This is a genomic window from Brevibacterium sp. FME37 (assembly GCF_014897485.1).
Taxonomy (GTDB): Bacteria; Actinomycetota; Actinomycetes; order Actinomycetales; family Brevibacteriaceae; genus Brevibacterium.
The window spans coordinates 1-57,671 of the sequence record NZ_JABUYE010000017.1; the positions used below are offsets into that span (position 1 = coordinate 1).

44 protein-coding genes and 1 pseudogene (1 of these 45 running past the window's edge) are annotated in these 57,671 nt (G+C 62.7%); 23 read left to right on the forward strand and 22 right to left on the reverse strand.

Annotated features, from left to right (window positions below; translation table 11 throughout):
* Positions 1-36: 36 nt before the first annotated feature.
* From INT29_RS16720 to INT29_RS16730, 3 genes are all read right to left on the reverse strand, one after another.
* Positions 37-441 carry a TRAP transporter small permease gene (locus tag INT29_RS16720; protein WP_226842131.1) on the reverse strand — a complete coding sequence of 135 codons (405 nt, stop codon included), beginning with the start codon at positions 439-441 and terminating at the stop codon, positions 37-39.
* Positions 438-1,520, reverse strand: a complete 1,083-nt coding sequence (dctP, locus tag INT29_RS16725) for a TRAP transporter substrate-binding protein DctP (protein WP_096161128.1) — start codon at positions 1,518-1,520, stop codon at positions 438-440. The genes INT29_RS16720 and dctP overlap by 4 nt, the downstream gene beginning before the upstream one ends.
* 114 nt (positions 1,521-1,634) lie before the next feature.
* Positions 1,635-2,333 (reverse strand): FadR/GntR family transcriptional regulator, encoded by a 699-nt coding sequence (locus INT29_RS16730; protein ID WP_101572177.1) that lies wholly within the window; start codon positions 2,331-2,333, stop codon positions 1,635-1,637.
* Positions 2,334-2,538: 205 nt separating this feature from the next.
* Here INT29_RS16730 and INT29_RS16735 point away from each other — a divergent pair, with 205 nt between their 5' ends.
* Positions 2,539-3,708, forward strand: a complete 1,170-nt coding sequence (locus INT29_RS16735) for an acyl-CoA dehydrogenase family protein (protein ID WP_193072511.1) — start codon at positions 2,539-2,541, stop codon at positions 3,706-3,708.
* On the opposite strand, the gene INT29_RS16740 is transcribed toward INT29_RS16735, so the two are convergent.
* Positions 3,662-4,624: a LysR family transcriptional regulator gene (locus INT29_RS16740; protein ID WP_096161131.1), complete on the reverse strand. Its 963-nt coding sequence runs from the start codon at positions 4,622-4,624 to the stop codon at positions 3,662-3,664. The genes INT29_RS16735 and INT29_RS16740 overlap by 47 nt on opposite strands.
* Positions 4,625-4,706: 82 nt before the next feature.
* On the opposite strand from INT29_RS16740, the gene INT29_RS16745 reads away from it, so the two are divergent.
* A complete protein-coding gene (locus INT29_RS16745; protein ID WP_226842133.1) occupies positions 4,707-5,729 on the forward strand; it encodes a DMT family transporter in 1,023 nt (340 codons plus the stop codon).
* 24 nt (positions 5,730-5,753) lie between these two features.
* Here INT29_RS16745 and INT29_RS16750 read toward each other — a convergent pair whose 3' ends face one another.
* On the reverse strand, positions 5,754-6,782 hold the full coding sequence (locus INT29_RS16750) for a siderophore-interacting protein (RefSeq protein WP_319020932.1): 1,029 nt from the start codon (positions 6,780-6,782) through the stop codon (positions 5,754-5,756).
* A 465-nt stretch (positions 6,783-7,247) separates the two neighbouring features.
* Here INT29_RS16750 and INT29_RS16755 point away from each other — a divergent pair, with 465 nt between their 5' ends.
* The gene (locus INT29_RS16755; protein WP_193072513.1) at positions 7,248-8,036 is read left to right on the forward strand and encodes an ABC transporter substrate-binding protein; all 789 of its coding nucleotides are present in this window, start codon (positions 7,248-7,250) and stop codon (positions 8,034-8,036) included.
* A gap of 70 nt (positions 8,037-8,106) precedes the next feature.
* Complete coding sequence (locus tag INT29_RS16760; protein WP_193072514.1) at positions 8,107-9,534, forward strand: D-serine ammonia-lyase; 1,428 nt, start codon at positions 8,107-8,109, stop codon at positions 9,532-9,534.
* Here INT29_RS16760 and INT29_RS16765 read toward each other — a convergent pair whose 3' ends face one another.
* Positions 9,535-12,282 carry a hypothetical protein gene (locus INT29_RS16765; RefSeq protein ID WP_193072516.1) on the reverse strand — a complete coding sequence of 916 codons (2,748 nt, stop codon included), beginning with the start codon at positions 12,280-12,282 and terminating at the stop codon, positions 9,535-9,537.
* 794 nt (positions 12,283-13,076) lie between these two features.
* Here INT29_RS16765 and INT29_RS20255 point away from each other — a divergent pair.
* Positions 13,077-14,117 carry a hypothetical protein gene (locus INT29_RS20255; protein ID WP_226842135.1) on the forward strand — a complete coding sequence of 347 codons (1,041 nt, stop codon included), beginning with the start codon at positions 13,077-13,079 and terminating at the stop codon, positions 14,115-14,117.
* Between the two features lie 36 nt (positions 14,118-14,153).
* Here the strand turns inward: INT29_RS20255 and INT29_RS16775 are convergent, their stop codons facing one another.
* From INT29_RS16775 to INT29_RS16785, 3 genes are all read right to left on the reverse strand, one after another.
* Positions 14,154-15,527, reverse strand: a complete 1,374-nt coding sequence (locus INT29_RS16775; RefSeq protein WP_193072517.1) for an APC family permease — start codon at positions 15,525-15,527, stop codon at positions 14,154-14,156.
* A complete protein-coding gene (locus INT29_RS16780; protein ID WP_193072518.1) occupies positions 15,524-16,456 on the reverse strand; it encodes an ornithine cyclodeaminase family protein in 933 nt (310 codons plus the stop codon). The genes INT29_RS16775 and INT29_RS16780 overlap by 4 nt, the downstream gene beginning before the upstream one ends.
* A 284-nt stretch (positions 16,457-16,740) precedes the next feature.
* Complete coding sequence (locus INT29_RS16785; RefSeq protein ID WP_101572161.1) at positions 16,741-17,667, reverse strand: LysR family transcriptional regulator; 927 nt, start codon at positions 17,665-17,667, stop codon at positions 16,741-16,743.
* Between the two features lie 112 nt (positions 17,668-17,779).
* Here INT29_RS16785 and INT29_RS16790 point away from each other — a divergent pair, with 112 nt between their 5' ends.
* Positions 17,780-19,114 carry an aromatic ring-hydroxylating oxygenase subunit alpha gene (locus INT29_RS16790; RefSeq protein ID WP_226842137.1) on the forward strand — a complete coding sequence of 445 codons (1,335 nt, stop codon included), beginning with the start codon at positions 17,780-17,782 and terminating at the stop codon, positions 19,112-19,114.
* Positions 19,114-20,301, forward strand: a complete 1,188-nt coding sequence (locus INT29_RS16795) for a hybrid-cluster NAD(P)-dependent oxidoreductase (RefSeq protein ID WP_193072519.1) — start codon at positions 19,114-19,116, stop codon at positions 20,299-20,301. Before INT29_RS16790 ends, INT29_RS16795 begins: the two co-directional genes overlap by 1 nt.
* Before the next feature lie 76 nt (positions 20,302-20,377).
* On the opposite strand, the gene INT29_RS16800 is transcribed toward INT29_RS16795, so the two are convergent.
* Positions 20,378-21,421, reverse strand: a complete 1,044-nt coding sequence (locus INT29_RS16800; RefSeq protein WP_193072520.1) for a proline racemase family protein — start codon at positions 21,419-21,421, stop codon at positions 20,378-20,380.
* A gap of 4 nt (positions 21,422-21,425) precedes the next feature.
* Complete coding sequence (locus INT29_RS16805) at positions 21,426-23,519, reverse strand: FAD-dependent oxidoreductase (RefSeq protein WP_193072521.1); 2,094 nt, start codon at positions 23,517-23,519, stop codon at positions 21,426-21,428.
* Positions 23,520-23,749: 230 nt separating this feature from the next.
* Here INT29_RS16805 and INT29_RS16810 point away from each other — a divergent pair, with 230 nt between their 5' ends.
* A complete protein-coding gene (locus tag INT29_RS16810; RefSeq protein ID WP_193072581.1) occupies positions 23,750-24,406 on the forward strand; it encodes a GntR family transcriptional regulator in 657 nt (218 codons plus the stop codon).
* A 108-nt stretch (positions 24,407-24,514) separates the two neighbouring features.
* On the opposite strand, the gene INT29_RS16815 is transcribed toward INT29_RS16810, so the two are convergent.
* The 3 genes from INT29_RS16815 to INT29_RS16825 all read right to left on the reverse strand — a co-directional run bounded on the left by INT29_RS16815 (position 24,515) and on the right by INT29_RS16825 (position 29,793).
* Positions 24,515-25,960 (reverse strand): MFS transporter, encoded by a 1,446-nt coding sequence (locus INT29_RS16815; protein WP_413463169.1) that lies wholly within the window; start codon positions 25,958-25,960, stop codon positions 24,515-24,517.
* 307 nt (positions 25,961-26,267) lie between these two features.
* Positions 26,268-27,983, reverse strand: coding sequence for an RNA polymerase sigma factor (locus INT29_RS16820; protein WP_193072523.1), 1,716 nt, complete (start codon positions 27,981-27,983; stop codon positions 26,268-26,270).
* Positions 27,984-28,254: 271 nt separating this feature from the next.
* Positions 28,255-29,793 (reverse strand): aminotransferase class I/II-fold pyridoxal phosphate-dependent enzyme, encoded by a 1,539-nt coding sequence (locus tag INT29_RS16825; RefSeq protein ID WP_226842139.1) that lies wholly within the window; start codon positions 29,791-29,793, stop codon positions 28,255-28,257.
* Positions 29,794-29,883: 90 nt separating this feature from the next.
* On the opposite strand from INT29_RS16825, the gene INT29_RS16830 reads away from it, so the two are divergent.
* Entirely contained in the window at positions 29,884-30,885 is a 1,002-nt protein-coding gene (locus tag INT29_RS16830) for a LysR family transcriptional regulator (RefSeq protein ID WP_193072524.1), read from the forward strand.
* Between the two features lie 27 nt (positions 30,886-30,912).
* Here INT29_RS16830 and INT29_RS16835 read toward each other — a convergent pair whose 3' ends face one another.
* The 8 genes and pseudogenes from INT29_RS16835 to INT29_RS16870 form a co-directional block, all read right to left on the reverse strand.
* Positions 30,913-31,371 carry an RrF2 family transcriptional regulator gene (locus tag INT29_RS16835; protein ID WP_193072525.1) on the reverse strand — a complete coding sequence of 153 codons (459 nt, stop codon included), beginning with the start codon at positions 31,369-31,371 and terminating at the stop codon, positions 30,913-30,915.
* A 33-nt stretch (positions 31,372-31,404) separates the two neighbouring features.
* A complete protein-coding gene (locus INT29_RS16840) occupies positions 31,405-32,313 on the reverse strand; it encodes a sulfite exporter TauE/SafE family protein (RefSeq protein WP_193072526.1) in 909 nt (302 codons plus the stop codon).
* A gap of 198 nt (positions 32,314-32,511) precedes the next feature.
* Positions 32,512-33,897 (reverse strand): tripartite tricarboxylate transporter permease, encoded by a 1,386-nt coding sequence (locus tag INT29_RS16845; protein WP_101572142.1) that lies wholly within the window; start codon positions 33,895-33,897, stop codon positions 32,512-32,514.
* Positions 33,894-34,307, reverse strand: coding sequence for a hypothetical protein (locus INT29_RS16850; RefSeq protein ID WP_193072528.1), 414 nt, complete (start codon positions 34,305-34,307; stop codon positions 33,894-33,896). Before INT29_RS16850 ends, INT29_RS16845 begins: the two co-directional genes overlap by 4 nt.
* A 91-nt stretch (positions 34,308-34,398) precedes the next feature.
* Positions 34,399-35,334 carry a hydroxymethylglutaryl-CoA lyase gene (locus tag INT29_RS16855; protein WP_193072529.1) on the reverse strand — a complete coding sequence of 312 codons (936 nt, stop codon included), beginning with the start codon at positions 35,332-35,334 and terminating at the stop codon, positions 34,399-34,401.
* Positions 35,331-36,620: pseudogene (locus INT29_RS16860) on the reverse strand (hydroxymethylglutaryl-CoA reductase, degradative); the annotation flags it as partial. The gene INT29_RS16855 and the pseudogene INT29_RS16860, both read right to left, overlap by 4 nt.
* A 202-nt stretch (positions 36,621-36,822) precedes the next feature.
* Entirely contained in the window at positions 36,823-38,721 is a 1,899-nt protein-coding gene (locus INT29_RS16865) for a helix-turn-helix domain-containing protein (protein ID WP_193072531.1), read from the reverse strand.
* A 26-nt stretch (positions 38,722-38,747) separates the two neighbouring features.
* Positions 38,748-40,016 (reverse strand): pyridoxal phosphate-dependent aminotransferase, encoded by a 1,269-nt coding sequence (locus INT29_RS16870; RefSeq protein ID WP_193072532.1) that lies wholly within the window; start codon positions 40,014-40,016, stop codon positions 38,748-38,750.
* A gap of 183 nt (positions 40,017-40,199) precedes the next feature.
* Here INT29_RS16870 and INT29_RS16875 point away from each other — a divergent pair, with 183 nt between their 5' ends.
* The 14 genes from INT29_RS16875 to cutA form a co-directional block, all read left to right on the forward strand.
* Positions 40,200-41,042, forward strand: a complete 843-nt coding sequence (locus INT29_RS16875; protein ID WP_101572123.1) for an ABC transporter ATP-binding protein — start codon at positions 40,200-40,202, stop codon at positions 41,040-41,042.
* On the forward strand, positions 41,039-41,773 hold the full coding sequence (locus tag INT29_RS16880; protein ID WP_193072533.1) for an ABC transporter permease: 735 nt from the start codon (positions 41,039-41,041) through the stop codon (positions 41,771-41,773). Before INT29_RS16875 ends, INT29_RS16880 begins: the two co-directional genes overlap by 4 nt.
* 80 nt (positions 41,774-41,853) lie before the next feature.
* Positions 41,854-42,492 carry an NTP transferase domain-containing protein gene (locus tag INT29_RS16885; RefSeq protein WP_193072534.1) on the forward strand — a complete coding sequence of 213 codons (639 nt, stop codon included), beginning with the start codon at positions 41,854-41,856 and terminating at the stop codon, positions 42,490-42,492.
* Between the two features lie 13 nt (positions 42,493-42,505).
* Positions 42,506-43,372, forward strand: coding sequence for an NmrA family NAD(P)-binding protein (locus INT29_RS16890; RefSeq protein WP_193072535.1), 867 nt, complete (start codon positions 42,506-42,508; stop codon positions 43,370-43,372).
* 123 nt (positions 43,373-43,495) lie between these two features.
* Positions 43,496-45,625 (forward strand): hydantoinase/oxoprolinase family protein, encoded by a 2,130-nt coding sequence (locus INT29_RS16895; protein WP_193072536.1) that lies wholly within the window; start codon positions 43,496-43,498, stop codon positions 45,623-45,625.
* The gene (locus INT29_RS16900) at positions 45,622-47,691 is read left to right on the forward strand and encodes a hydantoinase B/oxoprolinase family protein (RefSeq protein WP_226842141.1); all 2,070 of its coding nucleotides are present in this window, start codon (positions 45,622-45,624) and stop codon (positions 47,689-47,691) included. The genes INT29_RS16895 and INT29_RS16900 overlap by 4 nt, the downstream gene beginning before the upstream one ends.
* Positions 47,692-47,820: 129 nt before the next feature.
* Complete coding sequence (locus tag INT29_RS16905) at positions 47,821-48,759, forward strand: AAA family ATPase (protein WP_193072537.1); 939 nt, start codon at positions 47,821-47,823, stop codon at positions 48,757-48,759.
* Positions 48,756-49,910, forward strand: a complete 1,155-nt coding sequence (locus tag INT29_RS16910) for a VWA domain-containing protein (RefSeq protein WP_193072538.1) — start codon at positions 48,756-48,758, stop codon at positions 49,908-49,910. Before INT29_RS16905 ends, INT29_RS16910 begins: the two co-directional genes overlap by 4 nt.
* Positions 49,907-51,040: an XdhC family protein gene (locus INT29_RS16915; RefSeq protein ID WP_193072539.1), complete on the forward strand. Its 1,134-nt coding sequence runs from the start codon at positions 49,907-49,909 to the stop codon at positions 51,038-51,040. The genes INT29_RS16910 and INT29_RS16915 overlap by 4 nt, the downstream gene beginning before the upstream one ends.
* 72 nt (positions 51,041-51,112) lie before the next feature.
* Positions 51,113-52,849 (forward strand): PucR family transcriptional regulator, encoded by a 1,737-nt coding sequence (locus tag INT29_RS16920; RefSeq protein WP_193072541.1) that lies wholly within the window; start codon positions 51,113-51,115, stop codon positions 52,847-52,849.
* Between the two features lie 191 nt (positions 52,850-53,040).
* Entirely contained in the window at positions 53,041-54,516 is a 1,476-nt protein-coding gene (locus INT29_RS16925) for a uracil-xanthine permease family protein (protein ID WP_226842142.1), read from the forward strand.
* 4 nt (positions 54,517-54,520) lie between these two features.
* A complete protein-coding gene (locus INT29_RS16930; RefSeq protein ID WP_193072542.1) occupies positions 54,521-55,459 on the forward strand; it encodes an FAD binding domain-containing protein in 939 nt (312 codons plus the stop codon).
* The gene (locus tag INT29_RS16935) at positions 55,456-55,965 is read left to right on the forward strand and encodes a (2Fe-2S)-binding protein (protein WP_193072543.1); all 510 of its coding nucleotides are present in this window, start codon (positions 55,456-55,458) and stop codon (positions 55,963-55,965) included. The genes INT29_RS16930 and INT29_RS16935 overlap by 4 nt, the downstream gene beginning before the upstream one ends.
* Positions 55,962-57,671 carry the 5' portion of an aerobic carbon-monoxide dehydrogenase large subunit gene (cutA, locus tag INT29_RS16940; RefSeq protein WP_193072544.1) on the forward strand. 681 nt of this gene lie beyond the right edge of the window, so only the first 1,710 of its 2,391 coding nucleotides appear in the window; its start codon is at positions 55,962-55,964; the stop codon falls past the right edge of the window. The genes INT29_RS16935 and cutA overlap by 4 nt, the downstream gene beginning before the upstream one ends.

Consider the following 57,671-nt stretch of genomic DNA (forward strand, 5'->3'; position numbering starts at 1 on the left):
ATTATCGGATGCGAAACTCACATAGTCACCGGACTCCTACTCGGGGACCCAACCAGGAGCGTCGCCTAGAGTGAACGAATCCATGGCCGTCACCATGCCTCCGTATGTAAGAGCCGCAGTAATGAGGATGAGTACTAGATGCCCGATGATGCGGGCACTCGTACGCCACGCAGTTGGCAATCTGTCGTAGACGAGCTCCGCAGTGACATGTCCCGCAGTCAGATACAGCCAGGGCAGCGCAAGGAAGACGGACATTGGCATGAAGATCCGCTCAACTGCACTGATATTCCAACCAAGAGGGTTGGTGAAGACATAACGCATCAAGGTCTCTGCCAGCATGACCAGCGCCATGGCTGTGATCGCCACACCGGCAAGCGTCACGCTGACGATCTTGATGGTGTGAATCGTCCGCTGTATCGCCGATCTGTGTTCACGAGTCATTTCGAGTTCCCTTCGTATCGCGCGATGAGAGCTTCGTACTGGGAGAGCACCTGTGAACCCGGTTTGCCGATCGAATCCATGTTTTCGGCCCATTGTTTGCGCACAGGTGCCAGCTTGTCTTCGAATTCCTTCATTCCCTGAGCATCGGGGGTCTTGAACTCGACCCCGTCCTTGCCGATCGCGTCGATTGCTGCTGGGGTCTCGTCATTGACCGCCTGACACAGGCTGTTCTGCGCATCGTGGCCGGCCCTCTCGATTCGACTCCGCATTGCAGGGTCAAGTTCGCTCCATGTCTCTTCGCTGATGACATATGGAATCGCGAATGCTCCGATGTTCAGTCCTGTCGTCGAGTAGTCGAGTACCTCTTGCAGCTTGTACGGGAGCACGCTGATGAAGGGAAAAGCCACGCCGTCCACAGTCTTCCGGGACAGCGCTTCATATGCCTCGGGCGCCGGCATGCTGACAGCTGCCGCCCCGAGGTCGGAAAGAGTCGCGTCGAGAGCTCCGCCTGAAGTTCTGATATTGAGTCCGCGAAGGTCCGAAGGAGAATTGATCTGGCGGCTGACAGTCAGAATCTCGTAGCTGGGAAGCACCGACACCCACAGTGGACGCAGACCACGTGGTGCATATTCCTCTTGGTAGAGAATCCCTCCCGGGGACATCATGTCGAACAGAGCTTGTGCGCCCACGCAAGAATCCTCAACCATGCCTGGCAAGTCGGACACACTGGATAAGGGAAGCTGGTCGGAGAGATAGGCCGCCGAAGCGGGGGTAATGTCAAGAACTCCCGATCGATTGAGAGACACGAGGTCTCGCGGAGTCCCCATTTGTCCTGCCGGGTAATAGGCGAAGTCCAGTGTTTCCTCTGAACCGCCGATAGGACCGCTGTCTGGATCCGAAGCTTCGTCCATGAAGATGCTGACTCCGGATTCCGCGAAAATATGTGTGGGAGCATAGCTGTCGGCCAAGGACAGAGTAGTCGTGTCTGCAGTTGTTGCCGGGGTACATGAACTCAGTGTCGTTGACGCCAGAATGAGGACGGCGGACAGTGCTGCTATGACCTGTGTGCGTGACTTCATTACACCTCCATTGGTATATGCGCACGAACGGTACGTATTAACGAATACTGTAGACGAAAACAGGTTGCCCAACAAGGGTGATCTCACTGGTTAAACTTCGCTCGGTGAGTGACTTCAGTGTTTGTTGGACAACCGGATATGGGCGCGTAGGTGCTTGCGCATCACGTCGGCAGCACGGACTCCGTCACGCGACTTAATTGCAGAAAAGATGTGCTCATGGGCTTGCACCAGTTCCCGAAGCTGACCCGGCCCGACAAGATGAGGGTCGTCGGTGAGTACTTCAATAGGGCCAATGAGCCCCGCGAGGATCGCGGATAGGGCGTGATTGTGGCTTCCCTGGGCTATGTGGAGATGGAAGCGAGCGTTGGCCCGCAGGAAAGCCGGCCGATCGGCTGGGTTGCCAACTGGCCGGATAGCCGCAGTCATCTCCGATTGGATTGCTGAGAGTTTGCCAATTTCATCCTCGCTCATTCGAGTCGCAGCGAGGTCGGCACACTGGGGCTCGATGGCCAGGCGAGTCTCCATGAGATCACGCTCCGCGATTCCGCCAGTTCCGATGACGAGCTGGAGAGAGCTTGTCACTGTGTCCCCACTCGGCGTGGTGACGAAACTACCGCCATTCCGGCCGATTTTTCGCTGGATCATTCCCTCGGAGGCCAATGCCTGCAGGCCGGCACGAATTGTGGTGCGGCTGAGTTCGTAGTGCGCGGCGAGTTCGCGTTCCGCGTCTAGCCTGGTGCCTGCAGGTAATGTGCCGTCGAGAATTCGTGAGCGCAGCTCGGCGACGAACCTGGAAGTCTCGGTCGTGTTCATGAGTTCTTTCTTGAGTCTGACGGGATCCTCGATTACATTCTATATTGGTACTACCAAATAAAATGCGATCGAACTCGTTGTACAACGACAACCACGGAGGCCCGGATGAGAATTTCGGGTCTAGGTGTGACAGCGATTCGCGCGTATTAGCCGCAATCGTCGAATCGTTCGACCTTATGGCACTGAATTTATCGAGGAGATTATTATGGCGGATTTCGCCTTGACTGATGATCAGCTGATGGTGCGCGAAGCCGCCCAGGAAATTGTGGCTCAATTCGACGACGAGTACTGGGCTGACAGGGACGCCAACCATGAGTTCCCGACGGAGTTCTACAACCTGCTGGCGGAGAAGGGGTGGCTCGGTCTGACTACGCCGACTGAGTATGGGGGCCACGGTCTTGGCATCACAGAGGCGACCCTATTGCTCGAATCGGTTGCAGCTGCGGGTGGTGCTATGAACGCGGCGAGTTCGATCCATATGACGATCTTTGGTCTACACCCGGTAATCAAGCACGGCAGCGAGGAGCTCAAGAAGGCTAACTTGCCGCTGATCGCGGAGGGTAAAACGCACGTATGCTTCGGAGTGACTGAGCCTGACGCAGGTCTTGACACAACTCGAGTGACTACTTTCGCGAAGCGGCGGGGCGATGAATATGTAATCTCTGGCCGTAAGGTTTGGATTTCGAAGGCGATGGAGTCCGACAAGATCCTTTTGTTGGCGCGCACCACGAAGCGTGAAGATGTCGAGAAGCCGACAGACGGTATGACCTTGTTCTTTACTGACCTCGACCGGACTCATGTGCAGATCAACCCGATCCGCAAGATCGGACGCAACGCAGTCTCCTCCAACGAGCTGGTTATCGAGGGCCTCGTGGTCCCTGAATCACATCGAGTGGGCGAGGAGGGCGAGGGGTTCAAGTACCTCTTGGACGGACTTAATCCGGAGCGCATGCTCATCGCGGCAGAGGCTCTGGGGATCGGACGTGCGGCACTTGCCAAGGCGGTCAAGTATGCAAATGAGCGGGTCGTCTTCGATCGGCCCATTGGTATGAATCAGGGGCTCCAGTTCCCATTGGCAGATTCCCTCGCGAAGCTTGACGCTGCTGAGCTGGCCCTTCGGAAGGCTACTTGGACCTACGATCAAGGGCTGGCAAGTGGTCGGGAGGCAAACACAGCAAAATATCTGTGTGCCGAGGCTGGGGTGGACGCTGCGGATCGCGCGGTTCAGGTGCACGGTGGAATGGGATACTCAGAGGAGTACCATGTGGGGCGTTATCTTCGGGAAGTTCGGCTCATGAAAATTGCACCCGTGAGTCAGGAGATGGTGCTTAACTACCTCGGTTCCCACGTTCTCGGGATGCCGCGAAGCTACTGAATCGAGCCGCGGTTCCTCTGCTCTTCTCGGCATCGTCACTGGCAAGTTCATGAAGAGCAGAGATCGCATCATCGATGACTTCCTGCTGCGGATGACCAGGGTCGCTGATGGCGTGGACATAGCGGATCGGCTCGGGTGCTGCCAGTGGCACGATAGCCACTCCGGCTGGAAGTTGGTCGATGCCGAGGCGGGGGAGCAGGGTGATCCCCAATCCACGGCTGACCATGTGGAGCGCGGCGACGTACGAGTGGGCTTCGTGTTTGAACTGCACCTGAACTCCAGCCCTGGCGCAGGCGTCGAAGAGGATCGTCCTGCATGGCCCCTCGCCTCTATCGTTGTCGATCCACGAGTATCTCTCCACTTCGATCAGCGAGAGTTCTCTGCGTGTGGCCAGCTCGTGGTTTTCGGGTACAGCGACGACGTACGGATCTTCAAGCAGAAGGCTGCTGTTGATCTGAGGTGGAAACGGTGGGTTTTTGGATTCGGTGATGATGATCTGGATGTCGGACCGACCCTCATGCCATTGATCCTCAGCCAAGTTGAGTTGAACTGCCGTATTCGGGAACTTATGTTCGAGGAAGAGCACCAGTTCCGGCATCCATCGGTTGCCTGCGGTGCTGAAATATCCGATCGACAGTCGGTTGACTCGGCTGTCTTTCAGATCTGAGATGCGCTGCTGCAGTCGGCTCGACGATTCGAGGACTCCGTCGACCTCTCCCATAATGGCGGTGCCGGTATCAGTCAGGCACAGGCCTCGGCCTCGGCGTCGGAACAATGTCAGTCCAGCGTTCTCTTCGAGCAGCTTGAGGTGATGGCTGACTGCCGACGGTGACAGGCCGAGATGCTGAGCTGCTGCTCGAACGGAGCCGGTGGCGGCAACGGATTTGAACGATCGCAATTGGATGACATTGTTCATTCAGCAACCGTACGGACTCTGCGCACAGATGTGCAATAGTGTGCGCTTTTGATTGACGGCAAGCAGCAGAATAATCGTAGCCATGAAGGACTGCTCAGACGCCGGAAATTGCGCGCCGATTCAGATGACCACCACTGCCGCCTCGACGTTTGACGTGCCCCCGCCACCGGTCGAGCCAGTCGCGGAAGAAACTCCGCCACGGATCATGCCGTGGATAGCGGCGTTGTTGACGATGGTCTTCTGGGCCTCGTCGTTCGTCGTCATTCGCGATGCCGGCGACCACTACTCCCCAGGTCCTATGTCACTGCTGCGGATGGGCGCTGCTGTGATCGTCCTCTCCGCCTGGATGCTCTTTCGCAGGCCGAGGTTCCCGACCTCGAAGATGACATGGCTGATCATGCTCATCTGGGGAGTTGCCTGGTTCGCCGGGTACACGGTCGTCCTCAACGCAGCCGAGCAGTCGATCGACGCAGGAACAGCTGCGATGATCGTCAACATCGGCCCACTCTTGGTCGCCGTCTTTGCGGGGCTGTTTCTCGGCGAGGGGCTGCCGATCAGGCTGCTCATCGGCATAGTGGTTTCGATGGCTGGAATCGGGATGATCACGGTGGCCAGCTTCACCGGAAAGTTCACCATCGGCGGCATGCTCCTCAGTCTCACCGCAGCGATTCTCTATGCCTCCTGCGTGCTGCTGCAGAAACGGTTCCTGTCCCACACCGATTGTGTGACCGTGACCTGGGGAGGCATTCTTACCGGAACCCTTGCCTGCCTTGTCTTCGCGCCCGGATTGATCGCCGAGGTGGCCCAAGCTCCCGTCGACATCACCGTTCAGATCATCTACCTCGGCGTAGTGCCCACCGCACTCGCCTTCAACCTGTGGGGATATGCAATCCGTTACCTTCCGGCTGGTGTCCTGAGCTCTTCAGGGCTGCTTGTCCCCGCGATCGTCGTCGTTCTCGCCTGGCTCATTCTCAGCGAAGTTCCACCGCCGCTGGCAGCGCTTGGCGGCGCATTCTGTCTCTTCGGTGCGGCTTTCACCATAGTCCCGCAAGTGCTGCGTTCGACCTCAAAGAGCTCGACGGCGAATCGAACTGCTCACAACTGAACCCGAGTGGCGCCGCGACGATGATCAGCCTTCGGCTTTGCCCTGACGCCAATAACCCATGAACGCGATCTGATGACGATCGACGCCCACTTCTTGGACGAGGTAACGACGCAGACGTTTGACCGGGCCGGCCTCACCCGCAATCCAGGCATAGAACGGGCGGGCATGCTTGTCGGTGCCACTCGAACTGCCTTGAGCGGCCTGCGTCAGCGCAGCCGGCACATCCCACAGAATCTCTTCGTCGATGTTCACGTCGTCGAGCTCAACAGACCGTTTGCTTGGCGCGCCGGCACTCATGTTCGCACCCGTACCGGCACCCACCTCGGCGAGGGCATGGTCCTCGACTCTGACAGCATCACGGACAGCCGGCTCAAGCCGCTGACCATGGGCGGCGGAGTCGCGGGGCAGCCACTGGATCTCGAACCCTGCGGGCGCGTCCAGATCAAGAACATCCTCGGCGGTCGGGACCTCGAGAATTGCCTTGCCCTGCACCTTGGCGTCCTTCAGTGACTCAAGGATCGATGCGATCGCGGGCACCGCGGTCTCGTCACCGGCGAGGAGGATGGTGTCGGCATCCGCGGGTGCGAACTCGATGCCGGCCGTGGGTCCTTCGGCATGACGCGATGGTCCGATGATGTGCAGGCTGTGGCCGACCTCGGCGTTCTGCGCCCAGGCGGCAGCGGGGCCCGAGTGGCCCTGATCGTCCGTGTGGAGAACCATGTCGACGACGAGTTCGCAGGCTTCGTCGCGCCATTCGCGCACCGTGTAGGTGCGCATTTCACCGCGCATTTCAGGGTCGAGCTGCAACCATGCCTGGTACCAGGACACGCCGGAGTCGGGGTCCTGCTCATCGAGGAAACGGAGGAGATTGAACTGCGGCTTCGTTGCTCCAGCCGAGGGGATGATGAGTTTGAACCGCAGGTCACGGGGGTGACTGCTGCATCCGAAGTCCCTGAGTCCTTCGCCGCCGAAGGTGATTCGGCGGAAAACGGGGCTGAGATCTTCGATGCCGATTACGGTGGCCTCGAAGGCGGTGATGGGTGCTTGTGGCACAAATGCTCCTTCGTCCCTCGCCGTGGCGGGGAACTCGGTACGTCCGCCCGTGGAGAGAAGCTCTCTGCGGGCGGTGTGGTGCAGGGTCATCAACCAGTCTACGCCACTTGAGTAAGGATAGCCTTCCCAAATAATGCTACGGTGTTCTCGGCTGGCGTCCAAGGGCCCCGATCGGTGACGTTCAGCTGCTCACCAGACGAAGATCCAGCTGCGTGCCAAACGAATTGTTCACCCCCTCGCTCGATTCCACCGATCGCAGCACAGACGAATACCGGAAGGTCATCCATGCGCCGCCGCCAACTGCTCGCATTATCCGTACTCGCTCCATTCGCCCTTGCCGCCTGCGGCAGCCCCGGGAGTGAAGCTGCCACCACAGGGACAACCGGGACGCAGGGCTTCTCCTATAGTCCGAAAGGTTACGATGACCTCACCATTGAGCTGGACCGCCCAGCTGAACGGATCGCAATGGACTTCTACTCCGCCGCGGCGCTTGCCCCCTATGGAATCAAGCCGGTAGCCGTCTACGGCTTCGGTCAGAATGAGTCCCCCGGAAAGTCGTTTGACCAGACAGGGGTAGAAGTCGTCGGCACCGATATGGAGTTCGACCTCGAAGCCCTCGCGGCGACGAATCCCGACATCATCATCGCCTATGGCAATGACAAAGGCGATGGGTGGACATGGTGGGACGACAAGCTGAAAGACCAGGTGGCGAAGCTCGTTCCGTTTGTCCCGGTCAAGCTCGACGGTGGAACGCCAGAGGACATGTTTGCCCAATATGCCGCGATCGCACAGGCGCTCGGCAGAGACACTGAGACGGGGGAGATCGCACAGCAGCGCAAAGCATTCGATGCCGCTCGACAGAGAATCCGCGACATCACTGCTGACAAGGACTGGCTGACCGTGCTGCTCGCGAACTTCAGCCCCGAGATCAACTACACAGCCAAGAAGTTGGGTGTCGCGAAGATGCTCACCGATGACGGTCTGAATCTCGTTGGGCCCGAGTCTGGGAAGGACACCAGCTGGGCCGAAGTCTCCTGGGAGAAGATGAGCGACTACCCAGCAGACGTCATTCTCGTCCACGACGCATCGACCGACTACGAGGACAACCCCATCTTCAAAAGTCTGCCCCCGGTCAAGCACAAACAGCTCGGCACCTGGGACGACAAACGCGCCTACACCTACGACGGCTACACCGACTGGCTCGGCGAACTCGCGGATGTGTTGGAAGAAGCGAAGGACATCAATAAGGACTGAGTTCCGAGCCCCAGGGATAAGATCAGCGTATTGAGTCCTTCGACACTGCTCAGAACCGGAGTCTGCCCGTATGACCCCTCAATCACAGTCTCAGCCGAACCCTGAGATCGAATTCGATGCAGCCGACCCGGTGATCCGGTCCCTAGCAGCCGGTGAACCGACAACCTGGCTGCGCAGCGACCTCGACCCCACAGCCGAGGTACTTCAGGGTATGGCCGCGAGCTTCGAAGCCGATGCGGAACGCCGAACAGGTGTGAATCCCGGAATCATGGGTGCGGCCGCGCAGCGTTTCGAACGGTTTGCTCCATGGTTCGCTGAAGCCTTCCCGGAGACCTCAGGCGCTGAGGGGATCATCGAATCTGCTCTTGTTCCTGCCGATGCTGCCCAAGCCGATCTCAACCAGCGCCTCGGTGTCGAACTTCCCGGCAGGCTGTGGCTCAAGCGCGATGATGCCCTTCCGATCAGTGGATCGATCAAGGCCCGTGGAGGTTTCCACGAAGTACTTGAATACGCCGAGGCGGTCGCCGCCGAACAGGGACTGAGCACGAACGAGCCCACCACCTACAGCTCCGAGGAATTTCGCGCGCTCGCCGTAACTCACCGGATCGTTGTTGGTTCAACCGGAAACCTGGGGCTGTCGATCGGCATCCTCAGTGCGGCACTTGGCTTCGCAGCCTCTGTGCACATGTCGGCCGACGCACGAGAATGGAAGAAGGAGCTCCTGCGCGGTCACGGCGTCGAGGTGATCGAACACGCCGGTGACTTCGTGGCAGCGGTGTCAGCCGGCCGAACATCGGCCGAAGGAGCGCCGCGCACTCACTTCGTCGACGACGAAGACTCACGCAGTCTCTTCGCCGGGTATTCGGTGGCGGCTCTGCGTCTCAAAGAACAGTTCGAGGCTGCACAAGTGGCCGTCGACGCTGATCACCCTCTGGTCGTGTACCTGCCCTGCGGGATCGGCGGCGGACCCGGCGGAGTGACCTATGGACTCAAACGCGTCTTCGGCGACGCGGTGCACGCCATCTTCGTCGAGCCGAGCCAAGCACCCGCCATGTTCCTCGGCGTGAGAACCGGATTGCACAGCGCGATCTCAGTTCAGGACATCGGCCTGAGCGGAGCCACAGCCGCCGACGGTTTGGCTGTGGCACGACCCTCGCGCTTCATCGGTCCGGTCATCAGCCCTCTGATCTCGGGATTCGCTACGGTCACCGACGAGGTCATCAAGGCGGGAGTGGCAGTGCTCCACCAGACCGAAGGCCTCGATGTCGAACCATCGGCGACCGCGGGACTGACCGTTCCCTGGCGAACGATGGACCACCTCGGCGAGGGGCAGGGAGAGGGGCAGGGCGACGGGTCGGGCGATGACGGGTCGGGCGGTGACGGATGGGCAAACGCTACGCACCTGGTCTGGTTGACGGGCGGTGCCATGGTGCCGCCCGCCGATCACGAGCGATATCTGGCCGAAGGCTTGGATCTGCTGCCGAGGCTCAACTCCTGATCAGTAGCCGTACGAGTCACCTTCGATGTTGATGACGACCTTGCCGTCGACGATTTCGGCAGTTCCGTCGACCGAGAACGTCACAGTGTCATCAAGGGTCTCCGACTCATCGAAGTACGACTCGTACTTTCCGGTCACAAATGCCTCACCTGTCGACTCGGTCGAGATCGGCCAGGCTGGACCACCGTTCGGTCCGGTGGATTCTTCAGGGTCGAAGTAGCCTTCGCCCGACGAATCGCCCACACTGGCCGTCGGATACGAAGAGATCGACCATTTGATGTTTGTCGCGTCGTGGCTCTCGGCGCTGTAGGAGCCGAAGGGGCAGCCGTCGGGTTGGGCGACGGTCTTTTTGGCGCAACTGTCGATGAGCGTCTTGACCTGCTTGTTCACCTCGGTGCGGAAAGCATCGGTGGGCTGGGCCGCGAGCATTGCGGGCTCGTACTCTTCCATATCTCCTTCCTCAGCGAAGAACGCGCGGGCCTCGATCTCGTCTGCGGATACCAGGTCAGTCTCTTCGGATAGCCCGATGGTGTACATTCCCGGGAATGCGGGAAGTGAGAGGGCAGATTCATTGGTTTCGATATCGATGCCGTTGATCTTGACCTTGTCCAGGCCGGGAGTCTCGACGGAGAGATAGAAGAGCTCGGGTACCTGCAGCCTCCAGTCGTCGAAGAACAGTGCCTTCTTGCCCGCCTTGTGCAGTGAGAAGCTCGTTGTGCCCTTGCTGCCTCCGACGTCGTAGGTCGCGGTCACTGTCGCCGAGTTCCCATTGACATCAGCATCTTCGACGGTGACGTCCTTCGGCAGGGCCTTCGCTGCACCGAGAACGTCGTTCGTGAGCAGCTGCCGCTGCTCGGTGGGTACGTCGACATCGGCCATCTTCAGCGCGCCTTCGGCATCTCCATCGGAGAGTTCCGAGAAGTACTTCTCAACGGCGGCCTCGGGGCTGAAAGTGTTCCCGTTGATCTGCGTGACGACGATGAGTGCGGCGACGATTGCGAGAACCGCCGCGCCGCTGATCACACCGACCAGAGTGGCCTTCTTCTTGTCGAAGGGCTTGGCTGGTGCTGGTCCGGGAGGTGGGGGCGAGCCAGCTGTGGAATAGGCCCCACTCGGAGGAGTAGACATCGGGTAGGCGGCGTCGGCAGATGGGTACGCCCCGGGTCCAGCGTGAGTAGGGGTAGGGGAGCCTGATTGCGGGACGTTTGAATAGCCCGAAGAATCTGCTCCAGGAGTCGGGGCAGAACCAGTAGTCAAGGCCGAACCAGGAACGGAGGTTGGACCGGTGCCTGAGGTAAACGATCCGGGCTGGCTGCCAAATGCAGCAGCAGCGCCGGCAGCACCGGCACCAGCCGCCGTCATGCCGACTCCGGCTCCGCGACCGGCGACGGCGTCAGGATGGATGAGGGGATGGCGTGGTTCGCTCATCCTCAGAGCCTGGCCCCAGTGCGGGTGGACGGCCCGCCCAGCGAAGAATTTCGCGACCGCTGGAATGGTCAGGACAAGCCGCGGGCCGAGGGTCCTCGACAGAACCTCGATCACAGCACCCCAGACGGCAAAGATGAGGAACGACCAAGCCAGAGGGCTGAGACCAGCACGGGCGGTGCCGAAACTATCGAACATCGACGCAGCCTCGGCAGACCCCTCAAAGTGAATTCGGAGGGGAACCGCCAGCACCGAAACCAGCCCCCAGATAGCGCAGAAGGCCAACGGAATCTTCCACGCAGTGGTCCATTGTTGTTTGTCCTCGCCAGTGACTGTCCAATAGGGACGACGAGTCACGGTGGCGACCAACGTTGCGGCGAGGATGGCGGCCACGACGGCAAGCAGCCCGATCCACAGCTGCCCGGGCGCCTCGCGGCTGAAGATGGTCAGTGACTCCGAGAACCCGCCAGAGTCGTATCCCATCATGTCCCCCTGTGACGTGGCACTGACTCCGCCGAGGTGGACGAGCATGGTGAGGATCAGACCCACATTGATGAAGAGTGCAGGAATCGTCTGCCAGGGCATGTCGAAGGACAGCGGAATGATGAAGATCGCGACGACCGACAGGGCAAGGGTGGTCACGATGAGGTGGGTCCACGTCACGAGAATAGGCGGGACGAGCCACCGCAGGAAGGGAGCACCGATGGCCTCGCTGCCCTTGAAGTGCCCGGCGATCCTCGCGCAGATGCTGGTGCTGAGGACGGCGAGCAGAGGCAGGAAGAACGAACGAACGGTCACTGCGGAGAACTCGAGATCGATCACGCCGCCGCTTTCCGTGATGGAGAAGCGTGCCGCAAAAATCACCTCGAGAAGAAGCAGAACGAGGGCCATCGCCAAGGTTGTGATTCCGATGCGGATCCAGGTGATGCCGCGGTTGGGCGACGGTGATTTCAGCTCGCTGCGCTTCGTGAACCACCACAGCACACCGATGACGATGATGGTGATGAGCAACGGCGCACCGGAGGCGAAGAAGCTGCCGGTTGCCTGGCCCATGTCTCCAGCCTGCACATTGAAGCGGAACACACCCGAACCGAATAGAGACATTGCCAGCAGGACGAAGGGCAGCGCATAGCTGATTCCGTCGGTGTTGAAGCCTGTCTCTTCAGCAAGATCCGTGAAATCGCCCATCGAGGTGAGCAGCGCCGCGACGATGATCGAGACGATGATTCCGACCAGAAGCGCAAGCCCAGCCGGGCTCAGAGCGCTGCGCCATGTGGATCCCTGGCCGAATGCTGACAGGTACTTCGCCGCAGACGGAGACATCTGAGGCTGAGGATACTGAGGCTGCTGGGGCGGCTGAGGATAGGGAACTCCCTGAGGTTGACCGCCGAGATGGCCGTCGGGCTGACTGCCCATGTGTCCACCCGGTTGGCGGCCGGGGTATCCACTGGGGTGGCTGCCGAAGTATCCACCGGGTTGGCTTCCCGGATACCCATTCGGCTGACTGCCCGGTTGAGAGTAGTACGAGCTCGGGTCCGGATACTGCTGTCCATGGGGAGAGCCGTACGCAGGATATGGCGTGCCCTGTCCCGAAGCAGGAGGGCCCTGGTTCGGGTGGGGCGTTCCCAACTCTGGACGTGGTGATCCGCTCTGCGGTCCTGAGCCATAAAGGTGAGACTGCTGTTGGTTGTCCTGGTTCCAGCCAGGTGCGAATCGAGCTGTGGAGTCCGGATCGTCATTTTCTGAGCCAGTGGCAGCTTCAGAGTCAGCAACAGTTTCCGATTCAGCAGATGAAGCATCTGAGTCCGGCTCAGTGGAGGGGGATTCTTCAGGCTTTTTCGGGACGGGAGACGTCTCTGTGTTCTTCGGCTCCTCAGCGGCAGCGCTGCTCGACTCGTCCGCGGCTCCGTTGTCTTTGGCGTCGTGAGATGAGTCGCTCATGTCAGGTCCTTCATCCGTGTGGGCCTGCTGCGATGCAGGCGAGTGGTTCTATAGGTGGATATAAGTCATTGTTCGACTGTATATTCATTTTGTAGTGGCAATCCTATATTAGGATTGTGGCACCATCGAAGTTGTCTTAACGGACTTATTTCGCAAAGAAAGATCGAGAGCCGCTGATGAGTGAGAACCCGCCTCCATCCGGGAGTGGCCGCGACCATGCATGGAACGGCAACGGTCAGCAAGGACCTGGGGCGAACTCTCCGCAGCAGCAGCCCAATACAGCCTGGAACCAGCAGTCGGATGCAGGCTGGAATCAACAGGCCAACAACGGCTGGGGCCAGCCGGAGCAGCAGTCGAACAACGGTTGGGGTCAACCGGAAGAGCGTTCCAACGCTGGTTGGGGCGATGGGTCTGCTGCGACTCCCACGCCTCCCCCTCCTCCAGCGCACCCGTACCCCAGGCCGAAGCGCCCGCAGAGTGAATCCGCTTCGCCGCAGGCCCCACAGGGCCAGTACCAGCAATATCAGCAGTACCCACACCACCAGCAGGCGCCGGTGCAGAACGCCAACGCCCAATATGGCCAAGGACCCTATGCCGCCGCACCGGCAGAGAAGCCCCGCAGTCGGAAGGGGCTTATCGCGATGGGTGTGGTTCTCATCGTGTTCGTCGCACTCGGAATCGGGTGGGGCGCAGCTACTCTATTCGGCAATGACTCCGATGGTGACACGGTCGCGGCGCCCGCCTCATCGGCGACGAAGAGCCCGGGCGATGAAGCCTCGTCGAGTCAAAGCCCCTCAGGGAGCCCCGAGCCTTCGGAATCACCGTCACTGTCGAACGACCCTGCGAAAGCACTCGATCAGCTGATCAAGGGTGACAGACCCAGCGTGAAGGCCGACCTCAACGGAAAATGGGTGCCGCAGCTGAGCTCGAAGAGGCTGGATCTGGAGGCAGAAGGGAAGGTCTGGAAGGAAAAGGACATCCTCGCCGAACACCAAGAGCTGCGGGAAGAATACCCTCGCGTGCAGTTGGTCTGGTCTGGCGATTTCGCCAGCTTCAAAGAAGACAACTTCTGGGTCACCGTTGTGGGAATCGGATACGACGATCCAGAGGAAGCGCTTTCCTGGTGCTCCTCACACGGTCTGGGCGCCGACTACTGCTATGCCAAGCAGCTCAACACCTCAGGTGGGATCGATGGCACAACCCGGCTCCAGGACTGAACGCGACTCTCCCCCGGTCGAAGCTGGTCCCCGCAATCACACCCGTCTGCGGTTGCGTACCAGATAAACGACGAGACCGAGGGCCAACCAGATCGCGCCGATGATCAGGGCCAAGCGATTCGCACTGACGAGGACGATCACGAGCAGGGCGGCGCCGACAATCGGAATCAGACCGTGCTTGAACCAGCTCGGCGTCTCGGAGCCCTGTCGTTTGACGAGGAAGTAGCCGACCACTGAGGCCTGCACGAAGATGAAGGCGGTCAGCGCGCCGACATTGACGATGGACGTGAGTTGGTCGAGTCCGTCTGCCCGGGTCGTGGCCCAACCGGCGACGATGACGTTGCCAGCAGCCGCGACGAGGATTCCCTTCCACGGAACACCGGTGCGTGGGGACACCTGCCCGAGGAACTTCGGCACCTGGCCGTTGCGGCCCATATCCATGAGAATGCGTGAGCCGGCGGCCTGCCCGATCATGGCGGAGAACGCGGCACCGACCGCCTTGGCCAAGGCCAACAGCCAGTGCACCCAGGACCCGAGGGTGGCATCGACGGCATCGTAATAGGCAGCGCCCTCCAGCTCGGGGTGGGCCTGCAGCTCAGCGGGAGACACCGGTGAGAGCAGACTGCCCACCCAGGTCTGCGCCACGAAGAAGACACCCGCTAGAACCAGGCATATGAGGGTGGCGCGTCCGACGATCTTCGGCCCACCTTTGGCCTCCTCGGCGAAGGTCGCCAGGGAGTCGAAGCCGAGGTAGGACAGAACGGCCACGGATACCGCGGCCAGAACCGCTGCGAGTGAGAATGCGTCCACGCCTGTCAGCGGGGACAGCCAATCTCTGCTGGGCCCGTTGGCGGCGAGGAAGATGATGCCGAGGACGAGGACCAGTCCGAGCACGAGCACCTCGATGACCACGACCAGCGTGATCACCCGTGAGGCGATCTTCACGCCCGCCAGGTTGAGCCCGGTGGTGAGAATGACGGCGATGCCGGTGAACAGCCAGACCGGGATGCTCGGGAAGATCGAGTTCAGAGCAATGCCTGTGAACAGGTACGCCACGGACGGGATGAACAGATAGTCGAGGAGGATCATCCACCCGGCGGTGAATCCGGCACGTGGACCGATTCCCGTCGAAGCGTAGGCGAAGACCGTCCCGGCCCGCGGGATCTCCCGCGACATCCGCATATAGCTGACCGCGGTGAACGACATGACGATCGTGGCCACGACATATACGAGAGCGACCGCCCCACCCGAGTTCGCGTCGAGCGTGCCGAAGACGCCCACAGCCGCCGCCGGGCCGATGAACACCAAGCCGATGAACACCAGCTCGGTCAATCCGATGCTGCGGCGAAGCTCACCTGCGTTCCCCGCGGCTCCCTTGGCTCCTGCTGCTCCTTCGGCAGAAGGACTCATGCTTTGCCGACCAGCCTCGTGGCCACAGCCAGATCCTCCCAGGACATGCCTGAACCCTTGAAGACGACCGTCTGGTCAGCATCGGCGCTGACCTCGCCATTGCTGAACTGCTTCATGGTCACGAGTGAATCCGCGTCCAGTGCTCCATCGGAGATCGCGAGGACGACGTCGCCGCCCTCCCTGAGAACGTTGCTGAGGTCTTCGACGATCACCAGCGCCGAGGTGAAGAGCTCGGCTGGCAGCTCACGTGAGTGGGGATCGTGGGAGCCACAGGCCATGACCACGGCACCGGGCTTGACGAGATCCGCTGAGAACAGGGGTTCGCTGGCGGTGGTGGCGGTGACGATGATGTCGGCGACACGCAACGCTTCGTCCACCTCGGCGGTCTGAGCTTGCAGCACCTTGCCGCGGTTACGGACATCGGCGGTGACATGATCGGGGGAGCGGACGACGAAGGTGAGATCGGCGAGCTCGACGTCGAGGACATCGGCAATGGTATCGGCATGCCCCGTTCCCTGCGGTCCGGCACCGAAGATCACGACATTGACCGGCTGTGTGAACCTGTTCAGTGCGGGTTCGACCGCGGCCAGAGACACGGCCGGGGTGCGCAGGGTCGTCAGAGCGGCACCATCGATGACGGTCCGCAGTTCGAGGGTGGTGCTGTCATACATGAGGTATTGGGCCATGATCCGCGGTAGGCCACGTTCGGGATTGCCGACGGAGACGCCGGCGAGCTTGACGCCGACCCAGCCCCCGATCTCGGAGGGCATGAATATCATGTTCCCGGCAGAGATGTCGCTGATCGTGCGCGGGATGTCATTGCTGGGATCGAAATCGCCCGCGAGTGCCTCCCGTAGGGAAGCAACCGCCTCGGCGGGAGTCAGCGTGGCGAAAACAGTCTCGGTGTCCAGGGACTTCACGTTGTCCATCGGTGTGCACTTCCTTTGCGGGTGGGACTGCGAACAGTGGCTCGGTCTTGGAACTGACCTTATGTCACCCCTGGTCAGCATGTGAATGCTCTTCGGCATGCGAAAAGGCTGGCGTGTTCGTTACAGTCCGGCCACGGCAGGGCGGACCAAGAGCGCCGAGGTGCCGATACGATGGGGAGCACAAGGTACCGACGGTGAGAGGTGGGGGCAGGTGCTGGTCAGCTCTCGTCTGAGATGAGGCCTTCCCGGATGTGAGACCTCGAACAAGGCGAAGCTCAACCCGTTCACACTCCGCGCTGAGCCACCGAGGCGGCGACCTCGTGGAGGATCTTCAGTGCGGCGGTGATGATCGGCTGTCCGGCGGAGCCGCTGCGCACCCCAGTGAGGATCTTCCGAGAGGGAACGGGGTCCCCGCGCAGCGGGACGCGGGCCACATCGTAGCCCTCGGGCAGTCTGGCCAGGCGGGGGATGAGGGCCACGCCCAATCCGGCCGAAACCAGGGCCGCACCCGTTTCCCATTCCCGTGATTGGTGGGCGTTCTCGGGGAAGAACCCGGCTGCTGCGCAGGCCGTTCGCACCAATCGGTAGTAGGGCGAACCCGGGCGGTCGAGGATCCAGCTCTCCTCCGCGGCTTCACTCAGTGACACCGCAGAGCGAGTCGCGAGGCGATGATCGCTGCGCACGAGGAGATCGAGACGATCGCTGACAAGGGCATTCTGCTCAAACCGGACATCGCTGCGCGGCGGCAGCGGATCCGTGGCCACCACCACGGCGATATCGGCCTGTTCAGTGACAAGGAGCTCGAAGCATTCCTCCGGTTCGGCTTCGATGATGGTCACGTGCGAATCGGGGAACATCTCATTCACCCTCTCGGCGGTCGGCGGCAGCAGAGTCGCCGCAGCGGTCGAGAAGCCACACAGTCGCAGACGCCTCTGCCGCAGGGAGCCACCCGCATCCGCCTCGGCGAGTTCACCCCGGATCTCCTCCCACCGGGTGAAGAGCTCCTGCGTCCTCTCGAGCAGAAGCTGGCCCACGCGGGTGAGCGCGAGGCCCCTGCCACGCTGTTCGAGGATGGTCAGACCGAGGTCCTTGGACAGTGATCGCAGCTGATGAGACACCGCAGAGGGTGTATAGCCGAGGCGGTGCGCGGCCTCGGTGACAGTGCCGACCTCGGCAAGGACTCGGAGCACGTGGAGACGCTGATCGATCATGCAATATTGTTGCACGATCAAGTCGAAAAAGATTCGCTTTTATTCGTGAGTCTTCCGGCGGACACTGGCTTTAGGCAGCAACAGCAGCAATCGCAGCGAGGCGGTGACACCGATGACTTTGGCACCCGAAGTTGATCCCCGAACAGATGCTTCCCGAACAGACGAAGTCCGAACAGACGATCCAGACCGGCTCATCGACGGCCGTCGGCCCGGCTATTGCCTGGACGCCCCGTTCTATATCTCCGAGGAGTTCTATCGCAGGGACATCGATGCAGTGTTCGCAGCGACATGGATCTTCGCAGCGGCGGCGGCCGAGGTGCCCGAGCCCGGCGATTTCGTCACTCTCGACATCGGCGACTATTCGGTCATCATCATCCGCGATGACGACGAGGAGATTCGCGCCCATCACAACGTGTGTCGCCACCGCGGCGCTCGCCTCCTGTCCGAGACCAACGGCTCCGTGGGCAACATCGTCTGCAGCTACCACCAGTGGACCTACTCGCCCGAGGGCGATCTCATGTCCGCAGGCGTCCAGGCTCCCGGCTTCGACCGGACCTGTTTCTCCCTGCGCTCGGTCAATGTCCGTGTCGTTTCCGGACTCGTCTTCATCTGCCTGGCGCAGAATCCTCCAGAGGACTTCGCCGAGGTGGCCGACCGGATCGCGCCCTACATCGAACCGCACGCCCTGGGCAAGACAAAAGTCGCCGCCCAGGTGGACCTCATCGAGCACGCCAATTGGAAGCTCGTGATGGAGAACAACCGCGAGTGCTATCACTGCGAGGCCGGCCACCCGGAGCTGACATGCACGTTCTTCCCGACCTACGGCTACGCACCGGAAGCCGTCCCGAAGCGACTCAAGCCCGCCTATCAGCGCTACCTCGATGCTGAAGAGCGGCTGCGGGCCAACAGCGAACGCAACAATCTGCCCACTCAGCTCATCGAAGAACTCAGCGGTCGTCCTACTGGTTTCCGGATAGAACGGGCCGCCCTCGACGGGAAAGGGGAGTCTTACACGATGGACGGGGCGGCCGCCTCGGCGAAGTTGCTGGGTGAACTCGATACCCCTGAACTGGGACGACTGTCGATGCACACCCAACCCAACGCTTGGTTCCACTTCATGGGCGACCACGCGGTCACCTTCTCCGTCATCCCGCTGGGCCCCGACACGACGCGAGTGCGCTCGACCTGGCTGGTCCACGAAGATGCCGTCGAAGGCGTCGACTACGACGTGGAGAACCTCACGACCGTCTGGGTGAAGACGAATGAGCAGGACGCTGCCCTGTGTGCGAAGGCCCACCGAGGAATCTCATCCCCGGCCTACGTCCCCGGCCCCTATGCGCCCACGGAGAGTGACCTCGAGGAGTTCTGCACTTGGTACATCGAACGACTGCAGGCTCACCGAGCACACAACAGCTCACAGAGCACCGGAACAGGAGGGCAGGGCTGATGACCATCGACCAGGAGACGCTGCACGCCGGATTTGATGCGACAGCTCCCGGCCTTGGCGCCGCTGTCCCCGACGTCGACGCGGAACTGACGGGGATGGTCGAATGCGTGGCCATCACCGAGGTCACGCACAACGTGAAGAGCTTCGAACTCTTCGCTCCCTGGATGGCCAGGATCGACTTCGAGCCCGGGCAGTACGTGACGGTGCGTATCCCCGAGCTCGAGCGTGAGCGCTGCTACTCGATCGCCTCGGCGCCGTTCGGAACGAACACGTTCACCCTGACCGTCAAACGCGTGGACGGCGGCGCGGTCTCGACCTATCTCCACGATGTCTTGAGCGTCGGCGACCGCGTCCACGTCGATGGGCCCTACGGTCTGTTCAGCACCAGTTTCCACCCGGCTGCGAAGCACCTGTTCGTCTCCGGCGGCTCGGGCATCTCCCCGATCATGTCGATGGTGAGGTCCCTGCTGGCCCGACCGGCGGGAACTGCGACCGACATCGTCCTCATCCACAATGCGGCCACTCCGGCCGACATCATCTTCCGCCCCGAGCTCGAGCAGCTGGCCCAGGTCCCCGGTGTGAGCGCGGTGACAATGTGTTCCCGGGACTGCGCATCCGAGGCAGGAGGTTCCGCATCCGAGGCGGGAGTCGCCGAGGCGTGGGCTGGCCGCCGTGGCCGCATCACCCGGGAGACCCTCGCCGAGGTGGTCCCCGAGTTGGCCGATCGCGAGACCTTCGTCTGCGGTCCCGCCGATTACATGGCCGCGGTCCGAATCATGCTGCACGAGCTCGGTGTCCTCGGTTCCCGAGTGCATGAAGAGTCCTTCGTCTTCGCGACGACCCCGGCCGACCGGCTGGCACGGAAGGGACAGGTCGCCGAGGCGGAGGGTGCCTCGGCGCTCGCCTGCGGCGCTTCGGTGGCCGCGAAGTTCGGCATCGACTTCACAACCAGCGGCAAGCACGTCGACTGCGACCCTGAGACCACGGTCCTCGACGCGGCCGTCGAAGCAGGCATGGTCTTCCCCTCCTCATGTGAAGAAGGCATGTGCGGCACATGCAAGTCCGTGTTGGTCAGCGGCGAGGTCGAGATGAACCATGCCGGGGGCATCCGCCCCAAGGAGATCGCGGCCGGCAAATTCCTCCCCTGCTGTTCGACACCACTGAGCGACCTCGTGGTGGAGCGGTAGCAAGCCGCGCAGAGGGGCTCGCCTTGGAGCTCCTGCCAGAAGTGTCACCGACGAGGACGTGCCGGATGGCTTCCGGTCAGCGCAGGACGAATCCGGGGACGAGCTCGTCGCGCGGATCGACCACGAATGTGCAGGTGGCGATCTTGTGCGTGCTCGAAGTGATGATCGGGACGACTCCGTCCACTGTCTCTGTGAGCACCCGAGCTCGGAACCTGGTGCCGATGATCGACTCGTGGATCAGCACCTGACCGGCCGCCAGCTCTCCAGTGCTGTGCAACGCCCCGATACGCGCCGCTGTGGCCGACCCGCAGGGAGAGCGGTCAACCTGACCGTCGGCGAAGACGGTGACATTGCGCTGGTGAAGTTCACCTCCGGGCAGTGTGCCGAGGCGGTTGACGATGACCGTTCCGTAGACCCCGCTCAGCCGCTCGTCATCGGGGTGCCTCGTCAGCGGATGATCGGCGAGGGCGGCTTTGACCTGCCTGCCGAGGGCGATGAGCTCGTTGACGTTCCCAGGGACCACAGCGAGCCCGTCACCGCTTGAGTCCGAAGAGAACCGGTCGGCATCGAGACGATCTGCATCGAGACAGGCATAGATGGCCCCGCCCCACACGAGGTCGACGAAGAGTCCGGCCTCGATTTCGACATCTGCCGCGATGAGCCGGCAGGGGACGTTTACGAAGTCGACCGAGGTGACAAGGCCGAGCGCATCGGTGTGCACACTCGCCTTCACTCTGCCCGAGGGTACGTCGATGACGACATCGGTCAGTCCCGAGGCGTCAGCGGCGACGAGACCGGACTCGATCGCCCAGGCGCCGAGGGCGATGGTCCCATGACCACAGGCTGTCGAGAAGCCGTCCTTGTGCCAGAACAGGACCCCGAAATGGGCGCCGTCGTCATCGGGTTCAGTGATGAAACCGCCGTACATATCGGCATGGCCCCGCGGTTCGCTGACGAGCAGCCGACGCATTCCGTCGATCTCCTCGTCGTTGATCGCAGTCATCCGCTTCTCGGCTACGGTGGCCCCGAGTATCGACTTGGGAAGCTCGGCGACGATCCGAAACGGCTCTCCGGCCGTGTGATAGTCGATAGTCGTAATCTCGAAATCGCTCAGCAACATCGGTTTAGATTCCCATTCCCACACGTAGTCCCTCGAGGACGGCGGCATGGACATTGCGGGAGGTGACGGCGTCACCGATCCTATAGAGCGCGAAGGGGGCGCTCGCCTCGGCGGTAGTGCTTGGGCTCGTGCCGCCAGGGCTGCCTGAACCAGCGGTGGCGCTGGGCTCGGGTTGGGCTTGGCCGTGGATCCACGCATCGAGCTTGACCTCGCCGAGGTTGCTCGACTTCGGCTTGAGCGCGAAGTAGACGTCGTCGTTGGGTGTAGTCCCGAAGTCGACGACCACAGCGTCGGTCTCGAGCTCGGTCTCGATGCCCGAGTAGTCATTGCGCAGGATCGCATGCACGCTCTTGTCTGCAGCCACGGGCTTCGCGGCCAGTCTCTCGCCGAGGTGAACCGTGACGCCGAATTCGGAGAAGACCTGCAGGTAGGCCGGTGAGTTCATCGAACCGACATCGATGCCGATAGTGCGTTCGGGGGTCACGTAGGTGACCTGCTGGCCGTTGCGGGCCAGGCGCTCGACAGCGTCCAGAGCGGGATAGAAGCCGTGGTCGTCGTAGACGATGACGCGCTGCTTCTGGCGCAGGCTGTCGTTCATCACATCCCAGACGTCGAAGGCCGGGCCCTGCTCCCGGAAGGGGTAGCTGGAATCGGGAACGCCGCCGGTGGCGACGATGACGACATCGGGTGCGAGTGCGAGGATGTCGTCCGCCTCGGCGAAGGTATCGAAGCGGACATCGACGCCGTGCTTCCTGCACTGCTGGAGTCGCCAGTCGACGATGCCGATGAGGTCGCGGCGGCGTTCCGAACGAGCCGCGATGCGCACCTGCCCACCTGCGCTCGTGTCCGCTTCGAGAAGGGTCACCCGGTGTCCGCGAACGGCCGCGACGCGGGCGGCTTCGAGGCCGGCCGGGCCGGCGCCCACGATGACGACATGTTTGGGATCGGCGCCGGCATTGCGTGGAACTTCCTGGGGCAGATCGGCTTCGCGCCCGCTCGCGGGATTGTGGATGCAGGTCGCGGCACCCGAGGTGTAGATGCTGTCGAGGCACATGTTCGCGCCCACACACGGGCGGATGTCGTCCTCGCGATGCTCTTTGATCTTTGTCACCAGGTAGGGGTCGGCCAACTGGGCCCGGGTCATGCCCACGAGGTCGAGGCAACTGTCCTCGATCGCGTACCTGGCGGTGGGCACATCGGCGATGCGGGCGGCATGGAGGACGGGAATGTCGATGGCCTTGCGGATGCGACGGCAGGTTTCGAGCCACGGCGCTGAGGGAGTGCCCATCCCGGGAATCGCCTCGGCGAGGTCCTTGTCAGAACTGATGGTGCCGACGTTGAGGTTGAGGAAATCGATGCCGTGGGCGGCATAAGTCGTGAGGATGTCACTCGCCCGGTCTTCACGCATACCGTCCTCGCGCAGCTCGTCGACGGCCATGCGGATTCCGACGACGAAGTCCTTGGGCACTGCCGCCTTCACCGCGTCGATGACTCGCAGCGGGAAGCGAAGGAGGTTCTCAAGTTCTCCGTTGTACTCGTCAGTGCGGGTGTTGAGCCAGGGGGCGAGGAAGGCATCGAGCAGGTGGCCGGCGTGCATGATCTCGAGCCCGTCGAGGCCCGCCTCGGCAACCCTTGCGGCAGCGGATGCGAAGTCGTCGACGATGCGATCCATGTCGAAGTCTTCGATCTCCTTCGTAAACGACCGGTGCGCGGCTTCCCTGGTCCGTGAGGCCGAGACCAAGGGGAGCCAGTCGCCGGTGAAGTTCGAGGAGCGATGACCCAGGTGGGTGGTCTGGATCATCACCGCGGCGCCTTCGTCGTGGCAGTCGGCGGCAAGTGCGGAGAGCCAGGGCACCACCTCGTCGGTGGACAGGTCGATGTTGCCGAAGGCGGCAGGGGAGTCCTTCGAGACGATGGCGGAGCCTCCGATCATCGTCAGTCCCACACCGCCGCGTGCCTTCTCCAGGTGGTAGAGGCGGTAGCGATCCTTGGGCATGCCGAGTTCGGTGTATGAGGGTTCGTGGGAGGTGGAGACGATGCGGTTGCGCAGAGTGAGCGGGCCCAACTCGAATGGCTGGAGCAGCGGATCCTCGGACATGTGTTCCTCCTTCGTCGCAGGAACGCGGTGTCGGAAATGAGAAGACCGACACGGTCGAATTCTTTAGGTAATCGGTTACCGACTACCTACCTCAATCGTGAGTTCTCATGGTTATGCTGTCAATAGCTCGCGGGAAACAAATGTCCCGCGCCTAGGATGCCCACGACCTGGTGAACCGATATTTGAAGGTGTGGTGGGAACCTCGTGGAAAGGATGGAGGGTTCGTGGAAATGGTCAGAGCGCCGGTCGCCTCGCTGCGCGAACAGGCGTTGGCGATCATCCGCGATGCCATCACCGCCGGGGAGCTCGACGAAGATCGGATCTATTCGGCGGCCGGGCTGGCGAAGCAGCTGGGCATGTCACTGAGCCCGGTGCGAGAGGCGATGATGGCTCTTGTCACCGAGGGGACCGTCGAGGCTGTGCCGAACCGAGGGTTTCGCCTGGTCCCGGTCACGCAGGCCGACCTCGAAGAGATCACCCACGTGCGGGTTCTGCTCGCAGTCCCCGCCGTCAGGCAGCTGTGCGAACAGGCGGCAGTCTCACCGGAGACCTCGGCCCAGATCGAACAGTTGCGCGCCCAGGCTGCAGCGACTGTCGATGCCGCCGAAACCGGGAATATGACCGCGTTCTTCACCCACGACCGTCGCTTCCACGAAGCGCTGCTCGAATTTGGGCTCGGCCGCCGTGCCGCAGAAATCAGTCTCCGGCTGCGTGATCAATCGCGGATCTTCCAACCCACGGGTGCCGTCGACGCGGTCATCCTTGCTTCAGCTCAGGAACTGATGGCGCTTGTTGACCTCATTGAGGAGGGACGGGCGGACGAGGCGGCCGAGCTCGTCACCCGCAACCTCTACTTCTTCAAGCGGACCGGACAAGCCGAGACTTGAGAGTTCAGACGGCGGAGCAGGCAGACAACGAGGCGGTCGCCCCTACGTGAGGGAGCGACCGCCTCGGCGATGGTCAGGGCTGCTGATCAGACCTGTTGGCGATTGAGATCAGACCTTCACGACCGGGATCGGCATGGTGTCCGGGTCGAGGTCGGGGTTATCGTCCTGGGTGCGCACGAGCTCGACGGCTTCTTCACGTGAGCCAACGGTCGGGAACGACCCGAGCAGCGGCTTGTGAGCCGATTCCTTCATCAGGAGCACCGCCACGAAGGCGATGATCGAGAAGAACATGATGTAGAACGCAGGCATGAACGAGTTGCCGGTGAGGTCGATGAGCGCCTGGCTGAACAGCGGTGTGGTGCCGCCGAACATAGAGACCCCGATGTTGAAGGTCAGGCCCATGGCGCCGTAGCGCGATGCTGTCGGGAACAGCGCCGGCAACGTCGACGCGAGGCAGGCGATGTAGAAACCGGCCGGCAGGGCGACCATGAACAGAGCGACGACAACCGCCCACATCTCGCCGATCTGCATCACTGCGAAGGCCGGAACCATCAGTACGATCGTCGATCCTGACGCCACGAGGAAGACGAACTTGCGGCCCATCTTGTCCGAGAGGCGACCGATCAGCGGCAGGCAGATGGACATGACGACGAGGACTGGAATGGTCGCCACAGCTGCTTGGACATTCGAGACCTTGACGGTTTCCTCGAGGTAGGTCGGCATGAAGCTCGTGAGGGCGTAGCCGACCGTCTGCGAACCGGCGACGATGGCGATGCCGATGAGGATCTCTTTCCAGAAGTGACGGATGACGCCGATGAGACCGTGGCGTGCATATTTGTCATCCTTGACTTTCACATCGAGGCCCTCGGCCACTGTGGCTTCGAAGCTGGGGGTTTCTGGGATCTTCAGGCGGAACCAGATCGCGACTGCGCCGAGAGGGATCGCAATGAGGAACGGGATCCTCCAGCCGCCATCGACCATGGCGTTCTCTCCGGCGACGCTTGTTGCGATGACGGTGGTGACGGCGACGGTGCCTGCTCCGGCCGCGAAGCCGAGGTAGGAGCCGACGTCGAGCCAGGAGGCCCAGAAGCCGCGCGACTTGTCGGGAGCGAATTCGGAGACGTAGGTGGTTGCACCGGCGTACTCACCGCCGGTGGAGAAGCCCTGAATCATCTTGAGCAGGTAGAGAGGGATGATCACCCACAGCCCGATCTGAGCTGCGGTGGGCAGCACGCCGATGAGTGCGGTGGCGGTGGCCATGGTGGCCATGGTGAAGAAGAGGACCTTCTGGCGACCGATCTTGTCACCCAGGGGCCCCAGGACCATGCCGCCGAGTGGGCGGACGAGGAAGGAGACCGCGAATCCGAGCAGGGTGACGAGGAGGCCCATCTGTCTGTCCATGCCTTCGGTGAAGACAGTTGTCATGGTGACGGCGAGGTATCCATAGACACCGAAGTCGAACCATTCCATGAAGTTGCCGACGGTGGTTCCGCCGATCGCGATGCGAATTGATTTGGGCTCGATGACGATGCAGTGGTCGGCCTCCAGGCGCATCTTCTTGAGTGCTTTCCGGGTCCGGCTGGGCGCCTTCGCCCCCTCGGAAGCGGGTTTTCCTTGGCCTTCTGACATCAGTGGTTCCTCGTTTCAGATGCAATTCGATTTTCTGACGCCCAAAGAACTCGAGAGTTACGGGGCGATCGCATTCGACAATGCTGAACATCTTTACTCGATTAAACACCCATGTCAACAAAATTAGTGAGCCAGATCACGATGAATTGTCGTTCGGGTAAGTATTCTGTGGGTCGGTTGAAGGCGACCGGCGTATTTACCTCAGGCGAACCTGTGGTTATTAGGAACAGCTTCAGGCGGCGGGGTTCTCGGGCGTGCTCGAAGAGTCGTCCTGTGTCGGATCAGGTTCTGACGGGGTTCCGGCGTCTGATGATGGCGGATCCGAGGGACCCGGATCCTCTGTCGGCTCCTCCGGCGGTGGTGTCGGATCGGTGGGCTCATCTGACGGTGGGGGATCTGAGGGCGTCGGGTCTTCCGACTCTGAGGGCGGTGGGTCCGAAGGAGATTCAGGGTCGTCGGGCGTCGACGGTGTCGGCTCCGAAGGCGACTCAGGATCTGGCCTGTCGGAATCCGACGGACTCGGCTGATCTGGTTCTTCTGCTGACGGGCGATCGCCGTTGTCGCTCTTGTCGTCGGGGTTGTCCTCGGTCGACGGACTATCGTCCGACCGACTGTCATCGTGGCCCGGGTTCCGGGATGACTTCTCACCCTCGTCCCTGTCGGGGTCGGATGTCCGCGATTTCCCGGATCCCGACTCTTGGTCTTGCTTGTCCGAGCTCGTGCCGTCTGGAGAATGGGAGCTGCTGTTCTTGTCCTCCTTCTTCGAGAAGGAGTCTGCGGGTGAGACTGCAGTGCCCGCGTTGCCGGGATACAGCCCCGTCTGCTCGCCTTGTTGCGGCACGATGGCTACACCGACAAGCGTTCCCAAGAGTCCAATGCACGCGGCGACCACAGGGATCAGAACAGGTTTCGGCATGCTGAACCGAGTCGCTGCAGGCGTCTGGGTCGAGGTCTGAGTGGTTGCTGACTGTGTGCCAAACGCGGCGAGCGAAACGGGTTCGACGGTATTTGTGGCGCCTGCGGTTGTATCCGCGGTGCCAGCGGAAATGCCCGCAGCGCCAGCGGGGTCGCTCGCAGTTTCAGCAGATGTACCTGAAGCCTCGGCAGATTCATCGGCCTCTGAGGAACTGGCAGTTGCGGGGATGGCTTCGGGTGCGGTATTTGCCTCCCATTCCGCCTCTGTCCCCGAGTTGGCCTCCGCTCCTGCAGGTTTGAGTGCCGGTGCGTTGCCGATGCCTGTGCCCGCGCCAGCTGGCTCTTCGGCTGCAGTCATTTCGGCAACAGCGGGAGCTGGTTCTGGAATCGCCTGTGCCAGGGTGGCTGAGAGGCGCTCGATGACGATCGGCGAGGTCAGCAACGCAGGAATGAGTGCTGCGCGGTGATCGACGGCTGCCTTACTGTCCGTCGGGCGAACCTTCTGCCACTCGTCCTGCAGGCCTTGATGGGCCCGATCGGCCAGCCGTTCGACTGTGGAAGCTTTGATATTCAGTTGCTCGGCAACGGCCTCGGGCGAGAGCCGTTCGACTTCGCACAGCCACAAGATCCGTTGCCAGTTATCGGGCAGGTTCGACAGCGCCTGTGAGACCAGAGCGGCCTCTGGAGCTTCCGCGTTCGCAGAAGAGACGTCCCCGGATGAGTCCGCACCATTCGCTGACGTCGGATTCGCGAGATGCACGTCGATCTCGGCGTCCACCATGGAGCGGAGATCCTCGGCTGTGTCGGAGGACCTGTTGAGCAGGGACCTGAGCACACTGAGGAAAGCACCATCTACGACCTGCCTGGCCGTCGCGTCGGGCAGAGAGGATGATGCCCTGGCCACAGCGTCATCGCGGTAGCGGCGGTAGATCTCGGAATATGCACCTGCGGTTCCGGCGTCGATGAGCGAGAGGAGCTCGTTCTCCGTGAAGTCGGCGAGTTCTTCCCCTGGCTGGTGTGCGTGCGCGTCCATCCGGTCCTGTATCAATCGGTAGCGTCATGCAGTCTGCAGCTCGTCATTGCAGACCACGTCTGGTACAGCAGCGAGAATAAGGGAAGAGCATTCTGTGTCAGATTTATCCTCAGCGGAGACTGTAGCCGACAAGACAGCTTTTTGCATACAGTATCGCTATTTGAACAATCAACCAGTCTCCTTGGCTCAAGGAAGGGATCCGATCAGGGCCAACGGGCCGCTTCGAGGCAATGGACCGGCTGAAAGCAATGGGGAATTCTCAGACTGCAGTTCAGTCCTTGAGGACTCGGAACGTGCTCAGCTGAGGATCGACTGCGCCGCGCACGTGTCCTGAGGGGCTGGCCGCAACGGCCTGCAGGAACTCGACCGTCTCTGCGGTGATCTCCTCGCCGGGGAGGACATTGGGGATTCCGGGCGGATAGGCGGCCAGGGAGCTGACGCTGGTTCGACCGACAGCCTCGGCGGCGGAAACGAGTTCGGAATCCGCGAAGTAGGCATCGCGGGGCAAGGTGATCAGCTTGCCGGCCTTCGGCAGTGCCGGAATCCCTGCCAGCTTCGTCGTGGCCTCGGCAGTCTCGGAACTGTTGTTCTCCAGGCGCATCTGATCGAGGGCGTCGAAGAGTCGGCTGAGGTCAGGTGACTTGCCGACGCCGATGAGCGCGACGATCGTCGTCGACGTTGCCATTTCGGCGAAGATGTCAAAGTCCTCGGTCAGGCGTTTGCGCACGGCATGTCCGTCGAGTCCCGTCGAGGTGATGTCGATGGGCAGGCGGAAGGGATCGATATCGACGACATCGGCATGGTTCATGAAGTCCCCGGAGAGCAGATGATAGTGCTCTGAGCCCTCGATGCGGGCACGGATCTGGCGGATGTTCTCCAGCGAGTCGGAGATCGCGTCGTGTGAGTTCACCAGGTCCCGGCGGGCGATATCGATCGAGGCCAAGAGGTGGGCGTTCTCGCTGGTGGAAGCCGTCATCATGAAAGCGCGGGCCAGGGCGGGTTCGAGGCGATTCGCGAATTCGGTATCGCCGAGGTGGAGCAGGGCCGACTGGGTGAATGAGCCGGCAAGCTTGTGGGTGCTCATGATGACGATGTCGGCACCCAGCGTGACCGGGGATTCCGGCAGATCGGGGTGGAAACCGAAGTGAGCACCCCATGCGGCGTCGATGATGAGGGCCGCGCCGGCGTCGTGGGCGACCTCGGCCAGGGCCCTGACATCGGCGACGGCACCGAAGTAGCTGGGAGTCACAAGGTAGACGGCAGTGACTTTTTCGGGGTGGGACGCGATGGCATGGCGCAGCGAGTCCGGGGTGACTCCGTGTGCGATTCCATTGACCTCATCGACGTTGGGGGAGACGAAGCCGGGGTTGAGGCCCGCCATTACGATGCCGTCGATGAAGCTCGAATGGGCGCTGCGCTGGGTGACGACGCCCGTGCCCAGGGTGCCGATCGCCAGCGCGGTCATGCGGTTGCCCTGCGAGGAGCCGTTGGTGAGGAACCAGGTGCGCCTAGCGCCCCAGGCCTCGGCGGCCAATTGCAGTGCTTCGTCCTTCGGGGTGTCGACGCCGAGGTCGATGCCGTCGAAGAGCGGGGGGATGTCCAGGGAGAGGATGTGCTCGCCGAAGAACTCGGCCTGACCTGCCGAGATTCCCGTCGTGGTTCCGCCGTGTCCGGGGGTGGACAGGAACAGCGAGTCACGTTCTGCCGCCGCCTGCAGTGCATCGGCATAGGGCGCGTGGGTTCTCGCGTTCCCCGGGAATGCCGACTGATCTGAGGTGGGGGCCAAATGGGAATCCTGGTGCACGGTCATGAATCCAGATTAAGGAATGAAACCTTGCCGGAGAATACCAAGTTCCCTAAACTGATGAATACACACTATTGAGCTGTCGCTCGGAGGATGATGGAAACTCTGGATACTCGTGGTCTCTCGGCCCTGCGTGCGATCGCGGAGGCCGGTTCGGTGGCAGCGGCAGCGACCACGCTCGGGTGGAGCCAGCCCACGGTCAACCACCACCTGCGCAATCTGGAGAGGACTCTGGGGTCGACGCTGATCGAGAAGAGCTCACGAGGTTCGCAGCCGACGGTTGTTGGCAACCTCGTCGTCTCCCGCGCGATCGAGATCCTGGGGCTCTGCGACCGCCTCGGCGCCGAGGTGGCTCTCTGGCGCGAGGATCAGGCAGTTCTGGTGCGGATCGGGGCTGTGCCCACGGTCGGTGCCCGAGTGATCCCGAAGCTTCACAATCAGCTGCAGAAGCGGGTGCGGTGGCAGTCCCAAGAGGAGACGAGCGCGGCGATGACGACCGCGGCACTCGACGTGACGATGGATGAGCATGCGAAGCTCGTGGCCAGATTGGAGTCTGGTGACCTCGATCTGGCGCTGCTCGTCTCGACCGACATCGACAAGACGTGGATACCGTCGACCCTGACGGCCAAGCACTTGTATTCGGAGCAGCTCTTCCTCTGTGTGCCGAAGTCCGTGGGCCCGATCTCCTTCGATGCGCACGGGATGCCCGACCTCACTGCTTTGGTGTCCCAGACCTGGGCGTTCAGCATCGATCCCGGTGACGCCATCGACGAGGTGGTCAGATCGTTCTGTGTGGCCGCCGGCTTCGAGCCGCGGGTGGGGATGAGGATGGATGACTATGCGGCGATCATCCGGATGATCGCCGCGGGGCTGGCAGTCGCTGTGATCCCCGATTCCTCGGTGCCGGAGGGCCCGACGGTTGAGATCATCCCGATGCCCATGGACGCTTGTCGCCGCGATGTGCTCCTCGTGTCTCGCGCACGGGCGGCGCAATCGAGTCAGAAGATTTCTCGCCACGATCCGATCGTCGCCGCCCATAATGCCGCCATCGCCGAGGTGGTCGCCGATGTGGGAACCGTGACCGCACAGTGGCGGTGACGAGAGTTCACCTCGGCAGTTGAACTGTCAGTGCGGATGCCAGGCGTCTTCGATCGCGACCTTCTCCGTCACCTCGGCGGGGAGCGATTTCGAGGCCAGAGCCTCGATGCTCACCTGCTCAAGGACGTCGCGCAGAGCAAAGCGGGCCGCGATCCATACCTGCTGGAGTGAAGCGGCGGCATCGTCGTATTCCACGGCCTCGGGGCGCTGACCGTAGATCGAGACCAAGGGACCGTCGACGGCACGGATGACATCGGCGATGGTCGTTTCTGCAGCGGGTTTGACCAGCTTCCAGCCGCCTGACTTGCCGCGTACCGAGGCCACGATTTCGACTCTGCGCAGGTCGGCGAGGATCGACTGAAGGAATCCCTTGGGGATGTCCTGTCGTTTTCCGAGTTCGTCGGCGCTGATGGGGCCGCCGTCGCTGACATTGGCGATTTCGATCAGGGCCCGCAGGGCATAGTCGGACTTCGTGGTGACCCGCATGCCGTCATCGTAACAGCGTGCGAGTTGCGGGCTTCAGCCGCTGGTGACGGACTCCGGCTCGACCGTTTGGGCGGCCTCTGCCCGGCGAGAGCTGCGTTCGAGCCGGACGACGTGAGCGATGAGTCCGGCCCAGACGATCGCGAGCACCACGAGGACGGTCGACAGAGTCGCCGTTGAGGCACCGAGCGCCAAGGCGATCGTGCGGGAGTTCGTGAGGATGATGATGCCCCCAGCCGCGATCGCAAGGACCCGGGCGGGCAGGATCTTCACCAGCCAGGCGGCGACAGGCGCCGCGATGACTCCGCCGACCAGAAGTGCCGCAGCGATGGACCATTCGATGCCTGAGGAGCCCAAGGCGAAGAGGAAGCCGAGCGATCCGCCGACTGCGACGACGAATTCGCTGGTGTCGATCGAGCCGACAACCTTGCGCGGTTCCAGCCGGCCCGAGGACAGGAGAGTGGTGGTTCCGACCGGCCCCCAGCCGCCTCCGCCGATGGAGTCCAGAGCGCCGCCGACGAGTCCCATGGGCACGAGGAGTTTCACTCCGGGGCGGCCTTTGAAGGTGGGGCGGCGCCCGCCGAGGGAGAGGAATCTCCAGATCACATAGATGCCCAGTGCCAGCAAGATGCCCGATATCCAGGGCGTGGCCGCGTCTCCGCTGAGGCTGGTGAGGAAGGTGGCGCCGGCGAAGGCACCGACGAAGCCGGGAACGGCGAGGATCGAGACCGTCTTCCAATCGACATTGCCGAACTTGTGGTGTGAGATTCCGGAGACCAGCGAGGTGCCGATCTCAGAGAAGTGCACCGCCGCCGAGGCGGTCGCCGGGGCGATCCCGGCCGCGAGCAGCAGGGTCGTCGACGTCACCCCATACGCCATGCCGAGAGAGCCGTCGATGAGTTGGGCGAGGAGTCCGACGAGCCCGAGGACGATGAGTTGGCGCATGGTGGTGACCTTTCAGCATGCCGAAAATTGTTGAGCAATTCGTTCGGCGCCAACAATACCTACTAAGTCGAGTCAATTACTAGACTATGAATTTCTATGACGATTCCTGACCTTTGGAGACATGCGATGTCCGTCATCGAGACAGCACGAAGCACCGAGGTGAATGCGCCCCGGTGCTTCGAATCTGGTTCACTGGCTCTACAGTGCCAGGACCGCCGGAACCGTGAGAACGGCGACGTAGTAGCCCATGAACTGCACGCCTGCATGCATGCCGATCATGCGGTTGAACAGGCCGCCGACGAGGCCTACTGTGATGGTGACTCCGAGTGCGAGCAACCCACCTTCATAGAGGCAGATGACGCAGATGAGCGCGGCGAAGCCAGCGATGATCGCTTCGTGGGAAACCGACTTCATTACCCAGGTTGCCGCCCGGTGGGCATTTCTCATCACGAACGGGTAGGCGACCAAGATAGCGATGACTGCGGCAATGATCGCGAAGAGAGCGAATTCGCCGGTGGACAGCAGATCGTGCAGGTTATTCGTCTCACCGGTCTCCGCGTCGAGCGTGTAGACGGGCGGGGCATTGAATAGGGGCGCTGCCGGGCCTGCGGCCATGGGAGAGAGCGGAAGCCCGATGGCGATCAACGGGATCAGGGTCTCGGCGATGTAGGTCGACTCGGTCGTTCCGTTCCTCACGGACACCACCGTCGTCAGCCGATGGAAGCCGTTCTTGATCCGGCTGCCGGCGATCTCACCCATGAGCACCGCCATGGCGACGGGTGAGAAGACGAAGGTTGCGCTGGTGATGACTGCCGAACCACTGGTGTATGCCAACTGCTGCCGATCCAGGACCTTGAAGGGATTCGGCAGCTTCGTGCCACCCGCAGGTCGAACATCGGGAGCGAGGTCGAACTCCCGCTTGCCAGTCTGTGTCATCGATCGACGGCCTGCAGGGGACAGGGCAGAGAATAGATCGTAGATGAGCGGGCCAGTCGCGATTCCCAGGAAGAAGGAGGTTGTGAACGTCGCGTCCTTCTGCTCCAGGATGAACGCCTGCAGCCCGACGATGATGAGTACGAAGGGGATCAGCGCGACGACTGCGGCCAGCTTTCCCTTCGAGGTGTAGGCAACGAGGATTGCCGCCGCGATGAAGATCCATGGTGCTGCCGCACCGATCGCCTCGGCGAAAGGGGTAAGGATGAGGGCGAAGAGGATAGACAGGGGGATTGCGATGATCACCGAGATGACGCCACCGGAGATGGCCTTCTGCAAGGCAATGTGAGGAACCCCGAGAGAACGCAGGAGCTGTGCCTCCCGCAGCATTGGCACGGCCGTGGTGTCACCGGGTATCCCCAAAAGAGTTGTGGGTACTGCGTGTGAGATGTGTTTGGAGATGATGGCGGCGAGGAAGAAGGCGATGACACCGGCTGGAGGGACGCCGATGAGAATGATGAGCAGCGCCAAAGGGGCGACGATTGCGGTCTCATCGGTGCCGGAAATGAGGCCGATGCCGGTGAAGAGGACTGCGGCCAGCAGAGCCATGCCGATTGCCCACAGGATCGGTTCGATGAGATCCGCGCTCACAGCTGTGTTCCCTTCGCTCGGTTCTCATGATTCTCGACCAGGGCATCGAAGAGCCCGAGGGCTCGGATCTCCTCCTGCACCGCCGGTTTGAGATCGCGAGGGTCACCCAGGTCGCCGTACTCTTCGACGACTTCGTCGATGACTTCTTGGCGGTTGCGGGTGTCGGCCTCTGCCTGGGTGATCACCCGTTTGGGTTTGAACAGGCTTCCGGCGATCACGGCACCGACGATGCAGCCGACGATCCCGATCAGAAGAGCATAGGAGTGTCCCAGTTCTGCATCACCGGTGCTCGTGAAGAGGTGGTCGGAAAGGAGGAAGGCCGGTACCGCCACCCCGATTCCTATGGCAATGCTGCCGACCAGGTGTTTTGAGTCGACGGTGTCATTCCAGACTTCGAGCAGCTGTGGCATCTTCGCCTACCTTCTGTTGTTGAGTCGTGCTTCTGGAGGTGGAACACGGGCGGGGCTGATTCTGCCCCGGACCGGTCGCGGAACTGTGGTGCTACTGAGTGACGATGGCCGCCGAGGTGGCCGACGCCAGTGGTTTCCCGAGCTGCCTGCTCAGCCATTGGCTCGTCTCCGCGACTGCGCGGATGTCGACTCCGGTCGAAATTCCCAGACCGTCGAGCATCCACACGAGGTCCTCAGTTGCCAGATTTCCGGTCGCTGAGCCTGCGAACGGGCAGCCTCCAACTCCACCGGCAGAGGCGTCGAACTCGCTCACGCCCAACTGGAGAGCAGCGTAGACGTTCGCCAGCGCTTGACCGTAGGTGTTATGGGTGTGCAGTGCGATCGACTCAGCTGGGATGCCGCTTTCGATCAGTGCCTGCAGAACGGCGGCGACGTGACCGGGTGTGGCGGTGCCGATCGTGTCGCCTAACGAGATCGACGAGCAGCCCGCATCAAGCAGCCGCGCAGACGCAGTGACCACACGCTGTGGATCCACCGGGCCTTCCCAGGGGTCGCCGAAGACCATGGACAGATACCCGCGGACCTGCATCCCCGCCGAGGTGGCCGCGGTAGCCACATCAAGGTTGCGTGCCGTGGTCACCTCGAGGCTGTCGCCGAGGTTGGCTCGAGAGAATGATTCCGTGACACTGACGAAGACAGCAATGTCCTTGGCCCCCGCAGCCTGAGCATCGTCGAGCCCGCGTCGGTTGGGGGTGAGGACTGGATAGGAGACGGCAGAGTCGAGGTTGAGCGCATCGAGAACGTCTTGGGTGTCCGCCATCTGCGGTACAGCCTTGGGCGACACGAAGCTGCCGGCCTCGATAGTCCTCAGGCCAGAACTGGCCAGTCGGGAGATGAGCTCAACCCGAACCTCGGCGGGCAGGGTGACCGATTCAGCTTGGAGTCCGTCACGAGCACTGACCTCGTAGACCTTGACCTGGGACGGAAGGGTTTCGCGGGTGAAGACCTGTGGGAGTGATTCTATCATTTCTGTGCACCTGAGCGAAGCTCGGCGAGGATGGCTTGCACCCGATCGAAGCGGAAGGCTTTCTCTTCGACGAGCCTCTCCACAATGGTCTTGGCTTCCTCAGCAGTGGCGCCTGCGGAAACGGCAAGATTCTTCGCATGCAGCGACATATGGCCGCGCTGGACTCCTTCGGTTGCGAGAACCCGCAGAGCTGCAAGATTCTGCGCCAGACCGGCTGCGACGATGATCTCAGCCAGATCTTTCGCCGTGCTCACCTCGGCTATCTGGAGTGCGGTGCGGGCTGCGGGGTGAACCTTGGTGGCTCCGCCGACGAGTCCGACAGGCATCGGCATCTCGAGGTTGCCGACGAGGTTGCCCTCAGCATCCTTCTCGAACGTGGACAGTGAGGAGTATCGGCCGTCGACGAGTGCGTGCGAATGGGCTCCGGCCTCCACTGCGCGAGTGTCATTTCCGGTGGCCAAAACGACGGCAGAGATGCCGTTCATGATGCCCTTGTTGTGGGTAGCGGCACGGTACGGATCGGCAGCCGCCAGATCATAGGCGTGGAGGATGTTGTCCACGACCTCTGTGCCGCCGAGGAGCTCCTTATCGAAGACGGCACGCGCACGACTGATGCGCAGATCCGCCTTGTTCGTCAGGATGCGCAGGAGTGCGTCGCCCTCGGCGATTGCCGCGAGGCTGCTCGAGACGGCTTCGGCCATTGTGTTCACTGCGTTCGCACCCATGGCATCACGGACATCGACATGAAGATGGACGACTACATACGTTGCCGATTTCGCCTGAACGAGACGAACGTCGAGGTCCTTGACTCCTCCGCCGACCTCGACGAGCTTCGGATCCTGGGCATTGGCCAGGTCAATGATTTCGGCCTGGCGTTCAAAGATGCGGGACCGAGCGGCATGCGGGTCGGCCACATTGATGAGCTGAATCTGTGCCTGCATGATGGGCTGAGTCGAGCTGGTGAAGAACCCGCCCTGTGGACGTGCCATCCGGGCAGCGTTGCTGGCAGCGGCGATGACAGACGCTTCTTCGGTGGCCATGGGCACGAGGACATCGGTGCCGTTGATCGTAAAGTTGGTGGCAGTTCCCAAGGGCAGTGAGAAGACGCCGAAGACGTTCTCGCTCAGGTTTGCAGCCTGCGCGGGGCCAAACGCAGTCGCATCGATCTGGGCGAACACCTCGGTGTCGAGCCCGGTTACCTCGGCCACTGCCGTGCGACGGTCATTGACCGACATGTTGCGGAAGCCGGCGATACGACTGTTCTCTGCCATTATGTGTCTCCTGTCGAGTCTTCTTCGATTCTGTGTCTGCCGGGCTGGCTGCCGAACGCGGCGGAGCTGGGCCCGTCAAAACTGCGGCGCGGAGAAAATCCGCGCAGAGTTCAGTCAAGCACTTCATGGATCGATCGCCTATGGCTGTTTTAGCCAGTAATAACTCCAGCCTATAGCGGTTTCAGCCAGGGTAGGTGAGTTGTCTGCTCGGCTGCGTTCAGACGTTGCGCTGGAGCTGGTCCAGCCGGAGCGCGACGTGGAGACGGAACGCGTATTCGGGTGCTCGCCAGTCGTTGTCGAGTACCGTATCGATGCGTTCCAGACGTAGTTTGAGGGTATTGATGTGGATCGAGAGAGCCGAGGCGGTGCGGCTCATGCTATTGCTGTGTTCGAAGTATGTGCGCAACGTGGTGACCAGATCGGCAGATTGCCTCTGGTCCCACTGTCGGAGAGGGCCGAGCATACGCTCCATGAACTGTCCGACGTGTTCTGGAGCTGTGCCGAACATTGCAGTGTAGGGAGCGAAGTCCTCAGCGGAACATACGCCGCTGGAGATCGACAGCGAATTGAGCACCCGCACGCACGACCACAACTCGTCCTCTGCGGTGCGCAGCTGTGCGCGCTGGAAATCGGTGTTGGAGACGACGACGAGACAGTCCCGCAGGAGCTCTGAGGCTGTGAGCAGCTCCTTCAACTGCGTCCGGGTTCGATGAGCAGAACGGGGCAGCAGCACAGTCAGCCCTGGCGAGCGCTGGGTCATGAGAATCCGCGGCTCGATCCGAGCCAGAAGCGAGCCGATACGGTCGAAGTCATTGGGGCCGGCTTGGACCACCATCAGCTGCCAGGGGCCGAGTAGGGTGAAGTTGCTGGAGCGCGCTCGCGCTCGCAGCTCGTCGAGATTTCTGGTGTCGGCGATCAAATCGACGGCTAGCTCGCCGCGCACACGGTTCTCGGCGTCAGCACGTGACTGCTCGTTCATCTGGATCAGGGCCAGGGACTGCGCCGCCTGAGCGACGATGCTGTGGTCACCGTCCTTCGGAGCGCTGTGGAAGCGCACAAACAGTCCGCTGTGCTGACGCTTATTCGATGCCACCGAGGCGGCGATGAGTCGCTCATCGTCAGAGATCTGGGCACTTCGCCCGGTGTGACGGCTGGTGGCCAGAGCCGCAAGAATATCTTCTCGGCTCACGCCGCTCTGGCCGAGGAAATCGTCGTCTGTTGGGAACTCGGGGGAGTCGAGGCGCCAACTGTTCACGGTAAGGGCCTCTGCGTGGAGAGTTTCGGAGATGACGTTCGTAACCGATGTTGTGCCATGGCCCTGCAGCACCAGCTGGGTGAGCTGCTCTTCCACCTCAACGAGGCGTTGCAAGGTCTTCGCCTTCGCTGCTGCCAGGTCCTCTGAGGCTGCTGAGAGGGCCGCCGCATCGGCGAGTTCGCCCATCAGCCGTGCGGTCTTGAGGATTACTGAGGCGTGGTCTGCCAACGCAGAGAGCAGAGTGATCTCATCCGCTCCGAAGTCGTGAGGATAGCGGTTCGCCGCAAACAGGGCACCGAGCACTTCGCCGTCGACGACCATGGGCACACCGAGAAGCGAATCCATGCCTTCGGCCTTGACAGCGGAGTCGACGCGCCGCTCGTGCGGTAGCTGAGTCAGGTCGTAGTCCGATGTCCAGTGGGCAGCTCGGTCGCGGACTACACGGCCTGCGAGCCCGACTCCAGGTGGTACTCGGAGTGCTGGGAGCTGGAGCGAAATAGCGCCCCGGCTGGCTCGAACGTTGAGCTCGTCGGTATCGGGGTTGTACTCCGAGAGGTAGGCGATGTCGCAACCGATCAGAGACTTGGCCCTGTCGACAAGCTTCTGCAGAAGACGCTTCGTGTCCCTGACTTGGATTAGTTCCGAGGCGCTTTCGAGCAGAGCTGCGCGTTCCTGGTCCTTCTGTCTCCAGCGGAGCATGGTGGTGGACAGATCGAGAAGCGAGTCGACGAGGGCCGACTGCCGCCCGAGCTGTGCTTCTAGCGAGCCGCGATCGACGGGATTGCCCCGCGCGATCAGACTGACTGCCTGTACGACGGACTCCGCCGCTACTTTCTCTGGCCCCGCTGTGCGCTCCGTCATGGGGTCATTATCTCAGCCCTGACGACTCACCCCGCAGCGGGTGACATCTCCTTGACGGTCGGAAGTTCGCAGGTGCTGCTCGCCTGTTGCTTGTATCCGGAGAGGAACTCGCCGAGGCGGTTGATCGACTCGTCCAGGACCTCAACCGAGGGCAGAGTGACGAGCCGGAAATGATCGGGACTCGACCAGTTGAAGGCGGTGCCATGGGAGACGAGGATCTTCTGTTCACGCAGCAGGTCGAGTGCGAACTGTTCGTCATCGACGATGTCGAACTTCTCGACGTCGAGCTTCGCGAACATGTAGAGAGCACCGCTGGCCCGATGCGCGGACACGCCCTCGATGGAGTTCAACCCCTCGTGGGCGAGATTCATCTGCACACCGAGTCGGCCCTGGGGCAAAACAAGGTCTTCGATCGACTGCTTTCCACCCAGTGCCGCCTGGATCGCGTGCTGGGCCGGAACGTTCGCGCACATGCGCATATTGGCTAGGAGCTTGATCCCCTCAAGGTAGCTCTTCGCTTCAGACAGTGGTCCGGTGATGGCCAGCCAGCCGGCGCGGTAGCCGGCGATCCGGTAGGCCTTCGACAGGCCCGAATAGGTCAGGCACAGCACATCGTCGCCGGTGAGAGTAGCCATATTGACCATCTCGACATCGTCGTAGGTGATCTTCTCGTAGATCTCATCGGCGAAGATGATGAGGTTGTGGCGACGTGCGATGTCGACGATCTTCTTTAGGGTTTCGCGTGAGTAGACCGCACCGGTGGGATTGTTCGGGTTGATGACGACGATGCCGCGGGTGCTCTCGGTGATCTTCGATTCGAGATCTTCGAGGTCAGGTTGCCAGGCGGTGGCCTCGTCGCACAGGTAGTGCTTGGGTGTGCCGCCGGAGAGGGCGACCGATGCCGTCCACAGGGGGTAGTCCGGGCTGGGGACGAGGATTTCGTCGCCGGGGTTGCACAGTGCCTGCAGGGACAGGGTGATGAGTTCGCTGACTCCATTGCCCAGGAACACCTCGGAGGTATCGAGATTGTGGATGCCGTGAGTCTCGTAATACTGGACCACGGCCCGGCGTCCGGAGAGGATTCCGCGTGAATCGGAATAGCCCTGAGCGAGCGGAAGCTGCTTGACCATGTCGTGCACGATCGCCTCAGGGGCTTCGAATCCGAAGGGTGCAGGGTTGCCGATGTTGAGCTTGAGAATGGTGTGGCCCTTGGCCTCCATCGCCTCGGCCTCTTCGAGGACTGGTCCCCGAATGTCATAGAGGACGTTGGCCAATTTCGACGACTGCCTGTACATGGGAACCGTGAGAACCTTTCGATACGACGTTTGCTATCTCCACGTTATGACCCTCGCCGAGGTGGTTCTGACCAATCAGAGGCCCGTTTCGTGAACCTTTGCCCGGGACTGCGGACCGATGTGCAGACCTTTGGCAGGCTAAGTCACTTGACGTGTCCGATCATCGGGGGTCTGATTCGCAGTATGACAAACATTGCGATCCAGACGCGAAGTCTGCGGATCCGCCGAGGTTCCAGCATCGTGATCGACGGGCTCGACCTTGATGTCCCGCGCAGCGCGATCGTTGGCCTGCTGGGTCCCAGCGGCAGCGGGAAGACGACGCTCATGCGGGCGATCGTCGGCGTCCAGGCGGTCAAAGGCGGCACGGTCAGCGTGCTGGGGCAGCCTGCGGGAACGGCATCTCTGCGGCACCGGGTCGGCTATATGACGCAGCTGGCAAGCATCTACGAAGATCTCTCGGTACGGCAGAACCTGCGCTACTTCGCACGCGGCCAGGGGGCACCGAAGTCCGATGTCGATCGGGTCATCGACCGCACCGACCTCGGCGGGCAGGCCGATCAACTGGCCAGAACGCTGTCGGGTGGTCAGGCGAATCGAGTGTCGTTGGCGGCCGCGATGCTCGGGTCTCCCGATGTGCTCGTCCTCGACGAGCCGACGGTCGGCCTCGATCCCGTGCTGAGGTCTGATCTCTGGAACATCTTCCGCAGCCTCGCCGACGAGGGAACGACGTTGCTGGTCTCGAGCCACGTCATGGACGAGGCCACGCGGTGTGATCGGCTGCTTCTCATGCGTGAGGGGCAGGTGATCGCGGACACGACACCGAGCGAACTGCTGGAGACCACAGGGGCGGCGACCGCGGAGGAGGCCTTCCTCTCCATCATCACGTCCGATTCCACCGGGTCGTCGTTCCCACGGAAGCGGACTGGAAAGAGAGCCGGGCGGAAGGCGAGGGCCGGAGCGCGGACGATTCTGACCTCCGGCTCGGGGGCGATGCCCGGCAAGGGGCGTACGAGGCGTGCGCAGTGAGTCCGATGCGAACGCTGGCCACGGCGGGCCGCGTCCTCCTGCAGATCCGCAATGACCCGCGCACGATTGCACTGCTGCTTGTCGTGCCCAGCCTCCTCATCGGGCTTGTGGCATGGATCTTCGACGAGACTCAGGTCTTCGATCGAATCGGACCCGCGATGCTTGCGCTCTTCCCCTTCATCGTCATGTTCCTCGTCGCGAGCATCGCCACTCTGCGCGAACGTCGCAGCGGAACGCTGGAGAGACTGCTGTCGATGCCGATGGGTCGTGGCGATGTCATCCTCGGCTACACGCTGGCGTTCGGATTGCTCGCCGTCATCCAGACGGCTATCGCGGTGGGTTATGCCACGTGGGTGTGCGGACTCGAAATCGAAGAGTCGCTGCTCCTGCTCTTCGCCGTCGCCATCGCTGATGCCCTCCTCGGTACGGCTTTGGGACTGCTCGCCAGTGCCTTTGCTCGCACCGAGTTCCAGGTTGTGCAATTCATGCCGGTCTTCGTCTTCCCACAGATTCTGCTCGGCGGAATCTTCCTGCCTCGCGATCAGCTGCCAGGTGTGCTCGAGGCGATCGGTGACTGGATGCCGCTCTCCCATGCGATCGATGCGCTGACGGCGGTGTCGACGGGCAACGAGGATGCCGCGTACATCTGGCTGCGCATCCTCTTCATCGGCTGCTGGGTCACCGGTGCCATCATCGTCGGTTCGCTGACTCTGCGTCGGCGGACGCCGTAGGACGGGTGGGGTGAGACTGGATTGCTGATTCTACGGCGATCAAAATGGCACATCGGGCCAAGTGATGAGAGCCTGATCACATGAACGAGTCGAGCGGGGCGCCTGGTCTGATTCTGCTGGCTGCCGGCGAGGGCACGCGTATGGGCGGCCCGAAGGCTCTGCTGCGCTACGCGGACGGCACCGCGCTGCTCACCCGCCAGGTCGAGCGCATGTCAGTGGCAGCCGAATCCCGCGGTCTCAGCGCGAACATCATCGTCGTGCTCGGCCCCGCCGTCGCGGAAGCCTCCCGATTGCTGCCAGCGGGGGTGAGGGTCGTTGAGAACCGGAACCACACCGATGGGCTGAGCACTTCCTTGAGTGCCGGTCTGCGGGCCGTGCCGTGCACAGCCTCGGGAGCCGTCGTCTCCCTGCTCGACCTGCCCGATATCCCGGCGGAGGCCTATGGGCGTCTGCTTGATTCGATAACCCCCGACACCCTCGCCCGTGCCCACTGGAATTCGAGACCTGGCCACCCAGTCGCAATCGGACGCGAGCACTTCGCCGAGGCGATCCACTCCGCATCCGGGGACGAAGGCTTGCGCGCCATGCTGGGACGCCATCAGGTCAACGTCATCAAATGCGCGGACCTGCTGCCACCCGAGCTCGACGGCCACTTCGACGTCGATACCCCCGAAGCGGCGGCCTGCCGAGGACTGCATCTGGACGGACTCCACTCTTGAACGGAATCGAATTGTGAACGTAACGACACAGACGCGCAGAATCGCCATTGTCTCCGGTACTGGCAAGACCGGCCGCGCGATCGCCGCAGCCGTGAGAGCCGCAGGCGATGAACCCTTTCCTCTAGGGAGGACTGAGCTGGCCGACCCCATCGCCGCCCTGCAGGGATGCCATGCCGCCTACCTCATGGCCCCCAACCTGCACAGCGACGAACTCGGCTTCATCGAGATGCTCCTCGACGCCTGTCGGATCGCCGGTGTCGAACGGATCGTCTATCACTCGGTTGCTGCGCCGTATGCTCCCTCGATGCCGCACCACCTCGCGAAGGCTGAATCCGAGGACCGAGTGCGCAGGAGCAAGCTGCCCTTCACGATCGTCCAGCCTTGCGCCTATGTCGACAATTTCCTGCCTGGACTGCGTGGGAGCGAACCCGTGATCAGTGTCGCCTATGATCCGGACACCCCGTTCGGACTCATCGGCCTGGCCGATGTCGGCGAAGCGGCCGCTCGGTTGCTGACAACAGAGGACCACCTCGGCGCGAGTCTCGAACTCGGCGGACCCCACCTCGTGAGCATCCGTGAGATGGCACAGGCCGCAGAGCGGGTCCTCGGCGCCGAGGTGGCGCTCGACGTGACAACCCCGAACGTCTGGGCAGCAGCCCAGGAGACACGAGGAGCCGACGCCGGCCTCGACGCCCGCGAACGCGAGTGGCTCACGGCGATGTTCGACTACTACGACCGCTATGGACTGCCCTGCGGTTCGGCTGGGATCCCGGCGATCCTCGGTCGGGCGGCCTACAACGTCGAGGAGGTGCTCGCCGATGAGCTTTCCGATATCTATGCGGGCAACCTCGGCGAGGACCTTTCAGGTAACCGCGCTTAGCGGCACAGCGGGTTGTGAACTTCCGCCAACAAACCCCGCTGTGTTTGTCAGCTCTTGCCGGTTCAGTGAGCGTGGTCACCGGGAAAGATGGTGACAAATCCCACGCGACCTGGAAGGACAAAGATGTCGCCCCACGCTCCACGGATCCGCATCGGCATCGATACCGGCGGAACATTCACGGATATCGTCGCATTCGACGAATCCACCGGCACACTGACGACGACGAAAACGCCCTCGACGCCGTCCAACCCTGCTGACGGCTTCATCAACGGCATCGACAAGGTCCTCGACATGCTCGGGGACTCCGTCTCTGCAGAGCACATCAGTGCCGTCAGCCACGGCACGACCGTCGCGACGAACCAGCTGCTCGAGGGCAAACTCGATCGCCTCGGCTTCATCACCACCGAGGGATACGAATTCGTCCTCGAGATCGCCCGTCAGGCCGTGCCCGACGGTTACGGAAACTCCTATTTCTGGGTCAAGCCCGAACGCATCGTCCCTGCCGATCTCGTCAAGACTGTCTCGGGCCGCCTCGACTTCGAAGGCGGCGAAGTTCGCCCCTTCGACGAAACGCAGGCGCGCGAGGTTGCCCAGTGGTTCAAAGACCAGGGTGTCATGACCCTCGGCGTGAACCTTCTTCATTCCTATGCCAATCCCGTTCATGAGCAGAAGATGCGCGAGATCCTCACTGAGATCCACCCTGAGGCGACGGTGTCTCTGAGCTCGGAGGTGCTGCGGGAATATCGCGAGTACGAGCGGTCGATGACCACGCTCGTCGACGCCGCTGTCAAGCCGAAGGTCTCGAACTATGTGCGCAACATCCACGAGCGCCTTGACGCCTATACCGGAGTTGCAGAGGGCTCCGCACTGCCGTTCTACATCATGAAGTCCAACGGCGGAGTCCTCTCTGCTGAAGAGGTTGTCCACCAGCCGATCACCACCGTGCTCTCCGGCCCCGCCGCCGGTGCATTGGGAGCCGGCCTCATCGCTCAGGAAGCCGGATTCGACAAGGTACTCACCTGTGACGGTGGAGGCACCTCGACGGACGTCACCGTGGTCATCAACGGCGAACCGGCACTGACCACCGAAGGCACCGTCGGGGTGTATCCCTCGAAGATCCCGATGATCGACGTTGTCACCGTCGGTGCCGGCGGCGGCTCTATCGCGTGGACGACCCCTGAAGGTCAGCTCAAGGTCGGACCCCAGTCCGCGGGCGCAGACCCGGGGCCCATCTGCTACGGCAACGGCGGCACCCAACCGACGATCACAGACGCTCACGTGTTTCTGGGACGGATCCCTCCCCACCTCCTCGGCGGGGAGATACCACTCGACGTCGATGCGGCGAAGTCCGGCATCGACGAGATCGCGAAGCGCCTCGGACTCTCTGCAGAAAAGGCGGCGACCGGGATCCTTGAGATCTCCGCCTGGAACCAGGCAAACGCCCTGCGCCAGATCTCCGTCCAGCGCGGACTCGACGTCCGAGACTTCATGCTCACGACCTTCGGCGGGTCGGGCTCGCTGCTCGCCTGCACCCTCGTCGACGTCCTCGACCTCGCTGGTGTCGTCGTGCCTGACAACCCCGGCAACGTCTCTGCCTTCGGCCTCCTCACGGTCGATGTGAAGAATGACTATGTCCAGACGAATGTCAGCCGTGACGATCGCCTCGACATCGCGGAGATTGCCGACCTCATCGCGGGATTGACCGATCGTGCCGCAACAGCACTGGACGGCGAAGGCTTCCCTGCGTCCGCCCACCAGTTCGACCGCTCGGTGGACCTGCGTTACTTCGGCCAGGCCTTCGAAGTCCGCGTTCCCGCTCCCTCGGGGCCGATCACGAGAGATTGGGCCGACGAAGTGACGAGGGCGTTCCACGCCGAGCATCGTCAGCTCTACGGTTACGACTTCGCCGATAAGGACGACCAGTTCGTCGAATGGGTCAACCTCCGCGTGTCCGGAATCGGACCGATCACCCGTCCGGAGACCCGTCATATCGAATCCGCAGCGGGCGCGCCTCTCCTTGACGAGAGAGCCAAAACCAGCAACCGGCCCGTGTGCTTCGATGCCGCCGACGGCTTCGTCGACACCCCGGTCTACTGGCGAGAGAACCTGCTCAACGGTGACGAGATCGTCGGTCCGGCGATCATTGAGGAGTTCGGCTCCACCGCGCCGCTCCATCCCGGGTTCACCGCTCGCATCGACGGTGCCGCAAACATCATCATCACCCGCACCACTGGTCAGGAGGACAGCAAATGACCACCACAGCTGAAACGAGTGCAGGAGCACCAGTCGTCGATTCAGGATCGATGCTTCGCGCCCAACCCCTGATCGGTCAGGAACTCAAGGACTACATCGCCGCCTCGCCGATCAACCCAGCGGGCCTCCCCACTGCTTATGAGCATGGCAACCGCCTTACCGTGGCCGGATCGAGCGTGGATCCGATCATCGTCGAAATCGTCGAAGGCACCCTCGCCAGTGTGGAGATGGAGGTTGAGACCGCGATCTCGAGAACCTCTCGTTCGCCGATGATTCGCGACGCCCACGACTTCCGTGCGGGAATCCACGATCGTCAGCTGCGCAAGCTCACCGGACGTTCGTACTCCGCGCTGGTCCACCCCATCGTCCGCGACTTCCCCATCGAGGAGATGCGCGAAGGCGATGTCTTCTTCCACAACGACGTCTACGAATCCGAAGGCGGAATCGGCCACCTTCCGGACATGTGCGTGACCGTGCCCGTTTTCGCCGAAGGCCGAGTTGTGTGCTTTGTGCAGGCTTTTGGCCACCATGACGACATCGGCGGCGCCTGCCCGGGATCGATGCCATCTGGTGCGACGAGCGTCTTCGAAGAGGGACTCATGATCCCTCCGATCAAGCTCTGGTCCGAGGGCAAGCCGAACAAGTCGGCGTTGCGGATCATGTCCCGAAACTCGCGGATGCCCGACTCGCTCTCGGCCGACCTCGACGCCGAATGTTCGGCGTGCCTCATGGGCGCGCGTCGGCTTTCCGAACTCTTCACCCGCTACGGAGTCGAAACCGTCGAGACCGCTTTCGATACGATCCTGCAGAACTCTACCGAGATCTATCGACGCGAGATCCTGTCGAAGATCCCCGAGGGCCAATACGTCTGGGAGGACTACGCGGAGCACGACGGAGTCTCCGACCCAATGCTCCACGCCCAGCGCATCACACTGACGAAGACGGAGACCGGGGGGCCCGACGACGGCCCGAGGCTCATCATCGACTTCACGGGAACCGCCGCGCAGGCTGCCGGTCCGATCAACCACTGCGGCGATTATGTGGGAGGAAACTTCCTCAAGAAGTGGCTCGCCCCGATCCTGCGCAACCTTGCCGACACACCGGAACGGATGGCTGAGCTCGACGTCAACGAGGGGATCGTGCCGCTCATCGAGATGCGCTTCCCGGAGAAGGGCACACTGCTCACCCCCGAATTCCCCGGCCCGACGAATGCCCGAACCTTCGTCATCCTCCGCCTCCTCGGCGTCCTCGCCGGGGTAGTCGCGAAGGCCGTGGACGGACGCATGCCCGCCGACCAGGAGACGATCCGCTACACCGGCGTTTACGGGAAGGACCGCGACGGCAAGGACTACCTCATGCGCGAGGTCCTCGGCGGAGGCTCCGGCGGCCGCTACTACTCCGACGGCGAAGACACGATCCACGTCGTCCCGGATTCCCGCAATCTGCCGACTGAGTTCACAGAATCCCGCTTCCCATTCAGGGTTGAGCGCCTTGGCCTGGCCGTCGACTCGGGAGGCGCAGGACGGTACCGTGGCGGCCTCGGTTACGAGAAGCACATTCGCATGCTCAAGGACGGGCACTTCATGTCGATCGCCGACCGCTCGATCCTCGCCTGCTGGGGTGTCAAGGGCGGAAAGGCCGGTAGGTCGTTCCAGGTGACCATCGAACCCGGCGGTGCGAACGAACGAGAGATCGATGCGCTCGCCGATGCGGTAGATATCCGCGCCGGAGAGGTGGTTCGCATCCGCACCACCGGCGGAGGAGGCTGGGGAGACCCCCTCGAACGCCCAAGCGACGAGGTGCTGCGCGACGTGAGCTGGGGGAAGGTGAGCATCGATGGTGCCCGCGAATCCTACGGGGTCGTCGTCACCGCCGATCCGAGTGCCTCCGTCGGCGCTGCAGCCGCAGGTGTGGTCGGTGCGCAGGTCGATGAGGCGGCAACGGAAGCGCTGCGGACGCAGATGCGTGCTCAGTGCGATGCGAACGAGCCCTTCTTCGACCGCGGGCCCGGCTATGCCCAGCTCTCCGTTGATGGATCTTCGGCAGCGACCGTCGACTGGTTGTGAGAGTCCTCGTCGCACACGGCGGCAACGCGACGACCGTCCCGCACGGAGACCCGTCTCCGTGCGGGACGGTGGGCACCGTGGTGGCCTCGAACGATCAGTAGACTCAACTCGGGAGGAGGCGATGGCGCCATGACGATATTTGAGGATCCCCGTACTTTGGCACAAGCGCTGGAGCGGGTGGGATACATTGTCACGCCCGAACTGGCGACCACCTGCGTGCTCGCCCACCGTCTCGGCAAACCGCTGCTGAGCGAGGGCACCCCAGGCGTGGGCAAGACGAGCCTTGCCCGGGCACTTGCCCACGCCTCAGGCGGGCCGCTGATCCGCCTGCAGTGCCACGACGGACTCGAGGCGAGCCAGGCCCTCTATGACTGGGACTTCGCGAAGCAGATTCTCCACGTCAGGACGATCGAGGCGGCGTCGGTTTCGGCAGGTGAGCGCATCGACTCGCTCCGCCTCGACGATGAACTCCACGACCGGGCGTTCCTCCTTGCCCGTCCGATCCTGCGCGCCATCGAGGACTCGCAGAATCTGGGCCCTGCGGATCCGAGGCCCGTGCTGCTCATCGATGAGATCGACCGTGCGGGTGACGAATTCGACGCCCTGCTGCTCGAGGCCCTCGCCGACTGGTCGGTCACGGTACCCGAACTCGGCACGATCTCGACGAAGACTCCGCCGCTGGTCGTCCTCACCTCGAACCGCACCCGTGATCTCCACGATGCGCTGCGCCGGCGCTGCCTCTACCAATGGTTCGACCAGCCTGACGCGGAGGCGGAATCGCGGATCCTGGCCCTGCACGTCCCGGACGCGGAGGAGTCCATACGAGAAGCCGTCGTGGATGCCGCGAATCGTCTGCGCGGGGCAGATCTGCTCAAACCGCCCGGCACGGCCGAAGCCATCGACTGGCTCCGCGCTCTGTACGCCCTCGGCCTCGACGAATTCAACGAACCGTCGATCGCGGCCACTCTCTCCGCCGTTCTCAAGGATGCCGACGATATTGCGCCCGCCCGTTCAATCCTGAACGTGACAGATTCGAGATCGAACGTGACTGGGGGCGCTGGGCAGTGACGAGCCTGACGGACATGCTCATCCGATTGGGCGCAGGACTGCGGGCCGCGGGGCTGCCCGCCGATCCGGAAGCGGTGCGCTCGCTCATCAGGGCCGCGGCGATGCTCGACCCACTCGATCCGCATCAGATCCGAGCCGCCTCGCGGGCGCTCACCTGCACCCAGCGTGGTCATCTGCCGATCCATGACGCGGTCTTCGACTCGACCTTCGGACTCTCCCAGGCCCGCAGATCAGAAGATCCCGGCATCGAGGTTGTCATCCCGCGCCCCGAAGTCAGCATCGATAGCGCCGGCGGAGCCGAGATGTCCGAGATCACCGAGGCCAGCCGGGCCGAACACCTGCGCCACGTCGACCTCGGGCTCGAGGACGGTGGTGAGGCGGTCGCTCTCATCGACGGTCTCGTCTTCCGACCTCCCCGCGGCGCCGCGCACCGGAGCCGGCCCGGGCACACAGGCGTGGTCGACACCCGTCGCGTCCTACGCCAACTCATCCGCTCCGAGGAGATCTCGTCCATCCCACGAAGGCGGAACCTCTACCGCCGGCGTCCTGTCACGCTTGTCGCCGATGTGTCCGCCTCGATGACTGCGTGGCGTGAGTCCGTGCTGCGCTTCCTCGGCCGCGGCGCCGAGGCGCTGGGGGCCCGCTGCTTCACCGCCGGTACCCGGTTGACCAGAGTCGATGGTGCAATCACCGCCTCGGGACTACGATCCGGCAGGGACGGGGCGACCGCCGTGCTGGGTGAGGTCCTCGACGCGGGAGGCGGGACCCGCCTCGGCGATTCCCTGTTCGAGCTGCTCACCGGGCGCACGAAGGACCTGGTGCGCGGCAGCGTCCTCGTCGTCATCAGCGACGGCTGGGAGCACGGGGACTGCGCGGAGCTGGAGCGTGCGTGTGCGCGCCTGGCCCGGCTCAGCCACCGTTTTCTGTGGGTGAATCCGCGCGCCGGACGGCCAGGATTTCAGCCGCGCACGCGGGGACTGGCAGTCGCCGCCGGACATGCCGAAGCGGTGCTTCCGGCAACGACCGTCGCCCAGTGGCAAACGGTGGCAAGGACGATCGCCGTGCGGGCCACGGCTCACGGCAGAGTGACTACTCCCGCGAGTGCACTCACAGTGCCCACCGCGCGAGCCGGACAGGAGGTCTGGGCATGAACGAAGCCGAATCGATCCTGGGCTGGCTCTCGGCTGAGCAGGACTTCGCTCTTGCCGTGGTCACCAAGACTTGGTCGTCGGCACCGCGGCCGGCCGGTGCGATGATGGCCGTCGCCGCCGACGGCGAGGTCGTCGGCAGCCTCTCGGGTGGATGCGTCGAATCGGTCGTGCACGAACTCGCCCTCGAAGTCCTCACAACCGGTCGTGCGGCTTCAGCACACTACGGGACGAGCGATGCCCAGGCCTTTGCAGTCGGTCTCGCCTGTGGGGGCCAGATCGACGTCCTCGTCACCCCCATCATCGAAGTAGCCAGCGCCTCCAGGTTGCGGGTCTATCTTGAAGCGGTGGCAGGCTCGCAGGCCGCGGCGCTCGCCCTCGAACTGCCCGGCCGGACCGAGGAGGACGGCGGCAGCCTGCGCGGGCCCAGCCGCAGCCTCGCCCTCGACGCGCACGGGACCACGCACGGGGGCTTCGGGCACGCGCGCCTCACGGAGCACATCGCCACAGATGCCCAGGCGATGATCGCCACCGGCGCTACCGGGATCCTCGAGTTCGACGACACCGGCCGGCGCCTCGGCGCGGGCACCCGCATCTTCGTCACGACCTCGACACCTCCGCCACGCCTGCTCATCTTCGGCGCGATCGACTATGCCGCGGCTCTGGCTGACTTGGGCCGCTTCCTCGGCTATCGAGTGACCGTCTGCGACGCGAGGAAGGTCTTCACCACTGCCGTGCGCTTCCCGGCCGCTCATGATGTCGTCGTCAGCTGGCCCCACCGCTATTTCGTCGCCGAGGTGGAGGCCGGTCGGGTGGAGGCCTCGACCGTGGTCGCGGTGCTCACCCACGATCTCAAGTTCGATGTTCCCGTCCTCCTCGAAGCTGTCCGCTCGGCGGCCGGCTATGTGGGTGCATTGGGCAGCCGCCGCACTCACGCTCAGCGCACCGATGCCCTGCGAGAGGCCGGGGCGAGTGATGAGGAGATTGCCCGGATCCACGGTCCGATCGGTCTCGATCTCGGTGCCAGGTCGCCCGAGGCGACCGCGGTCTCGATCCTCGCCGAGGTGCTCGCCAATGGATCGAAGGCCACCGGAGCCTCGCTGAGCGCCACCACCGGGCAGATCCACCGTTGAGGGCCTTGGCGGGCAGAACCATGGACCGAGACCTCACCTCGACAGAGCATCTTGCCCTGTTATCGTCAATGCATGTCAAATGATGCCAAGAATTCCGGCTCTGGCCAGCAGGAATTGACATTCGATGGTGCTCAGGGCCAGAGCTTCTCCTCCGAATCCCTCACCGTCGCCGATGTGCTCAGACTGCCGAGCATGCGCGGGGCGAGACTTCTCGCCGGCAGCGACGGTCTCGACCGAGTCGTGGAGATGTCGAACGTCATGGAGGTTCCGGACATCCTGCCCTGGGTCAAGCCCGGCGAGGTGCTGCTGACCACCGCCTATCCGATCCGCGACCGTCCCGAAGATCTTGCGGGTCTGCTCGAGACCTTCGACCAGCACGGGTTGGCGGCAATCGGCATCAAGCCCGGACGCTACCTCGAGCAGATCCCCGAGTCGGCCATTGCAGCAGCGAACTCCCTGAGGCTCCCGCTCATTCACCTCGGCGAGGACGTGGGATTCGACGAGATCATGCAGGAGGTGCTCACCGGCAATCTCGACAGACGGGCCAAGGTCATCGCCCGGACAGAGGCCTCGATGCGCGAGCTCGTCGATGTCGTGGTCGGTGGTGGCGACCTGGCGGACGTGTGCCGGACGCTGGTGCAGTGGACGGGGGTGGCAGCAGCAGTGACGACACTCGACGGCCGCGTGAGATGTCTGCGCACAGCCGATGAAGGAACCTCCCCGGCGGATGTCCTCGGTCTCGAGTGCTTCGATCGATCAGGACGGTTCCGCGTCGAGGATGAACCTGCCGGACACAGTCGGCATACCGATGCCGTCGAGGAACTCAGTTGGGGAAACGTCGTCATCGAAGGCGGCAGGAGGCCCGCACCCGAAACTCTGCCTGCCACCCAGAGCCTCGGCCGGATCGTCGCCTTCGGCACTCAGGCTATGCGCGCAGGTGACTTCCGTCTGCTCGAACAGGCCGCGGCCGCCGCCGCGCTCGTCATCACGCGCGAACAGGCGATCACCGCAGTCGAAAGCAAGTACCGCACGGACTTCGTCCTCGAGGTGCTGCGCGGCCACATCGCCTCGACTGACCGGGTGCGCTCCCATGCGCATTCGCTGGGGTGGGACCTCGACCGGCCTATCAGTATTGCCGTCGCCGAGGTCGACTCTGATGCCGATTCCACTGATGCGCGAAACAAACGCACGATGCAGACGCTGTTTGCCGACGCCTGGACAAAGGTAGTCTCTCAATTCGATCCGAGTGCGGCCGTCGTCGGCTCGGGCGACCAAGTGATCGTGCTCCTGGCCGCGGAACCGCGGGAGAAGATCATTCGCCGGTTGGAGGAGTTCGTCTCCTCGGTGCGCGGATACGGAGGAGGCGGCAGACGTCAGTTCTCCGTCGGGATCTCTCGCCCCGCCGAAGGAGTCTCACGACTGGCACCTGCCTACCAGGAGGCCATGCGAGCTCTCGAGGTCGGCCGTCAGCTCGCCCGAGGGCAGGGGCTGCGGCACTACGACTCGCTGGGGGTCTATCGTCTGCTGCTCCAGGTCGGGGAACAGACGGAGCTGCGCAATTTCGCTGAAGAGATCCTCGGCCCACTGGCCACTGATGCCAAGGACGAATACGCGGGTCTGCGCGAGACTCTGCAGAAGCTGCTCGACCACAATCTCAACGTTGCCGAGACGGCGCGTGCCCTGTTCTTCCACTACAACACTCTGCGCTACCGGATTGGGAAGCTCGAGCAGATGGTCGGACCGTTCACCGAGGACCCCAACCTACGGCTCTCGCTGGCGCTTGCCCTGCAGATCGTCAAGCTGCCCTGATCGATTAGCGAAGACTGCCGAAGACTCAGGCGGTTCTTTGGCATAAAGTGACGTGATGCAGGACTCCTGCGCCCCATAGAGTCGATTCCTGAGTCGGAGTGATCCGCAGCTGTGCAGACATCGATTCGGGTGGCCGTTCCACTCCGAATGTTGGATCGGAGCCGACCATTCTCAACGACGAGGAGAGTCACATGTCGATGTTTTCCTGGACGCTGCACGGAGATGGCAAGACCATAGAACCAGGCGGCGCCGTTGCCCCGAGCGAGCGCCTCAGCTGGGGCAGGACCGTCGGATTCGGCGTCCAGCACGTCGTCGCCATGTTCGGCGCGACCTTCGTCTTCCCGATCATCATGGGTCTCAACCCGCAGCTGGCCGTGATGATGTCCGGCGTGGGCACCATCATCTTCCTACTCATCGTCAAGGGCAGAGTGCCCAGTTATGTCGGCACCTCCGCGGCGTTCGTCGGAGGCGTCACTGCCGTCACTGCACAGGGCGGTTCCCCCGCCGAGGTGACCGGAGCCATCATGGTCTCGGGTGTGATTCTCGCGCTCGTCGGCACATTCATCCACTACATCGGCTCCGCGGCGCTGATGAAGGTGCTTCCACCCGTGGTCACGGGTGGTGTCGTTATGCTCATCGGCTTCAACCTCGCTCCAGTCGTGGCGAGCACCTACTGGCCGCAGGACCAGTGGATCGCCGTCATCGTCATGGTCTTCATCGTCTTCGTCTCCGTGTGGGTGCGTGGTTTTCTCGGCCGGATCGCTGTCTTCATGGGCCTCCTGCTCGGCTACGTGCTGTCCTGGGTTTTCGACCGGATCTTCGGAGAGATCACCTCCTACAGTGCAACCGCCGGTGAGGTGACGACGCACTTCCGAGTCGACTTCTCCGGTGTCGAGGCAGCCTCGTGGATCGGATTCCCGCCGCTGACAGACACCGCGGCCGGAGTCGTCGGCGTCCATCTTCCCGTCTTCAACGCCGCGGCCATCATCGTGATGCTTCCGGGAATCATCGCCCTGGTCGCCGAGAACGTCGGCCATGTCAAGGCAGTGGAGGAGATGACGGGCGAACGACTCGACAAATACATGGGCCGGGCCGTCATCGGCGACGGTGTCGCCACCGTCGTCGCCACCTCGATCGGCGGGTCCCCGACCACGACCTACGCCGAGAACATCGGGGTGATGGCAGCGACGAGGGTGTATTCGACGGCCGCCTACTGGGTCGCTGCACTCGTGGCGATCGTCTTCGGACTCTCACCGAAGTTCGGAGCGCTGATCTCGGCGGTCCCCGGGGGCGTCCTCGGCGGCATCACCGTCGTCCTCTACGGCATGATCGGAATGCTGGGCGCGAAGATCTGGATCGAGAATCGCGTGGACTTCGCCAACCCGCTCAACATCGTTCCGGTCGCCGCGGGACTCATCATTGCCATCGGAGATGTGAGCCTCGTCTTCAGCGAAGACTTCGTGCTCTCAGGAATCGCCTTGGGAACGATATCGATGCTGGTCATGTACCATGTTGCCCGTTGGTTGGCGCCTGCTGACATGCGAGTCGAATCCGATGACGGAGCCGGCGGAGCAAATCTGACTGTCGGCGGAGAAGGCCACCAAGGACGGGTTGCCGACACTGTGGAACGTGACCGTGGACGTCGCGATCCGGAATCGAGCGAATGAGACGATGAAGCCATCCCCATTACGGATACACCGCCCGACGACAATTGACGAGACTCTTGACCTGCTGAGCGAGCACGCCGCCTCAGGCAAGGTGCTCGCCGGTGGCCAGAGCCTCGTCCCTGTGCTGAATATGCGGCTCGCCGCTCCCCGTGATCTCATCGACATCACCGCGGTGTCCGGACTTGACGAGCTCAGCGTCTCCGGTGTCGAGGGGCGGGCGGAGATCACGGTGGGTGCCACGGTGACGCACCGACAGGTCGAACGCTCCGAGGAAGTTGCGGTGGCCAACCCCCTCCTCGGCGAGGCTCTGCGATTCGTCGCGCACCCAGCGATCCGCAACAGAGGCACGACCGTCGGCTCGATCGCCCACGCTGATCCCAATGGTGAGATGCCCATGATCCTTGCGCTGACCGGCGGTCGAGTCGAAGCGCGCAGCACGCGTGGCCAGAGGACTCTGAACGCCGAGGAACTCAACATCGGCCCCTTGGAGACTTCCCTCGAATCCGATGAACTCATCACCCGCGCAATCTTCCCTGCGTTGCCCGCAGGGTCCCGCGCCGGCTTCGACGAGCTCGCGCGGCGCAGCGGGGACTACGGCCTCGCGGGAGTGGGGATGATCCTTGACGTCGAGGGGGCGACGGTGACGGGGCTGCGCTGCGGCTTCATCTCAGTCACAGACGTCCCGGAGGTCCTCAATCTCAGCGAAGTCGTCTCCGGGGCCCCCGTCGGCGATGCGCCCGAGGTGGCAGACACAGTCGTCGACGCGGTGCGCGACTTCATCGACCCTGGTGGTGACATCCACGCCACGGCGGACTATCGGCGCCACCTCACTGGAGTGATCACCTCCAGACTGTTCAGACGTCTCTGTCGCACCGACGGCGATCATGGCCGGATCACCGACAGTCGGATGACTAAAATCGATACTGAGAGAAGGCGAGCATGACCGAGATCATCGGCACCGAACCGACATCGACCATCCGACTTACTGTCAACGGCACCCTGCAGGTTCTTGAGGTCCCCGACCGGAAGCTGCTGTGTGACGTGTTGCGGCAGGATCTGGGACTGACCGGCACCCATGTGGGCTGCGAACACGGAGTGTGCGGTTCCTGCACGGTACAGCTCGACGGAGAGCCGGTGCGTTCCTGCCTCATGTTCGCCGCCACGGCCCAGGGGCATGAGGTGAAGACGGTCGAGGGTGTCGGCAATGATCCTGAGAACCCGTCCGATGTGCAGCAGGCATTCATCGACTGCCACGGACTCCAATGCGGCTTCTGCACTCCTGGCTTCGTCACGACGATCGACGCCTATATCGACGAGAACCCGAGGCCCACCGAAGAGGAGGCGCGGGAGGCCGTGTCCGGCAACCTTTGCCGCTGCACCGGGTATCAGAACATCGTCGCGGCGGTTCAGCGAGCCGCTGAGCTGCGCGCTGAGGGGGCACGGCAATGACTACCCGCCTGTTTGGTCAGAAGATCACCCGCCGTGAGGACCCGCGCTTGCTCACTGGGCACGGTCGCTACGTCGACGATATCTCCGGTTCCGCGGTCGCCGCAGCATTTGTGCGCAGCCCGCACGCCCACGCGGACATCCTCGACATCGACGTCACCGGAGCCCTCGATATCGCAGGCGTCATCGCGGTGTGGACGCACGAAGACCTGCCCGGTCAAGCTGCCGAACGCCTGCCGATGCTCATCCCGAACCCGTCGATCGTCGCTCCGCACACCGGGTACGCACTGGCCAAAGACCACGTGAACTTCGTCGGCGAGCCCATCGTCATGGTCATCGCCGAGAATCGCTATATCGCCGAAGACGCCGCGAACCGCATCGACGTCGAATACAGCTTCTGCGACCCGATCGTCGGCGTCGAGCAGGCCCGTGAAGGATCGCGAATCGTCCATGAGGGGATGGAGGACAACGTCGCCGCGCACATCGTGCAGAACGTCGGCGACGTCGATTCTGGACTCGACAGGGCACCCCATGTCCTCGAACTCGACCTCGAATTCGAGCGCAGCGCATGCATGCCGATGGAGGGCAAAGGTGTCGTGGCGACGTGGAATCCGGGCGACGACAGTCTGGAGGTCTATTCCTCGACTCAGACGAGCACCGGTCTGCGTGCCGTGCTCGCAGCGAAGCTCGAGATCCCGCTGACCAAGGTTGAGGTCATCACCCCTGACGTTGGTGGAGCATTCGGTGTGAAGATCAACCACCCCTGGCCGGAAGAGCTCGCCGTGGCCTGCGTGTCGCGCGCGCTCGAAACCACGGTCAAATGGACGGAGGACCGCCGTGAGCACTTCATCTCCTCCGCCCATGAACGGGCGCAGACCCAGTGGGTGAAAGTCGGCTTCGATGATGAGGGGCGGATACTCGGTCTCGATGTGAAGTTCTGGCATGACAACGGCGCCTATCTTCCCTATGGCGTGATCGTTCCGCTCAACACATCCACGCACATCATGGGCCCGTATGTGATCCCGTCATTCCGCGTCGAGTACTGGTCGTTGTACACGAACACCGTCATGGTCACTCCATACCGCGGTGCGGGCCGTGCGCATGCGGTGTTCATGATGGAGAGGACGATGGACGCAATCGCCGCCGAATTGGGCCTTGACCGCGCCGAGGTGCGTCTGCGGAACTTTGTCCGCGAATTTCCGCATCAGATGGGGCTGCGGATGCAGGACGGAGCCGAAGGCTGCATTGATTCCGGAGATTTCGTCACCTCCCTCGACAAGCTCAAGTCACTCGTCGGCTGGGACGAATTCGAGTCCTACCGTGAGCAGGCGCGCAGCGAGGGCCGACAGGTCGGTATCGGCCTGGCCTGTTATATCGAGAGCACCGGGGCTGGACCTTACGAGGGTGGCCACATCGAGGTCGAGTCATCCGGTCGGGTCAACGTCTGGACCGGTCTGACCACCCACGGCCAGGCACATGCGACGGTGTTCGCTCAGATCGTCGCCGATGAGCTGGGAGTTCCGCTCGACTCGGTCCAGGTCAACACCGGCGACACTCGCAAACTGCCCTACTCGGTGGGCACCTGGGGTTCGCGTGGTGCTGTCATGGCCGGCAATGCGCTCCACCTCACCGCGAAGAAGGTGCGGGAGAAGGCGCTGCGGATCGCGGGCGAGTCCCTCGAAGCGGACCCCGATGACCTCGAGATCGTC

What these genes read in the sequence shown, in the direction of transcription:
- INT29_RS16855 (WP_193072529.1), bottom strand. Translation starts at nt 35,334, where the DNA reads ATGATAGAATCACTCCCACAGGTCTTCACCCGCGAAACCCTTCCGTCC.
- INT29_RS16765 (WP_193072516.1), bottom strand. Translation starts at nt 12,282, where the DNA reads ATGTCTCCGTCTGCGGCGAAGTACCTGTCAGCATTCGGCCAGGGATCC.
- INT29_RS16795 (WP_193072519.1), top strand. Translation starts at nt 19,114, where the DNA reads ATGACCATCGACCAGGAGACGCTGCACGCCGGATTTGATGCGACAGCT.
- INT29_RS16785 (WP_101572161.1), bottom strand. Translation starts at nt 17,667, where the DNA reads ATGATCGATCAGCGTCTCCACGTGCTCCGAGTCCTTGCCGAGGTCGGC.
- INT29_RS16735 (WP_193072511.1), top strand. Translation starts at nt 2,539, where the DNA reads ATGGCGGATTTCGCCTTGACTGATGATCAGCTGATGGTGCGCGAAGCC.
- INT29_RS16730 (WP_101572177.1), bottom strand. Translation starts at nt 2,333, where the DNA reads ATGAACACGACCGAGACTTCCAGGTTCGTCGCCGAGCTGCGCTCACGA.
- INT29_RS16825 (WP_226842139.1), bottom strand. Translation starts at nt 29,793, where the DNA reads ATGACCGTGCACCAGGATTCCCATTTGGCCCCCACCTCAGATCAGTCG.
- INT29_RS16745 (WP_226842133.1), top strand. Translation starts at nt 4,707, where the DNA reads ATGAAGGACTGCTCAGACGCCGGAAATTGCGCGCCGATTCAGATGACC.
- INT29_RS16920 (WP_193072541.1), top strand. Translation starts at nt 51,113, where the DNA reads ATGTCAAATGATGCCAAGAATTCCGGCTCTGGCCAGCAGGAATTGACA.
- INT29_RS16840 (WP_193072526.1), bottom strand. Translation starts at nt 32,313, where the DNA reads ATGCGCCAACTCATCGTCCTCGGGCTCGTCGGACTCCTCGCCCAACTC.
- INT29_RS16870 (WP_193072532.1), bottom strand. Translation starts at nt 40,016, where the DNA reads ATGTACAGGCAGTCGTCGAAATTGGCCAACGTCCTCTATGACATTCGG.
- INT29_RS16790 (WP_226842137.1), top strand. Translation starts at nt 17,780, where the DNA reads ATGACTTTGGCACCCGAAGTTGATCCCCGAACAGATGCTTCCCGAACA.
- INT29_RS16900 (WP_226842141.1), top strand. Translation starts at nt 45,622, where the DNA reads ATGACCACCACAGCTGAAACGAGTGCAGGAGCACCAGTCGTCGATTCA.
- INT29_RS16925 (WP_226842142.1), top strand. Translation starts at nt 53,041, where the DNA reads ATGTCGATGTTTTCCTGGACGCTGCACGGAGATGGCAAGACCATAGAA.
- INT29_RS16875 (WP_101572123.1), top strand. Translation starts at nt 40,200, where the DNA reads ATGACAAACATTGCGATCCAGACGCGAAGTCTGCGGATCCGCCGAGGT.
- INT29_RS20255 (WP_226842135.1), top strand. Translation starts at nt 13,077, where the DNA reads ATGAGTGAGAACCCGCCTCCATCCGGGAGTGGCCGCGACCATGCATGG.
- INT29_RS16885 (WP_193072534.1), top strand. Translation starts at nt 41,854, where the DNA reads ATGAACGAGTCGAGCGGGGCGCCTGGTCTGATTCTGCTGGCTGCCGGC.
- INT29_RS16930 (WP_193072542.1), top strand. Translation starts at nt 54,521, where the DNA reads ATGAAGCCATCCCCATTACGGATACACCGCCCGACGACAATTGACGAG.
- INT29_RS16760 (WP_193072514.1), top strand. Translation starts at nt 8,107, where the DNA reads ATGACCCCTCAATCACAGTCTCAGCCGAACCCTGAGATCGAATTCGAT.
- INT29_RS16865 (WP_193072531.1), bottom strand. Translation starts at nt 38,721, where the DNA reads ATGACGGAGCGCACAGCGGGGCCAGAGAAAGTAGCGGCGGAGTCCGTC.
- INT29_RS16815 (WP_413463169.1), bottom strand. Translation starts at nt 25,960, where the DNA reads ATGCGCCTGGAGGCCGACCACTGCATCGTCATCGAGCCCAAATCAATT.
- INT29_RS16775 (WP_193072517.1), bottom strand. Translation starts at nt 15,527, where the DNA reads ATGAGTCCTTCTGCCGAAGGAGCAGCAGGAGCCAAGGGAGCCGCGGGG.
- INT29_RS16720 (WP_226842131.1), bottom strand. Translation starts at nt 441, where the DNA reads ATGACTCGTGAACACAGATCGGCGATACAGCGGACGATTCACACCATC.
- INT29_RS16835 (WP_193072525.1), bottom strand. Translation starts at nt 31,371, where the DNA reads ATGCGGGTCACCACGAAGTCCGACTATGCCCTGCGGGCCCTGATCGAA.
- INT29_RS16820 (WP_193072523.1), bottom strand. Translation starts at nt 27,983, where the DNA reads ATGGACGCGCACGCACACCAGCCAGGGGAAGAACTCGCCGACTTCACG.
- INT29_RS16915 (WP_193072539.1), top strand. Translation starts at nt 49,907, where the DNA reads ATGAACGAAGCCGAATCGATCCTGGGCTGGCTCTCGGCTGAGCAGGAC.
- INT29_RS16805 (WP_193072521.1), bottom strand. Translation starts at nt 23,519, where the DNA reads ATGTCCGAGGATCCGCTGCTCCAGCCATTCGAGTTGGGCCCGCTCACT.
- dctP (WP_096161128.1), bottom strand. Translation starts at nt 1,520, where the DNA reads ATGAAGTCACGCACACAGGTCATAGCAGCACTGTCCGCCGTCCTCATT.
- INT29_RS16895 (WP_193072536.1), top strand. Translation starts at nt 43,496, where the DNA reads ATGTCGCCCCACGCTCCACGGATCCGCATCGGCATCGATACCGGCGGA.
- INT29_RS16935 (WP_193072543.1), top strand. Translation starts at nt 55,456, where the DNA reads ATGACCGAGATCATCGGCACCGAACCGACATCGACCATCCGACTTACT.
- INT29_RS16905 (WP_193072537.1), top strand. Translation starts at nt 47,821, where the DNA reads ATGACGATATTTGAGGATCCCCGTACTTTGGCACAAGCGCTGGAGCGG.
- INT29_RS16830 (WP_193072524.1), top strand. Translation starts at nt 29,884, where the DNA reads ATGGAAACTCTGGATACTCGTGGTCTCTCGGCCCTGCGTGCGATCGCG.
- INT29_RS16810 (WP_193072581.1), top strand. Translation starts at nt 23,750, where the DNA reads ATGGTCAGAGCGCCGGTCGCCTCGCTGCGCGAACAGGCGTTGGCGATC.
- INT29_RS16755 (WP_193072513.1), top strand. Translation starts at nt 7,248, where the DNA reads ATGGACTTCTACTCCGCCGCGGCGCTTGCCCCCTATGGAATCAAGCCG.
- INT29_RS16780 (WP_193072518.1), bottom strand. Translation starts at nt 16,456, where the DNA reads ATGGACAACGTGAAGTCCCTGGACACCGAGACTGTTTTCGCCACGCTG.
- INT29_RS16800 (WP_193072520.1), bottom strand. Translation starts at nt 21,421, where the DNA reads ATGTTGCTGAGCGATTTCGAGATTACGACTATCGACTATCACACGGCC.
- INT29_RS16850 (WP_193072528.1), bottom strand. Translation starts at nt 34,307, where the DNA reads ATGCCACAGCTGCTCGAAGTCTGGAATGACACCGTCGACTCAAAACAC.
- INT29_RS16740 (WP_096161131.1), bottom strand. Translation starts at nt 4,624, where the DNA reads ATGAACAATGTCATCCAATTGCGATCGTTCAAATCCGTTGCCGCCACC.